Source organism: Nitrosomonas sp. Is37, assembly GCF_033063275.1.
Classification (GTDB): Bacteria; Pseudomonadota; Gammaproteobacteria; order Burkholderiales; family Nitrosomonadaceae; genus Nitrosomonas.
Genome location: NZ_JAWJYP010000023.1, coordinates 1 through 48,434, shown reverse-complemented (window position 1 = coordinate 48,434; position 48,434 = coordinate 1). Strand labels below are relative to the sequence as shown.

34 protein-coding genes are annotated in these 48,434 nt (G+C 46.2%); 25 read left to right on the top strand and 9 right to left on the bottom strand.

Annotated elements, in window-relative coordinates; translation table 11 throughout:
- Nucleotides 1-124: 124 nt before the first annotated feature.
- The 3 genes from R2Q26_RS11165 to R2Q26_RS11155 all read right to left on the bottom strand — a co-directional run bounded on the left by R2Q26_RS11165 (nt 125) and on the right by R2Q26_RS11155 (nt 2,783).
- Nucleotides 125-826 carry a hypothetical protein gene (locus R2Q26_RS11165; protein ID WP_317536350.1) on the bottom strand — a complete coding sequence of 234 codons (702 nt, stop codon included), beginning with the start codon at nt 824-826 and terminating at the stop codon, nt 125-127.
- 128 nt (nt 827-954) lie between these two features.
- The gene (locus tag R2Q26_RS11160) at nt 955-1,431 is read right to left on the bottom strand and encodes an HNH endonuclease (RefSeq protein ID WP_317536349.1); all 477 of its coding nucleotides are present in this window, start codon (nt 1,429-1,431) and stop codon (nt 955-957) included.
- A gap of 584 nt (nt 1,432-2,015) precedes the next feature.
- Entirely contained in the window at nt 2,016-2,783 is a 768-nt protein-coding gene (locus R2Q26_RS11155; protein ID WP_317536348.1) for a ribonuclease H family protein, read from the bottom strand.
- Between R2Q26_RS11155 and R2Q26_RS11150 the strand changes: the two genes are divergently transcribed.
- A complete protein-coding gene (locus R2Q26_RS11150; protein WP_317536347.1) occupies nt 2,755-3,504 on the top strand; it encodes a tRNA(His) guanylyltransferase Thg1 family protein in 750 nt (249 codons plus the stop codon). The two genes, R2Q26_RS11155 and R2Q26_RS11150, sit on opposite strands and share 29 nt — an antisense overlap.
- Nucleotides 3,505-3,621: 117 nt before the next feature.
- Entirely contained in the window at nt 3,622-4,320 is a 699-nt protein-coding gene (gene pcm, locus R2Q26_RS11145) for a protein-L-isoaspartate O-methyltransferase (RefSeq protein WP_317536346.1), read from the top strand.
- Nucleotides 4,321-4,372: 52 nt separating this feature from the next.
- Here pcm and R2Q26_RS11140 read toward each other — a convergent pair whose 3' ends face one another.
- Entirely contained in the window at nt 4,373-4,912 is a 540-nt protein-coding gene (locus R2Q26_RS11140; RefSeq protein ID WP_317536345.1) for an archaemetzincin family Zn-dependent metalloprotease, read from the bottom strand.
- Between the two features lie 111 nt (nt 4,913-5,023).
- A complete protein-coding gene (locus R2Q26_RS11135; protein WP_317536344.1) occupies nt 5,024-5,545 on the bottom strand; it encodes an NTPase in 522 nt (173 codons plus the stop codon).
- A gap of 720 nt (nt 5,546-6,265) precedes the next feature.
- On the opposite strand from R2Q26_RS11135, the gene R2Q26_RS11130 reads away from it, so the two are divergent.
- Complete coding sequence (locus R2Q26_RS11130; protein WP_317536343.1) at nt 6,266-7,717, top strand: sulfite reductase flavoprotein subunit alpha; 1,452 nt, start codon at nt 6,266-6,268, stop codon at nt 7,715-7,717.
- Between the two features lie 54 nt (nt 7,718-7,771).
- The gene (locus tag R2Q26_RS11125) at nt 7,772-9,451 is read left to right on the top strand and encodes an NADPH-dependent assimilatory sulfite reductase hemoprotein subunit (protein WP_317536342.1); all 1,680 of its coding nucleotides are present in this window, start codon (nt 7,772-7,774) and stop codon (nt 9,449-9,451) included.
- Nucleotides 9,452-9,593: 142 nt separating this feature from the next.
- Here the strand turns inward: R2Q26_RS11125 and R2Q26_RS11120 are convergent, their stop codons facing one another.
- Complete coding sequence (locus tag R2Q26_RS11120) at nt 9,594-11,546, bottom strand: aconitate hydratase (RefSeq protein ID WP_317536341.1); 1,953 nt, start codon at nt 11,544-11,546, stop codon at nt 9,594-9,596.
- 315 nt (nt 11,547-11,861) lie between these two features.
- Here R2Q26_RS11120 and R2Q26_RS11115 point away from each other — a divergent pair, with 315 nt between their 5' ends.
- From R2Q26_RS11115 to R2Q26_RS11105, 3 genes are all read left to right on the top strand, one after another.
- On the top strand, nt 11,862-12,566 hold the full coding sequence (locus tag R2Q26_RS11115; protein WP_317536340.1) for an N-formylglutamate amidohydrolase: 705 nt from the start codon (nt 11,862-11,864) through the stop codon (nt 12,564-12,566).
- A 314-nt stretch (nt 12,567-12,880) separates the two neighbouring features.
- A complete protein-coding gene (gene relA / locus R2Q26_RS11110; RefSeq protein ID WP_317536339.1) occupies nt 12,881-15,112 on the top strand; it encodes a GTP diphosphokinase in 2,232 nt (743 codons plus the stop codon).
- 629 nt (nt 15,113-15,741) lie between these two features.
- A complete protein-coding gene (locus R2Q26_RS11105) occupies nt 15,742-16,674 on the top strand; it encodes a DUF1796 family putative cysteine peptidase (RefSeq protein WP_317536338.1) in 933 nt (310 codons plus the stop codon).
- A gap of 525 nt (nt 16,675-17,199) precedes the next feature.
- Here R2Q26_RS11105 and R2Q26_RS11100 read toward each other — a convergent pair.
- Nucleotides 17,200-17,874, bottom strand: a complete 675-nt coding sequence (locus R2Q26_RS11100) for a hypothetical protein (protein ID WP_317536337.1) — start codon at nt 17,872-17,874, stop codon at nt 17,200-17,202.
- A 696-nt stretch (nt 17,875-18,570) separates the two neighbouring features.
- On the opposite strand from R2Q26_RS11100, the gene R2Q26_RS11095 reads away from it, so the two are divergent.
- The 8 genes from R2Q26_RS11095 (at nt 18,571) to R2Q26_RS11060 (ending at nt 30,451) form a co-directional block, all read left to right on the top strand.
- Nucleotides 18,571-19,404, top strand: coding sequence for a TIGR04255 family protein (locus R2Q26_RS11095; RefSeq protein ID WP_317536336.1), 834 nt, complete (start codon nt 18,571-18,573; stop codon nt 19,402-19,404).
- Between the two features lie 3 nt (nt 19,405-19,407).
- Nucleotides 19,408-19,992, top strand: a complete 585-nt coding sequence (locus R2Q26_RS11090) for a hypothetical protein (protein WP_317536335.1) — start codon at nt 19,408-19,410, stop codon at nt 19,990-19,992.
- Nucleotides 19,993-20,005: 13 nt separating this feature from the next.
- A complete protein-coding gene (locus R2Q26_RS11085; protein ID WP_317536334.1) occupies nt 20,006-20,599 on the top strand; it encodes a hypothetical protein in 594 nt (197 codons plus the stop codon).
- A gap of 637 nt (nt 20,600-21,236) precedes the next feature.
- Nucleotides 21,237-22,541, top strand: a complete 1,305-nt coding sequence (locus R2Q26_RS11080; protein WP_317536333.1) for a M18 family aminopeptidase — start codon at nt 21,237-21,239, stop codon at nt 22,539-22,541.
- A 621-nt stretch (nt 22,542-23,162) separates the two neighbouring features.
- Nucleotides 23,163-25,154: a transketolase gene (gene tkt / locus R2Q26_RS11075; RefSeq protein ID WP_317536332.1), complete on the top strand. Its 1,992-nt coding sequence runs from the start codon at nt 23,163-23,165 to the stop codon at nt 25,152-25,154.
- A 212-nt stretch (nt 25,155-25,366) separates the two neighbouring features.
- On the top strand, nt 25,367-25,717 hold the full coding sequence (locus R2Q26_RS11070; RefSeq protein WP_317536331.1) for a DUF488 domain-containing protein: 351 nt from the start codon (nt 25,367-25,369) through the stop codon (nt 25,715-25,717).
- Between the two features lie 272 nt (nt 25,718-25,989).
- Complete coding sequence (dnaK, locus tag R2Q26_RS11065) at nt 25,990-27,885, top strand: molecular chaperone DnaK (RefSeq protein ID WP_317536330.1); 1,896 nt, start codon at nt 25,990-25,992, stop codon at nt 27,883-27,885.
- A 154-nt stretch (nt 27,886-28,039) separates the two neighbouring features.
- Nucleotides 28,040-30,451: a Lon protease family protein gene (locus R2Q26_RS11060; protein ID WP_317536329.1), complete on the top strand. Its 2,412-nt coding sequence runs from the start codon at nt 28,040-28,042 to the stop codon at nt 30,449-30,451.
- Nucleotides 30,452-30,613: 162 nt separating this feature from the next.
- Here the strand turns inward: R2Q26_RS11060 and R2Q26_RS11055 are convergent, their stop codons facing one another.
- The gene (locus tag R2Q26_RS11055; protein WP_317536328.1) at nt 30,614-31,027 is read right to left on the bottom strand and encodes a nitrosocyanin; all 414 of its coding nucleotides are present in this window, start codon (nt 31,025-31,027) and stop codon (nt 30,614-30,616) included.
- A 588-nt stretch (nt 31,028-31,615) separates the two neighbouring features.
- Here R2Q26_RS11055 and mgtA point away from each other — a divergent pair.
- The 5 genes from mgtA to R2Q26_RS11030 all read left to right on the top strand — a co-directional run bounded on the left by mgtA (nt 31,616) and on the right by R2Q26_RS11030 (nt 38,410).
- The gene (gene mgtA, locus R2Q26_RS11050; protein ID WP_317536327.1) at nt 31,616-34,171 is read left to right on the top strand and encodes a magnesium-translocating P-type ATPase; all 2,556 of its coding nucleotides are present in this window, start codon (nt 31,616-31,618) and stop codon (nt 34,169-34,171) included.
- Between the two features lie 308 nt (nt 34,172-34,479).
- Nucleotides 34,480-35,427 carry a hypothetical protein gene (locus R2Q26_RS11045; protein WP_317536326.1) on the top strand — a complete coding sequence of 316 codons (948 nt, stop codon included), beginning with the start codon at nt 34,480-34,482 and terminating at the stop codon, nt 35,425-35,427.
- A 412-nt stretch (nt 35,428-35,839) separates the two neighbouring features.
- Entirely contained in the window at nt 35,840-36,964 is a 1,125-nt protein-coding gene (locus R2Q26_RS11040) for a calcium-binding protein (protein WP_317536325.1), read from the top strand.
- Nucleotides 36,965-37,155: 191 nt separating this feature from the next.
- Entirely contained in the window at nt 37,156-37,383 is a 228-nt protein-coding gene (locus R2Q26_RS11035) for a hypothetical protein (RefSeq protein WP_411182337.1), read from the top strand.
- A gap of 166 nt (nt 37,384-37,549) precedes the next feature.
- Entirely contained in the window at nt 37,550-38,410 is an 861-nt protein-coding gene (locus tag R2Q26_RS11030) for a class I SAM-dependent methyltransferase (RefSeq protein ID WP_317536324.1), read from the top strand.
- 42 nt (nt 38,411-38,452) lie between these two features.
- Here the strand turns inward: R2Q26_RS11030 and R2Q26_RS11025 are convergent, their stop codons facing one another.
- The gene (locus R2Q26_RS11025; RefSeq protein ID WP_317536323.1) at nt 38,453-39,412 is read right to left on the bottom strand and encodes a glycosyltransferase family 2 protein; all 960 of its coding nucleotides are present in this window, start codon (nt 39,410-39,412) and stop codon (nt 38,453-38,455) included.
- Nucleotides 39,413-40,076: 664 nt separating this feature from the next.
- Here R2Q26_RS11025 and R2Q26_RS11020 point away from each other — a divergent pair.
- From R2Q26_RS11020 to R2Q26_RS11000, 5 genes are all read left to right on the top strand, one after another.
- Complete coding sequence (locus R2Q26_RS11020; protein ID WP_317536322.1) at nt 40,077-41,432, top strand: esterase; 1,356 nt, start codon at nt 40,077-40,079, stop codon at nt 41,430-41,432.
- A 647-nt stretch (nt 41,433-42,079) separates the two neighbouring features.
- Complete coding sequence (locus tag R2Q26_RS11015) at nt 42,080-42,478, top strand: TraR/DksA family transcriptional regulator (RefSeq protein ID WP_317536321.1); 399 nt, start codon at nt 42,080-42,082, stop codon at nt 42,476-42,478.
- A 29-nt stretch (nt 42,479-42,507) separates the two neighbouring features.
- Nucleotides 42,508-44,079, top strand: a complete 1,572-nt coding sequence (locus tag R2Q26_RS11010) for an AAA family ATPase (protein WP_317536320.1) — start codon at nt 42,508-42,510, stop codon at nt 44,077-44,079.
- Between the two features lie 740 nt (nt 44,080-44,819).
- Complete coding sequence (locus R2Q26_RS11005) at nt 44,820-47,288, top strand: vitamin K epoxide reductase family protein (RefSeq protein WP_317536319.1); 2,469 nt, start codon at nt 44,820-44,822, stop codon at nt 47,286-47,288.
- Between the two features lie 82 nt (nt 47,289-47,370).
- Nucleotides 47,371-48,300 carry a rhamnan synthesis F family protein gene (locus R2Q26_RS11000; RefSeq protein ID WP_317536318.1) on the top strand — a complete coding sequence of 310 codons (930 nt, stop codon included), beginning with the start codon at nt 47,371-47,373 and terminating at the stop codon, nt 48,298-48,300.
- Nucleotides 48,301-48,434 lie beyond the last annotated feature (134 nt).

The window sequence follows — 48,434 nt, the reverse complement described above, 5'->3', positions numbered from 1 at the left end:
GCATCGATGCGCTCGAGAATCATTTGGTTGGCGCTTTATATGATCTCGAAAATGTTCCTGCTTTAATCAAAAGTATAACCGGCTGGGATTGGATTATTAATGCAGTTTCTAGCGCAAATTAGAATTAGGCTCGTATTATTTTCTGTGAATGCTCGATAAGGCTACCCAAAAAATCAGAAACTCCATTTAAATACCGCTGCATATCCAACTCCATATTCTCGAGATCTTGCCCAATTAATGTTTTGAAAAACTGATATTTAATTAAAGAATCTCCCACAATTGGATCATGCTTAATCGAGTTATTTAACTCTCTGCACTCATCCGCGTTAGTGTAGTTTTCACACAACTCTAAATTAATCCCGCATTCATTAAAATACTTCTTAAAATCGCTCCATCGATAAGGAGGTTTTACATCTTTTTCTAAAACTCCAGAAGTTCTACTTGCATGCCTACGGTATATTTTTGCCATAAACTGTTCAGATATAGCCCACAGGCCAACAACCATCATTTGATCTGTAAATGAATGTATTCTTTTATTCTCAATATCTTTATCCAGGACTGACTGTCGCAATCTGATTCTTGCTAAATCCTCTAACGATTCCTCCCCACTGTTTACCATATATTCTTTTGGGATTTCATTTAATATTTTATTAATACGATCAATTTCAAAGTAGATAATATGATGAATACGGCAAAAATCAAAAAATCTCCATCTGAGTTGAGTAACAATATCAATGTATTGATCAGCAAAAGGTGCTAACGGTATTGGGCCGTTACTATCTCGATAATGTGGATACTGCATATCGGAATATATTGGTTCTCTCAAAAATTTCTCCTAGGGAGCCTAACTGCGAAGCTGACCGGCGCACATGAGGCGAGTGCGCGAAGCGCACGGTAGCACTTGTGTATCCGAGTTGAGCGACCAGTTAGATTCTAGCCACAGTAGCGTGCAACTCATTCGGTCTGCCAATCGATCAATTCGTTGTGACGCCGGATGTACTCTGCAAGTGGCCGGAGCCTGGATAGACGCGGAACGTTCATAGGCTGGTTGTGCAGCTTAATCGTCAAGGCAGCTTCAATTTTTGAATGTTCGCGTCTTGATCCTTTGGGATCCCTATAGACGATCCGGTAGTCAGTCGTGACTGTGAGGTAGGCCTTGTCGAAGAGACGGTGATGCAGCGGATTCAGGAGTAATCCGTTCCTCACGTCCATTCTCTGCTGAGGCGTGGCATAGGCCCATGGAATGATGTGGCACGCATCGAGTGCATCCGGAAATTGAGTGCCAGAAAATGCACAGCGCAATCCGTATGCCTTCCTTACTGCGTCACGGAAGAGAATCTGCTGTATCCCACGGACTCTCACCATCGCATAAATCGTCTCAGCCTCGTCCGGGTTCTGAGTAAGAGTGTCTATCAAGCTTGGGTATGACAAACCTTCCGCCGCAAAGTCAAATGGATTTTGCAATGTCGGCCATCCGAAACTCCATACAGCCTCCAGCCCGCTCTCAAGATCGTTGGGATCGTGGGCAATGAAGCCTGTTCCAGGTCGACCAGACCCATTCACCACAAGGATTGTCAGCGGTGGAAGGCGCGTTTCTAAGCAATAGTCCTGAATCGGACTAAGAACGTATCGAATGGCGCGATGATGGACGCCGATTCTTGAGCCGAGTTCACCATAGGTGATAGTGCTTCGGATCCGGGCAACCGAGATAAGCACTTGCCAAGCCAACCGCGCTCGTTCTGTCTGGTTGATCTCTGGCATCGAGTCTCCTGAATCTAGCTAGAATTAGAACTCCGAAATGACACAATATATTACGTCAAAAATGAAACCTAACACGATAAGCTGCATGCTATTTCTCTAAATTTTATAGAATTGTGTCGACTTGGCTTTCATCATAACAAACTTTGTTAGATCCACAAATATGATAAATAGATCACGAATTTTGGACCAGGTACGTGACAAACTCGAGCTCAGGCTGTATGGCTATCGAGCCAAGCTATCATAGGTTCTTGTAACTAGTGCCTCCGGGGGACACTGGCCGCGCCGCGCACTGCTGCTACTGCAAGTTTGTGGGCTGGCTGGTTATGTCGCCGTGGAATAGGGTAGAGTAAAAAATGGTCCAGGGTAGCGGCAAGCCTGCGTATTTCTGCAAGCCGGTTGTCATTGCGCTGTTCGAGCCATAGCTGAATCAAGCCGTAGTTATCGCAGTAGACCTGTAGCTGTCGCTGATCGTGTTTTAGCGCAGTGTTCATGATTGAAACCACCGCAGTGAGTTCCGCACTAAAGCTATCCGTGGCGTCAATGGCCTGACTGATCCGCGCCACGATTTCACCGCGGTCATCCATCAGGATAGCGCCGATTCCGGCATGTTGTTGTGCCTCAATCTTAGTGTAGCTTCCGTCACACCAGGCGCAGGCCCAACCGCGTGGTGCGGCGGCAGCATAAAGGGTAAGGATCAGGGCGTCGCGTGCTTCCAGTATCAGTTGTCTCTGATAAGGCTGCTGTTTTGCCAAAATGGTGGCCCGCTTGCGCAGCCGCTCGACAAGTTTTTCAACATTATGCGTAGGGATAAGTTGCTGAATCTGGTGGCGATGCGAGGAAGTTGGATTGAGAAGGGCCTGATCCAGAATCGAATTGAGCTGTTGCGCCTGTTGTCGGCGGGTCACATGGGGAAGTGTTATCATGCTATGGTCAATGTCTCCACTTTTAAAGGGAAGGACGATATGAATAATATTATGGCCCCTTGGAGCTGAAATGAAAGCGCAGGAGCTGGAAACGCGCATGCGCGAATATGAATCCTTCCGCTCTGTCCTCATTCGTTCCGATGCGTGGACTGTCATTCGTCTTGATGGCCGCGCCTTTACCCAATTTACCGCTCTGCGCTTTCGTAAACCTTACGATGAACGTCTGCGGGATTTCATAATCGAAGCGACCTCCGCGCTGATGCAGGGTTTTCAAGCGATTTATTGTTATACCTTCAGTGATGAAATTTCTGCTGTTTTCGCGCCTGGCTGGGATTTATTTAACCGGCGACACGAAAAACTGATTTCCCTGTCGGCTGGCCTGGTCAGTTCGGTGTTCACCCATGCCTGCGGTGAGCCATCGCACTTCGACAGCCGCATCTGGCAGTGCGAACGGCGTGAGGAAGTGATTGATTATTTTCGCTGGCGGCAATGTGATGCAGCGCGTTGCGCCCTGCATGGCTGGTGCTACTGGACATTGCGGCAGGCAGGATTAAGCAGTGAAACGGTCGTCGACATGCTGGCTGGCAAGAACAAGGATGAACAAAAAGCGCTGCTCCATCAATATGGCATCGATTTCGACCAAGTCCCCTCGTGGCAACGTCACGGTGTCGGCCTCTATTGGGAAGACTATGCAAAATCAGGGTATGATCCGATTAAGGCGCAAGCGGTAGAGGCAGAACGACGTCGTATTAAAATCCAATTGCAGTTGGTCTCAGGGAAAGCATATAGTCAATTTTTACACGATTTACTGCTCTATTAATTCCATTTCCAAATCAAACACGACGCAAGAGCGGGCCGTAGACAGTATAAACAATACGACATGGAGAAGCTGACAAAGCCAGGTTTGATTTAGAAATGGAATAAGAAGGAGATCATCATGTTGGGTTGGATAGTGCCTCCGCCGGCATCGCCGAGAAAAAGCAAGTCTGAACTGGCCAGAGAAAGAGTCGCTAAAATAGAGTGGCTCGTTAAAAAAGGCTTGCTCAAGTCAGAGCGAATTAAACAGGCCTTGTTAACGGTGCCTAGGGAAGACTTTATTCCAGATCAATACCGAGATCATGCCTATGAGGAAGTGCCATTGCCATTGCCGGGTGAGAACGCAACCATATCCTGTCCCCATAGTTATCCGCTGTTCTATGAACCCCTCGGTTTGGACAAAGGGCATAAATTTCTTGAGATCGGCTTAGGTTCAGGATATGGCACGGCTGTGGCGCGGGAAGTGGTAGGGAAAGAAGGGTTGGTTGTAGCGATGGAAATCGATCCATTGACTTTCGCATTTGCCAAAAGCAATCTGGAAAAGGCAGGTTATAAGGATGTAGTGTTGGTGAATGAAGATGGGGGGTTGGGTTATGCCGCGCTGCAACCTTATGACCGGATCGCTGTCACTGCAGCGTGTACGGAAATTCCGCCGCCGTTAATCGAGCAGTTAAAGGCAGGCGGCAAATTAATTGCACCAGTGATCGAAGGCGAGGAGCAGAATCTCGTGTTGCTGGAAAAAACAACAGCAGGTCTTAAGCGTCACGTCATTTGCCAAGTGTTGTATATTAACTTGCGAGGTCATTATGGCGTGCATTGAAAGGCTATGCATGGCAAAGGGCTCATAGCAACGGTCTTCATGTACCAAAGACTCAGGCGTCATCACGTTCACTATGCTGTTGTGGTAGCTTATTGAATTGCAATATTGCCCGTTCATGACATGTTGGGCAGAAAGTCATACCTTTAATATCTGTGTCATACAGGGAATTGCTGAAGTGCATAACACATTTTGGGTTGGCGCAATGCGACAATCCCAGAGTATGCCCCAATTCATGTACGGCTTCTTTTGCTGCCCGTTCCCGAAAAATCGCGTCATCTGCTGCTTCACGTAGACGACACAGAGAAATCACCGCGGCTCGGCCTGCCAGATCCGCCATCCCGAATACGAAGTTCAGATTTCCTGCATAAAGATCACTGCTGGTGATGCCTAGAACCCGTTGCCCGGGTTGATGCTGTAACAACGCAAGCAAAACCTCGGCATGATATTGTCGACGATCTAGCTGATAAGCTTCTGGCGGCAGGCTTAATGTCCTGCCGATCTTTGCTGCAAAGCCAAGACGCCGCAAGTCTGCGGTCAAGTTAGACAGGTCTTGTGGCAAGACGCCCGCAAATGGTACCAGGGTTACCTGCATAGGAATATCCTTTATAGGTCATTGCATACTCATTCCATTTCTAAATCAAACCTGATTTTGTCGCTTCTCCTTGCCGTATTATTTTTATACTGTCTGCGGCTCACTCTTGCGTCATGTTTGATTTAGAAATGGAATAAGCCAATGGAGTATTTGTTGCGGCAATTTGTCCCGATTATCGTATGTGACTTCCCACATCAATGCATCGGGACGACGTTTAGCCTGCTCAATGAAACCGCTGCCCTTTTTACTGATGGTTGCCACCAGCGGCTTACTACAGTTAAACAGCTTCTCCATGGCCGCTATAAAACTTGAAGATAGGCACTCCATCTTACCGATTTCGTCGACCAGATACAGATCGACATCTGGAGCCAGCGCCAATGCGGAGTTTACCGCTGCATCGATACTGGCAATATCCACGCCATATTTGCCCACCCGATGCACATGAGGAAAATCGGTATGGGCAATGGTTTTTTGCAGTCCGGCAAAGGTTTCCAGGAGGAACCCGCAACGCTCTCCACCCTTGCGTATCTCCCGGGTATAAAAGCCACCAATGCGCTTCTCCCGCAACTGGTCAGCGACTTTGCAGATTACTGTTGTCTTGCCCACGCCAGGCATTCCTGTAATTAATAGCATAAGGTTTTGGGCAAAGGGTTGAATGAGTAAGTCCTCAATTTTCCGAACTAAATCTGGAAAGAAAGCTTTGCTGGTTAATTAATCGTATCGATTGTTGGTTCGTGTCCTACTTCTTTAGGCTCTGTTCTATCCCTTTCGACTTGGTAAACCGCTGGAAAGTTTAGCCCTTTATATAAGTGCGTTCGAAAACGAAATTCTTTGCCCTCATGCCATGTGCTGGCCTCGAATATGACTAGCAGGTAAAAAGGATCTGGCTCATGCTAGCTGAGAGCAGACTGGCTAGAGTTTTATCAAACTCGCCCTGGATAGAGCTGGCTATCTCAAAGTCACCCAAAATAAGGGTATCACGCTCGAATTTGCCCTCAAACCTACGGCTGTCCTTCTTATTTCTATATTCGCAGGTATATTTCGACACCCAAGGGAGAGGGAAGAAAATCGAATCGCGGGTTTTGGATAAAACATTTTTTTGCTAAATCAATGCCTATCGTTATAATCTTAATGTTAAAAGCTCCTATTTGAGTTAGGAGAGTCATTGCATCATTTCTTTGGCATTTTTATGTCGTTGAGGGTAGTGGCATGCCATTACTTCATTCCGAAGGCGGCACTGAATGCGGGCAGTATTTCATAAAGGGAAATCTTATTGGAGCAAAGAATGAGCAATGACTATTTTAATAGTCATCCCAGCGAGTGGGAATGATATGTAAATAGGATGTATAACCCATGCTAACCGAACAACAAAAAGCCTTGTGGGAACAATTGCGACACACGCTAAGCCGGGATCAGGCGATCTGGTTTGCGGGCTATGTGCAAGGGATAGTGCAGCCCGAAGGTGTGGCTGCCACTCTCACCACGCAAAAGAAATTACGCGTATTTTTTGCCACTGAAACCGGCAATTCCAAGATGATCGCGCAGCAAGTGGCCAAACAGGCCAAAGATCATGGCTGGAACGCCTCGCCACAGTCGGTGAAAAAAATTAAGCAAGCCAAAGAATTGCAGGGTGATGAGCCAATTATTTTTATCACTGCGACCCATGGCGAAGGCGAACCGCCGGAACCGGCGCTGGCTTTTTTTGAGCTGCTCCGCCGGTCAGATGTGTCGCTTAAAGGGGTGAAGTACGCCGTGCTCGGACTCGGTGACAGCAGCTACCCCCAATACAACAAAGCTGCCTGCGACCTTGATGCCTATATGGAAAAGCTGGAGGCGGAACGCATTTATGAACGCGGTGAACTGGATGTGGATTTCGCCAGCCATTACCCGCAATGGATAGCGGGGGTATTGTCGGCGCTACCTTCCGCGCAGCCGGCCAGCGTGCCGGTTACTGTAGAGACGGCGGCGCCTGCTGGCAAGGGATATTCCCGGTTGGAACCGGTAGTAGGGCGTGTGAGGGAAATTATCAACCTCAATGATCGCGGTTCTGCCAAGGAAACCTATCATATCGAAATCGAACACGATGAGCCACTAGCCTATGCGCCCGGCGACGTGGCGGGCATTATTCTGCCCCATTTCGCTGAGGGAGTGGACCACCTCACGCCGCGTCTTTATTCCATTGCTTCATCGCCTTTGGCGCATGCCGGCAACATTCACCTGACGGTGGCGCTGGCGTGGCATCGGGGCGAAAGCGACGAGATTGGTTACGGGCTGTGTTCACGCTATTTAGCCGATTTGGAAGTAGGTAATGAAGTGAAATTTTTTATCCAGCGGAACAGCCTGTTCAAACTACCGGACGATGAACGTGACATTATTATGATCGGCCCCGGCACAGGCATAGCGCCGTTTCGCAGTTTTGTCTGGGAACGGGCAGAGCGTGGGGCGAGCGGGCGCAACTGGCTGTTCTTCGGAGAGCAGCATCAACACTGCGATTTTCTCTATCAGTCTGAGTGGATCGACTTTGTGGAGACGGGGGCACTACATAAAATCGACCTCGCCTTCTCCCGCGATCAGGAGCACAAAGTCTATGTCCAGCATTGCCTGAAAGAAAAAGCGAGTGAATTGCTAGAATGGGTAGACGGTGGTGCGGTGATTTATGTCTGCGGAGCAAAAGATCCCATGAGCAAAGACGTGGAGCAAACTCTGCTGGAAATCTTCGCAGCTAAAAAAGGCAGTTACGAAGCTGCACAAGAATTCCTCGACCAATTGCATGATGATAACCGTTATGTGAAAGATGTCTATTGACACAGCCGTTATTCAATCTTTTTCGGTACAACATGATAAGCAATAAAAACGATTATGACTGAACAAAAACTTTCACCTGTTGAAGGCATCAAGACTCGTAGCCGGGGGTTGCGCGGTACACTGGCCGAAGGATTGAAGAATCAGCTTACCGGGCAGCTTTCGGCGGACGATCAGCAGCTCGTCAAGCATCACGGCATCTACCAGCAAGACGATCGCGACCGCCGCAACGAACGCGAGGCAAAAAAGCTGGAACCGGCTTATTCCTTCATGATTCGCCTGCGCCTGCCAGGTGGCGATATCACTCCGCAGCAATGGCTGGGGTTGCAACCGCTACTGAATGAGAACACCACTGGTGTCTTCAAAATTACCACGCGCCAGACTATTCAGGTGCATGGTGTCGTCAAGTCAAAGCTCAAACCCACTTTACAATGGTTTGATAAATATGGGCTCGATACCATAGCCACTTGTGGTGATGTCAATCGCAACGTCATGGCGGGCTCGCATCCTTCCACTTCCCCGTTCCACGAAGAAATCCATGCGTTTGCAGTTAAAATCAGCGAATACTTGCTACCCAAAACCAAGGCTTATACGGAGATATGGTTGGATGGGGAGCGTCTGGACAGGAATGCTGAGCCAGAACCCGACCCGCTCTACCAGAATCGCTATCTGCCGCGCAAATTCAAGGTGGGCATCGCCATTCCACCGCATAATGAGATTGATATTTTCACGCAGGATGTGGGCCTAATTGCCATCGAGGAAAACGGCAGCCTGGCAGGATTCAACGTGACTGTGGGCGGAGGGCTGGGTTGCACTCATGGTAACGCGGCGACCTATCCGCGACTGGCCGATATGATGGGCTTCATCAAGCCGGATCAAGTGCTGGACACGGTGTGGCAGATCGCAGCCGTGCAGCGCGACAACGGCAACCGCACCGATCGCAAACAAGCACGTTTGAAATACACCATTGATCATATGGGGCTGGAAGTATTCAAAGCCGATCTGGAAAGTCGCTTGGGGTTTACGCTGGCTGCACCGCGTAGCTTCGCTTTCAACACCCGTGCCGACTATTATGGCTGGCTGCAAGATCACAGAAATCGCTGGCATTATACGCTGTTCATCGAAAATGGGCGTGTGGTGGACAATCCGGAGTATCGTGCGAAATCAGCGCTGGATGTTATTGCGAGAAGCAATTTATGCAACTTCCGCTTGACCGGTAACCAAAACATCATGCTGCTGAATGTGGCAGCAGAAAATAAGGCGGCGATAGATGAGATTCTAGAAGCGCATGGCATCATTAAAACGCAAGCTGCACTCATGCCCATTCGCACCCATGCCATTGCCTGCGTGGCGCTGCCCACCTGCCCGCTGGCCTTGGCGGAAGGGCAACGTTATCTCCCCGAACTGATTGGTAAGGTGGAGAAGCTGCTGGAAAAATACGAGCTCACACAGGACGAAATCAGTATTCGCCTGACAGGTTGCCCGAATGGTTGTGGTCGCCCTTATGTAGCTGAGATTGGACTGGTGGGGCGCTCAGTGGGGCATTACGATTTGCGGTTGGGCGGCGACCGCCTGGGCTATCGTCTCAATACCCTTTACAAGGAAGGGCTAGATGAATCCAAAATCTTGAGCACACTCGACAGCCTGCTGGCAGACTATGCCCGCGAACGCATGGAGGGCGAAACTTTTGGTGACTATTGTCAGCGGCAACTGTTTACCCAGACAAGTGAAACCTGAAACCGTTGGTCAAGGTTTGATTTAGAAATAAGGGGTTTATATTTTAGAGAAACCCTCAGCCGACCCTTTATTCTCTCTTATTTTTTCCGATTTATTCTCCGATCGAGGGGCGCACAGGAAACGTAGTGATGTTAATGAAGAATCACTTATTGCTGATGCGCCGTTTCAGCCAGTTAATCAGCCCGCCTTCTAAAAGCATTTCGACTTGTCTTTTCGAGAGGGCATGTTCGACCGGAATGCTGTAATTCCTCGTCGTATTTAAGACCATTAATTCCCGACCCTCAGTCACTGCTTTGCGCAGGTTTTTTAGTGACAGGATGTCCCCTTGTTGCAATTCATCATAATCCACTGGTCGTTTCAGGGTAAGCGGCAGTACACCAAAATCGATAAGATTCTGCCAGTGGATGCGGGCGAAGCTTTTGGCGATGACAATCCGCAGGCCGAGAAAATAGGGTGCAAGAGCAGCGTGTTCCCGACTGGAACCCTGGCCATAGTTATTTCCGGCGAGAATGACATGACCCTTAGTGTCACGAATCTCGCGTGCCCGTTTGGGATAAGTGGGGTCGATCCTCTCGAAGGAAAATTCACTGATCTTGGCGATATTGCTGCGGAAAGGAAGCACGCGAGTGCCTGCGGGAAGGATTTCATCGGTGGAGATGTTATCCTTCAATTTGAGCAAGATCGGTAAAGTGAATTCGTCGGAGAGCAGTTCGAAAAGAGGCAGGCCTTGGATATTGGGACCTTTGATCAAATCTATGCTTCGTGCGATTTCTGGTGGCAGCGGCGCCACCAGCATTTCGGTATTGACAAGAGGATGTTCCGGATCGCGGACTCGGGGATAATCCATGCCTAATGTCCGCGGGTCGGTGATTACCCCGGTCAAGGCCGAGGCGGCGGCGGTTTCAGGACTCACCAGATAAACTTGGTCCTCCTGGGTGCCTGAGCGGCCGGGGAAGTTTCGTGGTACCGTTCTCAAGCTGATGCGACCAGTGGCGGGCGCCTGACCCATGCCTATGCAACCGCCGCATCCTGCTTGATGAATCCGCGCTCCGGCATGGATCAGAGACAGGAGATGGCCGTCTTTTACCAGATTTTCCAGGATCTGGCGCGATGTCGGATTGACGTCGAAGGAGACGTCTTCGTGGATTTGCTTTCCCTTGACGATTTCAGCGGGGACGGCAAAGTCGCGATAACCAGGATTTGCCGATGAGCCGATATAAGCCTGATAGATTTTGGCGCCAGCCACCTCCCGGACGGGGACTACGTTGCCGGGACTCGATGGTTTTGCGATCAAGGGCTCCAGAGTGGAGAGGTCGATTTCCTCATCGATATCGTAGCGTGCATCGGCGTCAGCGGTCAGTTCCACCCAGTCGTGCTCCCGGCCTTGTGATTTGAGGAAACGCCGGGCTTCATCGTCGCTGGGAAATACTGTCGTGGTAGCCCCAAGTTCAGCTCCCATATTGGCGATCACATGTCGGTCCATGGCACTCAGGCATCTCAATCCGGGCCCATGATATTCGATAATGCGGTTAACGCCACCGGCGACACCGTGACGGCGTAGCATCTCCAGGATCACATCCTTGGCGCTGACCCAGTCTGGAAGTTCGCCTACCAGGCGGACACCCCAAATCTGCGGCATTTTGAAATAGAAGGGTTTTCCCGCCATGGCGAAAGCCACTTCCAATCCACCGGCGCCAATCGCGAGCATGCCGATGGCGCCGGCTGCAGGTGTGTGGCTGTCTGAGCCGAGCAATGTCTTGCCCGGTTTTCCGAAACGCTCCTGATGTACCGGGTGGCTGACGCCATTTCCCGCTCGGCTGTACCAGAGGCCGTAGCGTTGGCAAGCGCTATGAAGAAAAATATGGTCATCGGCGTTCTTGTAATCTTCCTGAATCAGGTTATGGTCTACATACTGGACCGAAACCTCCGTTTTTACCCGATCCAGTCCCATAGCTTCCAGTTCGAGCATGACCAGAGTGCCAGTGGCATCTTGGGTCAGCGTCTGATCAATGCGGATGCCGATTTCTGAACCTGTAGTTATTTCCCCCTCGATTAGATGCGAGCGGATCAGCTTTTGTGCAAGGTTGTCGCCCATGATCGTCTCCCAAGAAAGATTGTCAAAATCTATGCTTCACATAAATATTAGGCCAAAGAAACTGACGATAGTTTAGTCAAACATACTGTTGCATGATCAAGAAAAATCTGATTTTGCTTAAAACATCATTAAAAATGATGAGTGGAAGAGGTTGCAAAGAGCTTTGTCATGAAGAAAAGTTGTGATTGCGCCGCAGTTAGTGAAGCAGTATATGTCCACTTACCTCTTGCCTGTGCTGATTGCGAGCAGAGTATCTGTTTAATATAAGGACGGTAGTTTTTGGAAATCTGTTAAAGACCAAGCTGAGGAGTAAAATTGGGCTCAACAACTCATTTTGTCATTAGTTGCGAGCATGGTGGTAATCGTATCCCGACTCAGTACCGGCATCTATTTCATGGATTGGAGGTTTTATTGGATAGCCATCGCGGCTATGATCGTGGTGCGTTGCGCATGGCGAAGGATCTGGCTCAATTATTGAATGCTTCCCTGTTTGTTGCGACTACAAGCCGTTTGTTGATCGATCTTAACCGCTCTATTGGCCATCCGCAATTATTTTCCGAAGCGACCAAATATGTATCGGTTAGCATTCGACGCGAGATTCTGACACATTATTATCTGCCTTATCGCACTCAGGTCGAGCAAACTATCGCTGAGTCAATCCGGAGAGGAGAGCGAGTTATCCATATTTCTTCGCATAGTTTTACAGCCGTGCTTGATGGGGAAGTGCGTCACGCTGATATTGGCCTCCTTTATGATCCATCGAGATTGGCTGAACGTGATTTATGCTGCCGCTGGCAGGCAAGCCTCAAAACAAAGGCACCTTATTTAACCATTCGACGTAATTATCCCTATGCAGGTAAGGCTGACGGTTTGACCACCTACTTACGCCGTCAATTTCCAGCGGAAGCCTATTTGGGGATCGAGTTGGAAATCAATCAGAAACATGTCCGCGACAGTGGACAGCATTGGCAGGCGCTGCGTCATTTAGTGCTAGAAACCCTCCATGACGTGATTGGGTGAAGCATTGATTCCTGCCGCTTAGAATAAGCGAAGTAAAAAATAGTATTATCTATTTTTTTAAGGTTGATCTTGTCTTTTGGGCATCTTGAACCTAAAAGAAAAAAATGCTTCTAATTCTCTGATTTTTTGTGCTGATTGTGCTGGGTTAAGTGTTCTTCCTGATCGCGTCATTCGTTGCAGTCATTTTTGATGAAAAGGGATGTTTATTTTTTCAATATGTTTTAAGGTAGTCGGTCAAATCGTGAACAGCATGATGGCGCATTTTCGGGTGACGCTCAAAGCAGCATTTCGATTAGAGGATCAGTAAGCGTTTTATGGTTTCAACACGTAGCAAATCCCTTCAGTCCACCGCAGATTACACCGACACAGAAAACTGGTTGAATGAACTGACCGCACAGTTTGCGTCCGCCGAAATCACACTGCTGCGTCAGGCTTGCGCAATGGCTGTGCCGCTGTATAGCAAGCAGCACACGCTAACCGGTATGCCCTTGCTGCTGCATGCGATAGGCGCGGCATCCATTCTCATTGGTATGCGCATGGATGTCGAAACCGTCACTGCCACCCTACTGCACGCGGTACCTGAGTATCTGGACGACTGGTATGCGCAGGTAGAAAATCAATTCGGCGTCAGCATCGCTGAGCTGGTGAAAGGTATCTCGCGCATGGAACAGATCCGCCAATTCAGCGAAATTGAGCAACTAGATGCATCAGGGGGCAGAGGCGACCAGGCGCAGCAGATCGAGAGCCTGCGCCAAATGTTGCTAGCTATGGTGCAAGATATCCGCGTGGTGCTGATCAAGCTGGCTGAGCGCATGCAGACCATGCGTTATCTCTCCGGTGCCAGCAGTAAATTGCAGCAGCGAATCGCTAGTGAGACGCGCGGTATCTTCGCACCGCTCGCCAACCGGCTGGGCGTGTGGCAGATTAAATGGGAGTTGGAAGATCTCGCGCTGCGCTACTTGGAGCCCCAGCTATACAAAGAAATCGCGCGTCTACTGGACGAGCGGCGCGTAGATCGCGAGCAGTACATCGCCGACGTGGTTGCCCAGCTCAAGCAGGAATTGTTGCAAGCTAATATCAAGGGGGAAGTCAGTGGACGGCCTAAGCACATTCACAGCATTATCAATAAGATGCGCAGGAAGAATCTTGAGTTCAATGAGCTCTACGACATACGTGCAATGCGTATTCTGGTGGACGACATTAAGGACTGCTACGCTGCACTAGGACTGGTGCATCACCTGTGGCAGCCGATTCCCGGCGAGTTTGACGACTACATTGCGCGCTCCAAGAGCAACGGCTACCGCTCGCTGCATACCGCCGTGATCGGTCCACGTGGCTTGGCGCTTGAGGTGCAGATTCGTACCCACGACATGCATCACAACTCTGAGTTGGGCGTAGCTGCACACTGGCGCTACAAGGAGGGCAGCAAGTCGGATAGCAAATTCGACGAGAAAATCGCTTGGTTACGCCAGATTCTGGCGTGGAAGGACGAAGTTAGCGACGGGGGTGATCTGCTTGAGCAATTCAAGAGCGAGCTTTTTCAGGACAAGGTTTTCGTGCTGACACCACAAGGGAAGGTGATCGACCTACCCAAGGGTTCGACGCCTATCGATTTTGCCTACGCTCTGCACACTGACCTCGGCCACCGCACGCGCGGCGCCAAGGTGGACGGCAGAATCGTACCGCTCAACACTCATCTGCTGAATGGTCAGCGTGTAGAAATCCTCACCTCCAAGTTGGGTGCACCTAGCCGCGACTGGCTCAACCCAGCGCTCGGCTATCTGCAGAGCCCGCGCTCACGAGCCAAAGTGCGCTACTGGTTCAAATATCAGAACTTCGAGGAGAATGTGGCAGTCGGCCGCGTCAAACTGGACCGCGAACTCCATAGGGCAGGTGTCGGCAGTATGAATCAGGAGAAGCTGGCACATAAGCTACATTACAACCATCTTGAGGATTTGCTTGCTGCTATCGGCCGTGGCGATGTTAGCGAGCACCAGATTGCCCTTGTCATTCAAGAGGCTACGCCGCCTAAGCCAGCGGAAGCACCCTCGGTCTTTACCACTAAGCACATGCCCCCGCTCAAGGCGCCGTCAGGCATTGTGGTCGAGGGTGTCGGCAATCTGCTTATCAACCTGGCCAAGTGCTGCAAACCGGTGCCGCCGGATGTTATCGTCGGCTATATTACACGCGATCGCGGAATGTCCATTCACCGTCAGACCTGTGCTTTCGTCACTCGTCTGCCAGAAGAACGGCATACCCGCCTACTGCATGCCCACTGGGGTGCTGGCGCAAATCTCGTCACCAGCGTCGATATCGAAGTAGAAGCCCATGACCGCCAGGGCTTACTGCGCGACATCAGCGACCTATTCGTGCGAGAAAAAGTTAATGCCACTAAGGTCAATGCCACCAAAGGCAATACCCAAAGCCGCAGCAACCTGGCGAAAATGCAGTTTTCGCTTGAGATCACCAATCTGGATCAGTTGCAGCGCCTGCTCGCGCTGATTCAACAGGTGCCCGACGTGATTACAGCGCGGCGGCGGGAATAGTGTATGCTTACTCAGTGTATGCACGGTGTAGTCTGTCTGGCACGGCAGGTACTACAGTCTGGTCTCGCTGATCGCGGGACTTCATCCTAAGATGTTTCCTGATAGCAAGAAAAATAAAAATAACAAATCAAATACGGATGATGATGCGCCACATTCCTTGGCTGCTGTGCACATCAATTGCGAGCACGTTTGCTCAAGCAAGTGTTTGAAATCGACAACGAATATTGCTAGCACTGTAGCAGAGCTATCAGTATCATTGTAGCAATCCTGGAGTCCAGCATGATCGCAAAGATTCTAAAGCACCTTGACTTGCTCGCCCGAGCGCTGCCCAGAGTACTTGTACAAATCCACAATCTTTTCGAGCCCACCTGATCCCAAGCTGATTTTCATTTTTATTAATGCGTTTTCTGAATGTACTCAATATTCTGACTAGGTGTCTTGCGTCTGAAAGGCAAAAAGGATCAAAAACCAACACTTTTTGTTGCTGATAAAATGCAAATTTTGTGAGTTTCTGATCGTTTTTCAGTGTGTTTGACACTTCATCCGGTTTCCGATACTTTCACTTTATATGAAAAAGGGTATTTATTTTTTCTATACGCTACGCAAATGATGATCGAGGACAAACCGGAATGCAGGTTTTTCATCCGATAGAAACTATCTTACCCAATAGCGACGATAATCCTTCCTTTCTGCCTGCCCAGAGTAATTGCCTGGCGCCGCTCTGGGCCGGTAGGCAATTTTCGCAAGCGATCTCCTTGGGGAGTTTTTGTCATTCTGCCCAAATCTTGCGGGAAGTCGAATATCGCGCATTTTCAGGTCCTTTCGATTGGATTTTTTCCTCCCCGGGGATTACCGCCCACATCTTGCAAGACGATTTCAACTTGTTTCTGGATCCAGAATACTACGAGCCGGTTCCGCTGGAATTACGGCAGTCACCGGAAGCGATTTCTTGCGATCACCGATTCTATCGGGATAAGTTTGGAGTCCGGTTTATGTTTAACCACCATTCACCGGATTCTGCGAAAGACCATGCTTATTTCAAACGTGCCGTTCAGCGTTTCCGAGCTGCTCTGGCACATTCTCCGCCCCCGTTGCTGTTGATGGTGACTTTCCAACCCTTTCGGCTCAACCGTTTTGATCCGATTCTTCGGGCTCTCAATGGTTTTGGTCAAAATTATGGTGTCTTGGTGGTTCGATTTGTTGTCTCCGAAAATGGAATGGAGAAGGATCCTAAAACAAGCGGCCATATCAAGGTAATCCATCACGACGAAACTGTGCTTACCGTTGAACTGCAAGTCAGTAAACAATCGGATGGTGTCTGTTTTCCCAATGCGGAGGACAATCGGCGGTTTTTTGATCTGATCAAAAGCTTCAGGGTTACCCTGCATCCCTTCCCGCAAGGAAATTTTCTTGTTCAATCGGATTTCGACGATGCCTGGTATCTGAGCCAAAATCCGGACGTGGCCGAAGCGGTCAAAGTAGGTATGTTCGCCTCAGGTTGGGAGCATTATCAGCAGCACGGAAAACGGGAAGGGCGTCCGGGTAAATATATCGACTTGTGATCGTTCAAACCCGTCACCAGTGCGGAGGATGTAATCCTTAATGCATCTTTTATGCTGCTTACCCAAGCGGATACCGCCTCGATCGCCTGGAAAGGTCTACGAACTTTTTAAACTTGCCGGATTTTAAATCGCATCCCTGTTTCCAGTTCTTTTTACTTCCGGGTTTCCTCGTTGCTAATTTTTTAATATCCCATAAAACAAATTTTTTGATCGCATAGCGTTTTGTAATCCAATCAAAACGGTAAGCTTGATTTATAAACCGACAATTTCTTAATTGCTCGGCTTAGGTTAGCTACAGACACCTAATATTTAAATACTACCTGAATAGTTTCTGACTAAGCAGTCTGTTTGGTTTGGGAAAATTGAGACTTGATTGTTTATAGACTAACGCAAGCGTCAATCCTTATCCTTGAATGAGGAGATTATTCCTGCTAATAAAGTTTCCCCGCTGTACATAGCGGGGAATCAAACCTAAAGAGATCAATAAAGATCCCTACATGAGTAGGGGAAATACAATACTACTGATTAATAACTGCTACCAGCATCATCCGATTTTTCTTTTAACTTACTAGTAGCTTCTTCCATTTCCTCTTTGGCTTCTTCAGAAGCCTCATCCGTCGTATTCTTCAAGCTTTCGACAGTTTCATCCATTTTTTCACCTGCTTGCTCAGCAGTTTCTTCAATAGCCTCACCAATGTCATCAATTTTTGCTGCAGCTTTTTCTTCTAATGGACTGCCAGTTTCTTCCATTTTCTCTGCGGCTTCTTCAGAAGTTTTGTCTAAAGTATCTTTCAAGCTTTCTACAATTTCATCTATTTTTTTGCCTGCTTGTTCAGCAGTTTCAGCAACAGCCTCACCAATTTCATCAAATTTTTCTGCAGTTTTTTCTTTTAACGAACTGCCGGTTTCTTTCATTTTTTCTGCAGCTTCTTCAGCAGTTTTGTCTATAGTATCTTTCAGGCTTTTCACAGTTTCGTCTATTTTTTCGCCTGCCTGTTCAGCGGGACCTTTGGAAGTATCACCAATTTCTTCAATTTTCTTAGTAGTTTTCTCAACAGCTTCATCAATAGTTTCTTTACTGCTTTCTATAGACTCGTCCATTTTTTTACCCATTTGCTCTGCAGTTCCTTCTTGTTTTGAGCAGCCTGTAAAAAGAGCAGTAAGAACAACAAGGGATAGCAATAAAAATAATTTGTTCATCAAATATCTCCTGTAAAAATGAACAGAAAGGGTTTATAGGGTGCTACTTTTGAATTTTTAAAAGATTCTGTTGGATGAAGTTTATTCGTTCAATACATCTTTCCTGTCGACGGCAAAAAATGGCGTGGCTGCGTGGAATATGAAGTCGATTTATTTATACATATTTTCTAGCTACTTATTTTTATTTTACTTGATTTGTTCAGCGCGTAGGGCGTATTCCTTAATGCGCCGCATGTGCTGTACACCACAGACCTCGATGTGGTGTAAAGGTTCGGTACTCGATCTTAGCGTTCATCCGGTACAATGGGTTTGCGTTATACGCGTGCTGCTTACCAAGGTATACTGCCTCGATCACCTGGAAAGTCCTACGAATTTTTTGAACTTGCTGGGTTTTAAATCGCTTCCCTGTTCCCTGCTCTTTCTATTTCTGAGTTCCCTCGTTACGTATCTTGCGTCTAAAAGGCAAAAATGCTTCTCGTTGCTAACTTTATAATACTCCATAAAACAAAATTTTTTGATCGCTCAGTAGCGTGTTTGACTAAATATCTGGCTTTACGTATAGTTAAAAAAGTATTTGTTTTTCTTATACACAATTTCAACTTATTGAATTAATGATAACTTTGAAAGTCATATATGAAAGCCTTTGCATGATAACCTTAGGTTGTGCAAATTTTAAGTAATTGTTATAAATAATTTATGAACCTAGATTACTTAATTCCAATTGCCAAATCGCATGCGATTCAGAGCGTTGTGTTTGCTTTGGAATGGCAAGGAGAATTGACAGATCACGCTTTGACTGAGATCCAAAAACTTGCCCCAGAACTAAAATCTCATTTTCCAGAGGCTGCTGTTCAAAAAGTGGTTAAGATCAACATTGGACCAAGATTTAACAATACCCAGTCTGATCAGCAGGTTGGAGGTGACCAGCTTGGCGGTATGACATTTCAGCGAAAAGGAAAATTTGGTAATGTTGTTAGCCAGCTCAATGTTTCACGTTCTAATTTTTTAATTATAATTAATGAATATGACAGATGGGCACCGACACTTGAAGTCGTTATGCGTTATATCAAAATAGTGTTACCTGCGATACTGAAGGAAAAGTCGATAAGCATTATCGCGCTTCAGTATACTGATATGTTTACTTGGAAAGATAATCCGGAAAATTTGAATTTACGTGAGGTCTTTACTGATAATTCTCCCTATCTTGCTCCAAACGTGTTTGATCAAAAGGGTTTGTGGCATTGCCACCACGGATATGTAATACAACAACTAGCAGATGATCTGGATGGAAGTTGTTTGGACAATGTAAATGTTAATACAGTTGACAATTTAGGTGACCGAGAAATTCATATTACTACTACTCATAAATTTACGTTAAATAGCCCATTGAGATTAGCAACCAAAACGTATTTACAATCAATTAGAAAAGTTCAAGATGTGTTGCATGTTCATAATAAAGACATTTTGAGAAGCTTATTGACCCAGGAAGTCTGCAAAAAGATTCATTTAGTAGACAAAATTGGAGAGTAAAGAATGGAACTGCTATCGACTGTTGCACTTTTGGCATCTTTGTCTTTGCCAGCAACTGCTATACCAAATTGGAGTTCTGATAAAACAAAAAAACATGAGCGACTTGTAACTTCAATAATAAGTAAAGAGCTTTATTGTGAGAATACAATAAAGGGATCGACCATTGCTGATTTCACCATACCGCATAACGAAGAAATTCCTGTTATAAATACCGCTAGCGATGTTTTTTCCCAATTAGACGGTTATTCTGAATTAGAGCCGGGTTGGGATGGGCCTGATAGTGTAACACCCTCATCAATCGATATTAAATTAGCTATTGATTTTGTTGCTTCGATTCCAGCTATTTTTCCACTGCCAAAAGCGATGGTTTCTAGCGATGGCACGATTGGCTTGTATTGGGATGATACATTCATGTATATCGATATCCAGTTTGAATCCGATCACACACTTTCAATGTTTTCTCGCGATCGGTCAACGGGAAAAGAAAGATTTATCGATTCGATAGACGTGGCAACTGTCAATTCTAGTTGGTTTTTTGACACATTAGGTGAGTTGTTGAGCCCAGTGGGGAATACGCTCTCTGCATAGATTTTGATAGTACATGAAGTGTATTGATTTTTTCTCACAACATTGTGGAAATACGCAAATATGCAAACTTCTTCAAGATATTCAACAAGATAAACTCCTCAGATGGGAGCTTGAAGTCGCGAGTGAGCACTCGCCCGGTCCTGTTAGTAATGATGAGTTTTTGTATCGTCAAATTTTGAGTCCTATTCATTATGACAAAGAAACAAACACTTTAACCCCTACGGCATTTGATGATGCATCAAACAAAGGTATGTCAGTAAACCGCTTGAAATACACATCTGAAGAGCAAATTATTCAAATTGCGAATAATCGAGTTGAGAATCATAATAAGCTTAATCCAGATAGACCACCACGATCATTTGCTGGTGCTATTCGATTTGCTTGTAAAGATATTCGCGATATAACTGTTTTGTCAGAGGAAGATGGGAGACCTGTTAGAGGCTATGCTGTCTATGACATCGCTTATGAAAATGATCGATCACATGCTGACGTTTGTCAGATTGTGAAAAAGAAAGCTCACGCGCGAAGTGTTCGGCTAAGTATTCGAGATTTGGCGAATAAATTTCTCGCAGAAAATTCTTTTCTAACCGAAACTGGATATACTTAATGCCAAAAGTGAGCAATGTTCTGCATCATTGGCATTTCGCACAAATTAATGACAACTAAAGGCCGAGAGCAAACCTGTCTTGTTTAATTATGCAAGAGATTGCTAGAATTCTTGGAAATCTTGGCTTGGCTACTCTGACCCAATCTCGATTACTTGGAAACACTTACGGATTCTTCGAACTTACTTAGCTGCTCATTACATTTCTGAACTGACATTTCTTATTAAGTATCCTAAAGATAAAAATGCCTCTCATTGCTAGTTTATTGATGCAACTTAAAACGCATTCCTTGTTAATTTCTTAGCAGCATGTTTGATTAAGTTTTCAGCTTTATGTTAAGTTAAAAAAGTGTTTGTTTCTAATATAAGTATTTGAATAGAATTATCCTATTTTCCTCAGTTGAAATCTCTTAATTGTTCAAGAATCCTATAGATTAAGGTATTTTGGGAGATTCTTAGTATCACTAGTTGGGTTAGATTTTAATGAAATAATCAAAATCAGCTGAAAGCGTTGCCATACTTCAGTTTGGTTATGGCAACTAAGGGGGCAGTTAATATTTTTAACCAGAAGCCGTTTGCAGTATTAGGTTTCAGCTGTTCTCATCATAAAATTCAACAGAGGAATTTAAGATTATAAATCATGACTGCTCAACAGTACGCGCAGCATTTACTAAATTTCATCGACAACAGCCCGAGCCCATGGCATGCGGTTGCCTCAATCGAAGCAGCGATTAAGGCACTTCAGTTTGTCCAGCTCGACGAAACTGCTAAATGGCAATTGCAAGCGGGCGGGCGATATTACGTAGTGCGCGATGATTCATCAATCGTGTTGTTTGTGCTAGGACACAAAGCGCCTGCCGAAGCGGGTTTTAAGATTGTCGGCGCGCATACCGACTCGCCGGGATTACGGATCAGGCCAAATGCCGCGACCGTAAGCGATGGTCTCGGTCGACTTGGTGTCGAGATTTATGGTGGGCCGATCCTCGCGACCTTTACTGATCGTGATTTGAGCTTGGCCGGGCGGGTCAGCTATGTCGATGGGCAGGGAAATCTCGCGTATAAACTGGTGCGCTTCGAGCGGCCGCTGTTGCGTCTACCGAATCTGGCGATTCACATGAACCGTGGGGTCAATGAAGACGGCCTGAAGCTGCATAAACAAAATGAATTGCCACTGCTGCTCACGCAATTGACCAGCGATCAACTGCCCCAGCCTTATTTTCTGGCGCTGCTGGCACAGGCGACAGGCATCAGTGCCTCGCAAGTACTATCCTGGGATCTGGCAGTCTACGATACCCAAAAAGGCACGCTCTGGGGTGGAAATCAGGAATTTTACGCCAACAGCCAGATCGATAATCTGGCCTCTTGCCACGCTGGGCTGCTCGCCTTGCTAGATGAGACCGTGCTGAGTCATGCTGAAAGTACCCTGGTCTGCGCGTTTTTTGATCATGAAGAAATCGGCAGCGAAAGCCATATCGGCGCTGCTGGCAGCTTCTTAACTGATGTATTGCAGCGGATCAGTTTCGCGATATCCCCGGATCGCGAGGACACTGCGCGCGCACTGGCTCACAGCTTTTTGATTAGCGCGGATATGGCTCACGCCTATCACCCCAACTTTCCTTCGGCCTATGACGCGGATCATAAAGTATTCGTCAACAAAGGCCCGGTGATCAAATCCAATGCGAACCGCCGCTATAGCTCCGAAAGTGTCTCCATTGCGTGCTTCATTCGTTGGTGCGAGAAAGCCGGTATTCCTTATCAACGCTACTCTCACCGCTCAGATCTGCCCTGCGGCAGCACGATCGGGCCGATTACCTCGGCGAAGCTTGGCATACGCAGTGTCGATGTCGGTTGCCCGATGTGGGCGATGCATAGCATCCGGGAAAGCGCTGGCGTGCAGGATCATGAGTATATGATCAAGGTGCTGAAGCAGTTTTTTATCGATTAGAGCTATAAGCTGTCCCTCTTGCACGTTACTATTCGAATATTTATGCTGCAAAGCACAAGTAATTCCATTCCTAAATCAAAGATGACACGAAGGTGAGCCGCAGACAGTATAAATAATACGGCAAGGTGAAGCCGACAAAGTTAGGTTTGATTTAGAAATGGAATAAGTGATGATGGCGCTGAAAATACCTTATTTAAAATGTAAAAAGGTACCTGAACTTTTGATGCATGAGGTAGCTTGAGTCAAAAAAGAATTCTTGATCGCTTGCCAATCATGATTATTCCTATGTGTTTGCACGTATTTTCTTAACTAGCGTATCTCGATAATCTATTGAAACATCAGAGTTTAATAAAAGGGGACTATTATTCTTATTTCCCGTGAGTTACATTATGTTTGTAGTCTGCAGTCACCAGCTTCGCCAATGCAGTCAAGCCATACATCGTTATTCTCGCCAGCGCGATTGTAGGCTTACTTGAATTAATTGGCATAATAAGACCGGACGTGCAGCACATCCTTCAAGCTGCCGTCGCTTAGCATCAGAATATCAAAACTGGGGTTGGTGTTGATGTGAGCCATCATAGGTGTGATGCTGCTCACCAGAATGGTCCTAAAGGAGGTTGTGTGAATTCTCTAGATAAACTTTGCATCAATACTCTGCGTTTTCTGGCTGTCGATGCCGTTGAGCGCGCACATTCTGGTCATCCGGGGCTTCCATTAGGTGCAGCGCCCATGGCTTACGTTCTTTGGACACGCTTTCTTCGGCACAATCCGCGAAATCCTTCATGGCTAAACCGTGATCGTTTCTTGTTGTCGGCTGGACACGGCTCCGCATTGCTCTACGCGCTCTTGCACACAACGGGATATGATCTTTCACTCGACGACCTGAAGCATTTTAGGCAATGGGGATCGAAGACACCAGGGCACCCGGAATATGGCAAAACTCCTGGGGTGGAAGCGACAACCGGTCCGCTGGGGCAGGGGTTCGCAATGGGAATAGGGATGGCTCTCGCAGAGCGTCATTTGAGCAGTTGTTTCAATCGGCCAGGTTTCCCGCTTATCGATCACTACACTTATGCCATCGTATCGGATGGAGATCTGATGGAAGGTATTTCCTCCGAAGCGGCTTCGCTGGCAGGAACCTTAGGCCTAGGTAAACTGATTTACCTGTACGACAACAATCATATATCTCTTGAGGGTGACACCGATCTGGTATTTACCGAGAGTGTTCAGCACCGCTTCGAGGCATATGGATGGCATGTGCTGTCGGTTGCCAATGGCAATGACATTGACGCCATCGAACAAGCTATCAACGCCGCACGTAGCGAATTGTCTCGGCCCTCCCTGCTCTTGATTCGAACGCATGTGGGTTATGGAAGCCCAAAGCAAGACACCGCCAGTGCACACGGCGAGCCGCTCGGTGAGGAGGCATTGAAAGCGACAAAGAAAAATTTCGGATGGCCCTTGGAGCCGGAATTCTATATTCCTAAAGAAGCACAAGCGCATTTTCAAACAGCAATAACGAAGGGTGCCAACTGGGAGAAGGAATGGAATGAGATGCTCGATGCTTACCAGAAAGAGCATTCGGCTCTGGCGGTTACATTTCGCCGCTTGTTGCAGCGGGAGCTGCCGAACGGCTGGAACGAGAATCTTCCTTCTTTTTCGACAAAAGAAGGCCAGATTGCCACACGAGACGCCTCCGGAAAGATCCTGAATGTACTCGCGGAAAAGTTACCCGTATTAATCGGAGGTTCAGCAGATCTTAATCCATCCACGAAGACCACGCTGATGGGCTATGGCGACTTTGGTTTTGATCAGTTCTGTGGCCGCAATATCCACTTCGGTGTCCGCGAGCATGCGATGGGGGCAATCGTCAATGGCATGGCGCTTCATGGCGCAGTCTTGCCGTACGGCGCGACGTTCTTGATTTTCTCTGATTATATGCGTCCACCAATACGGTTGGCTGCGCTGATGCAGACTCATTCCATATTTATTTTTACTCACGACAGTATTGGTCTTGGCGAGGATGGTCCCACGCATCAGCCTGTGGAACAACTAGCCAGTCTTCGTGCTATCCCGGGTTTTATCGTCATGCGCCCGGCTGATGCCAACGAGACTCGTGCGTGCTGGCAAGTTGCCGTATCTCATCGCGGCCCTGTGGCGCTGGTACTGAGTCGACAAAAGTTGCCCGTTCTTGATCCAAGCTGCTATCCCATTGTATCCGGTGTGCAGCGAGGAGCCTATATTCTTGCGGAGGCGCAGGCAGCTCGGCCGGATTTGATACTGATCGGAACAGGCTCTGAAGTTTCTCTCATCTTGCAAGCTCGCGAGATGTTGATTGAAAAGAATGTGCAATCGCGCGTGGTTTCGATGCCATCCTGGGAGTTGTTCGATGCACAGCCACGCGAGTATCGGGAAAGCGTCTTGACGCCTGGAATACCTAAGCTTGCGGTTGAAGCTGCTGCACCTTTTGGCTGGTGCAAATATGTCGGTGATTCTGGTGATATCATCAGCGTGAATCGATTTGGCGCTTCGGCTCCAGGCGAAACCGTGATGCATGAGCTTGGATTCAGTGTTGAAAATGTGGTTGCGCGAGCGATGGCGTTGTTATCGTGAACTACACTTACTTTGGGAAACCATATGCCGTGGCGCATATGCAGCTTCCAGTGCATGATGACGTTCTATAGGATGGTGCTCTAGAGTATTCTGTGAATTGCAGGGTGAGAATGTTGAGGTATTCTGTGGAGTTTTGAAAAATTGATCTGCTGTCTGAGCAGGCGGCTTATGACCAACTGTTTTCTTTGTGCACAATCATGTGAGATTGAGAAATGATCAAGTTGAAGCGTGTATATGATGCAGCAGAAACCGCTGATGGTCTACGCTTTCTCGTGGAGCGTCTGTGGCCGCGGGGTATCAAGAAGACCGACTTGAAAATGGACGAATGGTTGAAGGATATTGGACCTAGCGATGATCTACGCCGCTGGTTTGCTCACGATCCGAAGAAATGGGATGATTTTCGTAAACGGTACTTCGCTGAATTAGATTCCAAGCAAGGACTCTGGAAATCCCTTGTTACCGCTGCTCATCATGGAACAGTCACATTGATCTACAGTTCGCGAGATACTAATCACAATAATGCCGTAGCATTGAAAGAGTATCTCGAAGAAAAGATGAAATGACAGACTTTGAGCGATTATAACAACGTCGCCTGAGAAAGCTCGGGATGAAAGGCTCGCATTCTTGCTTGTTCCGGTTTTATCCTTTGGTCTGACTCTCACTTTCTTGAGTAAAACAATAATGCTATGTCCCCTTTGGTCAACGGTGGGCGTCGTTGTTGAGAGGCATGGTGTCATTTAGTACTATAAACACATTCACAATGTGGTTCGATAAAGTATCATGTGGTTATAGCGTATCGATTATTTATTACTGAATTAGATACGAAGGAGGTCATATGGCAATCATCGGTATTGATCTAGGTACTTCCAATTCGGCAGCAGCAGTCTTGCGAGGGGGGCGTCCCGTTATCATTCCCAGCGCTGAGGGTGTCAGTCTCGGTGGCAAGGCATTTCCGAGTTATGTTGCACTGACTAGTGATGGACAAATTCTCGTCGGCGAGCCTGCTCGTCGTCAGATGGCAGCGAATGTTGAGGGAACGGCGGCTGCTTTCAAGCGCAAAATGGGCAAACGTGAGGTCATCCGTCTCAGGGATCGGGAATATACGCCAGAGCAGCTTTCTGCATTTCTGTTACAAAAAATCAAACGTGATGCCGAAGCCTTTCTGGGTGAACCGGTAGAAAAAGCGGTCGTGACGGTGCCTGCTTATTTTGACGACAATCAACGGGCAGCAACCAAGGATGCCTGTCGCATTGCTGGCCTCGAGGTAGTGCGTCTAGTCAATGAGCCGACTGCTGCTTCATTGGCTTATGGCTTGGATCGGCTGGGTCAGGAATTGCGCATCGCTGTGATCGATTTGGGTGGTGGTACGCTAGATGTCACCATCATGGAATTTGGCAAGGGCGTGTTCGAAGTAAAAGCAACCAGTGGCGATACGCAGCTCGGTGGCACGGACATGAATCAATGTATTTTCGAACACCTGGCTGAGCGTTTCCAGATGGCGACCGGAGTGGATGTCCGGGCTGACCGTAAAGCAGCAGCACGCCTGCTAGAGGCGGCAGAAACAGCCAAGATCGAATTGACCAGCAGCGTGACCACGCATATCAGTTTGCCGTATTTGACCTCGGTGGCTGGGGAGCCCCGCCATCTCGAAATGGATTTGAACCGTACGGAACTTGAGCGTTTGATACGGCCGGTAATAGAACGTTGTCGTCACCCGGTCGAACAGGCTATGCATGATGCAGGCATTAGTCCGCGTGAGGTAGATCGCATCGTATTTGTGGGTGGACCAACGCGTATGCCAGTAGTACGTGCTTATTTCGAGGAGCTTTTCGGGCGCAAGGCGGAGATGGGCGTTGATCCGATGGAGTGTGTGGCAGCAGGTGCAGCGATTCAGGCCGGCGTACTGGCAGGAGAAGTGAGCGGCATCGTGCTGGTAGATGTGACACCGCTCACATTAGGCGTGGAGACATTAGGAGGAATTGCCACATCGTTAATCGCACGCAATACCCCCATACCGGTAAAAAAGACGGAAACGTTTACCACGGCGGCCGATATGCAGACCAGTGTCACTATCCACGTCTTTCAGGGGGAACGCCCCATGGCAGCGGATAATGTTAGTCTAGGCGAATTCAATCTGGAGGGATTACCTCCTGCGCCACGAGGGATACCGAAGATCGAAGTAACCTTTGACATTGATTCAAATGGCATTCTGAGTGTTTCAGCGAAAGATCTGGCCGCTGGTAAATCACAATCCATCAGTATTACTGGCTCAACACGGTTGTCGGAAGAGGACAAGAAACGTATGGTGGATGATGCGGCACGTTATGCCGAAGTGGACAAGAAGCGGCGTGAAGATGCGGAAAAGCTCAATGCAGCAGATGCAGCCTGTTATGAAACAGAGAAGATGCTTGCCAATTTTGCCGATAAATTGGCTGACGATCTGAAGAGACGCCTGGAAGCGTCCTTGCGTGAAACTAAGGAAGCATTCGTCAAGAAAGATGTTGCGCTGGCTACTGAACGGGCAGAAGCACTCAAGAAGCTGCTCAAAGAAGCGGGTGCGACGCTTTACGCGCAATCAGGTCAGGCGCCCAAAGGAGGTCCTTATGCAGAAACTCGCTGGGAAGAACCCGAGCCGCCTCCTAATGTTGATACCTCATCAGGTGAGCCACGTCCAAGCGGGTCTGGCCCTCGAGGTAAAGTGGTGGATGCCGAGTATCAAGAAAGTAAGTAAATTTTAAGTGACCGATATGCCATTGGCGGCGAGCATTCATCCAGTAAAATAATGTGCTATTTTGTTGATAATTTCGTTGCCACTCTTTTCAGACTTTCAGACTGGGTGTAACCAGAGTGGCATTATTTTTATCTGATTTTTTTAAAGAAAAGCAATGACAACTATTCTCCCGCTAGAACCGCAACGGTTATATATATCATGTGACCCTGATCAGTTCACATTCCAGACAACAGCAGAACTGCCCGATCTGACGGAGATTATCGGTCAGGCACGTGCAATGGATGCAGTGTACTTTGGTTCTGGCATTCGCCAGGAAGGCTACAATCTGTTCGTACTTGGCCCAGCCGGGATGGGTAAGCGCAGCTTAGTCCAGCAATTCCTTGAATCAAAAGCAAGCAAGGAACCTGAGCCGTCGGATTGGTGCTATCTCAATAACTTTGCCCAGCCGCACAGACCGAAGGTGCTTAAGCTTCCTTCTGGCAGAGGAGAGGAATTGCGGCAACACATGGAACGACTGGTGGATTATTTGCGCAGTGCCATTCCAGCGCAGTTTGAGAGCGAAGAATACCGAAACAAGGTGAGCGCCATCCAGCAAGAGTTTAATGAGCTGCGGGAACGGGAGATAAGGGAATTAGGAGAAGAAGCTGAGAAAAAGAAGATCGTTTTGCTGCGCACACCTGAAGGGTTTGCGCTGGCGCCAAGTCGTAACCGGGAAGTGATTCCACCAGAAGAATACGAAAAACTGCCCCCGGAGGAAAAAGATCGAATAGAAGCTGCCATTACTGAATTGCAAGCGCATCTGGAAAAGATTCTAAGCCATCTGCCCCAGCGTCGTCGCGAGCGTAGTGAGCGAATCAAGCAGCTAAATCGCGATATCATGCTCTCTATCGTCGAGCACATGATTAACGAGTTGCGTGCGATCTATGCTGATTTACCTGATGTGCTCGATTATCTCGATGCGGTGCAGCAGGATATGGTGTTGCATGTGGATGATTTCCACAAACCTGATGAATCCGTCAATGTTTCCGGTATGACGATCATCACCCATCAGACGTTTAATAATTACCAGGTCAATGTGCTGGCTACAAACCATAAAAAACCAGGTGCGCCGATCATCAGTGAGGATAATCCGACTTATAGTAATCTGATTGGGCGAGTGGAGCATATTGCTCAGTTTGGGGCGTTGGTTACCAATTTTACGCTGATTAAACCTGGGGCATTGCATCGGGCCAATGGGGGTTACTTGTTATTGGATGTGCGCAAAGTGCTGATGCAGCCGTTTGCCTGGGAAGGGTTGAAACGGGCGTTACAGTCGGGCAAGATTCATATCGAATCGCTGGGACAGCTATACAGTCTCGTGAGTACTGTATCACTCGAGCCAGAACCGGTTCCACTCGATGTGAAGGTCATTTTGTTTGGTGATCGTTTATTCTATTATTTGTTGCAGGAATACGATCCGGAATTTAATGAGCTGTTCAAGGTAGCAGCAGATTTCGAAGAGACGATCGAACGTAATGCAGAATCCCATATGCTTTATGCACAACTGATTTCTACACTGACACGCAAAGAGAAGTTATTGCCTTATGATCGTCATGCCGTCGCTAGAGTGATAGAACATAGTGCCCGCCTGGTGGGCGATTCGGAAAAACTTTCGGTACATATGCGCAGCGTTGTCGATTTGCTGCATGAGGCAGATTACTGGGCGCGCGAGGCAAGCCATGAGGTGGTGCATGCAAGTGATGTCCAGCAGGCGATCAATTCCCAGATTCGCCGCCAGGATAGGGTGAGAGACCGGCTATACGAGGCAATTCTGCGCGGCACCTTGATGATCGATACGCAAGGTGCGGTGACAGGTCAGGTCAATGGTCTTTCGGTGATCGAGCTAGGCGGATTTGCTTTTGCACAGCCGACCAGAATTACTGCCACTGCCCGCTTTGGCAAGGGAGAACTGATTAATATTGAGCGTGAAGTTGAGCTTTCAGGGGCGATTCACTCCAAGGGCGTGTTAATCCTTTCCTCCTTTCTTGCTGCACGTTATGCAAAAAATCAGCCGCTGGCACTATCCGCTAGTTTTGTGTTTGAACAATCTTATGGCATGGTCGAAGGGGATAGCGCTTCATTAGCCGAATTGTGCGCATTGCTTTCCAATCTGGCGAATGTCCCGATTAACCAGTCATTGGCGATCACCGGTTCAGTCAATCAGCTCGGTCAGGCACAAGCAATTGGTGCCGTCAACGAAAAAATCGAAGGATTTTTTGATATCTGTGCTGCACGTGGTTTAACAGGCAAACAAGGCGTATTGATTCCTGCTACCAATGTCCAACACCTGATGCTACGCCAGAATGTGGTCGAGGCTGCAACCGCGGGTAAATTTCATATCTATGCCGTAGAAAATGTCGGTCAAGCCATCACATTGCTGACTGGCGTGCCAGCGGGTGAAGCTGATGCTAACGGAGAATATCCTGAAGGCAGTATCAATCACCAGGTAGCAGCACGACTGGCAGAGCTTACCGCGATCAGTAAGTCATTTGAGCACGATGGGGGAAAATCAGGAAGAGAAAAATAATGGGTAATAAAAAAACCTGATGTTGTATTTTCCTTTGTTTTTTTGACAGCTTTTCAGATTTATTAGTACAAAAAGTAAGGCCGGATTGAATCCGGCCTTACGATAACGGTAAATGATTGGTTAGAGTGTGCTAATGCTTTTTCACAGACTCCAACTAACTCATTATTCCAGGACGTTCAATGTACCTGGCAAATGGATGTTTTTAGGATGGAGCTGACACCAAATGGTGAAGGCACCGGCTTTATCTGCTACGAAAGAGATCGTTTTGGTTTCTCCTGCTTTGATCACTTCCTGGATACCATATCCGTCAATGGAAAATCCTTCACTGATGGGAGATTTGTTTTCTACGGTAATCTTTACTGTGGCACCTTTATGGACAGACAGTGTTTCAGGTTCATTGAGAACATTAAAAGCACGAATGTTCTTAACTGTCACCCCTTCGACATTGAGCTCAGGAATATTGGTGTCATAAGCGTTAACAATGACCTTGAAGTTTTGTTCCGCTGCTTGGGCAGTACCTGCTAACAGCAATCCAAGTACGAAACTCGCACACAATGCTTTGGTTGTCTTTATCATTATTTCCCTCCATTCAAATTAACGTTTTAGTGAAATTGCGTCCACCTTTTTGGTGAGGACTTTAACGGCTTGCATCTTAGCCAACAGAACAAATGCTCTTGGATATTTGTAGATCATCCAGGGCGATTATTCATGGTTAGCAGTGAATCTTGTTTATGTTTTTCTGAGGACTTTCAATTTTAATACCTAGTAACGCTGCGTTACTTTAGATGGGATAATCAAGGATGTCAATATCATTGCGAATTTAAAAAAGGGAGCCACAATCCTAAGGTTGTGTCAATCTTACTCATGCATGCTAAGAGCTGAGGTTGTGAAAACTATTTCATTTATTTTTAACGATTTGCCCCGTCAGTGAACTTCTGCATCGGTATTCAACACAGAATTAATACTTTCGAGAAGGTGGGTTGAGTCAATTACTGGAAAATATCTTCTTGCTGAAGTGTCACTAATAGAGCAGCATAATTCATCAGTTACAAGAGTTTAAACATTGGGTCAATGTGTTGGAAGTAGGCAATTTTTTTGCTACAAACCTTGGCATTGAGAGTTGTTGCTAACAAGCTTTATCATTTAGATATTTGGGTGGTTTCCATGAAAAATGATCATGCAGTATCCAATTACTGGAGTAAACCCATCGACGTGATGCTCGAACTCTTGAGCAGCAATCGCCAGGGACTCGATAAAGCAACTGCAGCGGAACGTTTGCGGCAAAATGGTCGCAATACTTTCATTGCTGATCATAGGCGCAGCAAAGCGATTCAGCTGTTTCTGAATCAATTCCGCAGTCCCCTCGTCCTGATCTTAATTTTTGCGGCAATTGTTGCACTCATCGTGCATGACTGGCTCGATGCTTCGATTGTGCTAGGTATTGTGCTGATTACTGCAGTACTCAGTTTTATTCAAGAATATCGCGCCACTCATGCAGTAGAAAAACTGAGGCAACAGATCTCAATCAAGTCAACAGTTCTGCGTGATGGCCAAAGTCTATTAATACCCTCAGATGAAATTGTACCAGGCGACATTGTTCTTCTCTCAGCAGGGAATTTGATTCCAGCTGATGGGATTTTACTGGAAGCAAAGGATTTCTATGTATCCCAGGCGATATTAACTGGCGAGACTTACCCCGTGGAAAAAAGCCCAGGTATCTCACCGGAAAATGCTAGTCTCGTCGATTGCAATAATTGTGTTTTCATGGGTACCTCAGTGCGGAGTGGTGTTGCGACTGCCTTGATTGTGCACACTGGTCGTGAAACGAATTACGGCCACATCGCTGAAACCTTGGCGTTGCGCCCGCCAGAAACCGAATTCGAGCGTGGATTGCGTCATTTTGGTGCTTTATTGGTGCGCATCATGGTGGTAATGGTGATTGCAGTGCTGGCTATCAATATCGTTCTCCAGCATCCCACTATCGAGACGGTATTATTTGCTCTGGCTCTGGCGGTAGCATTGTCTCCTGAATTGTTGCCCGCCATTCTCACCATCACCCTAGCGCATGGAGCTAAAAAGATGGCTAGCCATGGTGTCATTGTCAAGCGTCTGAATGCAATCGAGAATCTGGGCAGTATGGACGTGCTCTGTGCTGACAAAACTGGCACTTTAACCAAGGGAGTGGTGCAGTTAGATAAAGCGTTGGATACAAGTGGCCACCCTTGTGAAGCAGTGCTGCATCTGGCTTATCTCAACTCACAGTTACAGACAGGCTTAGCTAATCCGCTAGACGAAGCAATCATTGTAGCTGGAAAGCAAAGCGGCATGGCTTTTTCGGCTTATCACAAGCTGGATGAAGTACCCTATGATTTCGTTCGCAGGCGTCTGAGTATAGTTGTGCGTCATGAACAGAAGGCAACGGCATTGATGATCTGTAAAGGCGCTTTGCAGAATGTGCTGGAGGTCTGTGATCAGATTCAGACAACCACGACAATCGAACCACTGACCGATGAACATTATCGAATTATCCTGCAACGCTTTACCGAATGGAGTACTCAGGGATATCGCGTCTTGGGTATAGCGCAAAAATCGGTAATGCCTGATAGAGGATATACGCGCAACGATGAGCAGGCGATGGTTTTTGTTGGTTTCCTGTTGTTCTTCGATCCACCAGAGGAAAATATCAGCAAAACCTTGCACGCACTCAGGCGACTTGGGGTGCAACTTAAGATTATCACAGGTGATAATCAGTACGTCGCCCGTCATGTGGCTGAGACAGTCGGCATCAAGGTGCAGCATATCATTACCGGTGCCGAGTTGGCAGACTTGAATGACGAAGCCCTGTGGCATCTGGCTCCACATACTACCTTATTTGCTGAGGTCGATCCTAATCAAAAAGAACGCATTATTACCGCGCTACAAAAAACCGGGCATGTGGTAGGTTATCTCGGCGACGGCATCAACGATGCCCCAGCACTACATGCCGCCGATGTAGGGATTTCAGTAGATCAGGCTGCGGATGTGGCTAAGGAAGCAGCAGATTTCGTTCTGCTGGAACATGATCTGCAGGTGCTGTGCCAGGGGATTGATGAAGGTCGCCATACTTTTGCCAATACACTGAAATATATCTTTATCACGACCAGCGCAAATTTTGGCAATATGGTCAGTATGGCACTGGCTTCATTATTTTTGCCATTCCTGCCGCTGCTAGCCAAGCAAATACTGCTTAACAATTTCTTAGCCGATATTCCGTCTATAGGTATCGCTGGCGATAATGTGGACCGTGATTGGGAAAGCACGCCCCACCGCTGGGATATCAAATTGATTCGGAACTTTATGATTACCTTCGGGCTGGTGAGTACAGTGTTCGATCTTATCACTTTTAGTTTATTGCTTTATTTGGTAGGTCAAATGGAAGAAATCTTCCGTACCGGCTGGTTTGTGGAATCCCTGCTCACCGAATTGCTCGTTCTGTTTGTCATTCGCTCGCACAAACCGTTTTATCAAAGTAAACCGGGACGATTTCTAATATGGAGCGCTGCAATTATTGTTGCCCTCACGTTAGTGCTGCCCTATCTGACTATCGGTACCCTATTCGACTTTGTTCCTCTCCCAGGGCCAGTGCTGGGCGCCATTCTGGCCATTACAGGGCTTTATGTGGTGGTGACCGAATATATTAAATATTTATTCTTTCGGCGCTTTAGTAAAAGATATCGGTAATGGAAAGCATGTTGCTAAATAGCGAACTTATCAGATTAGACGACCTCGAAGTTTTTTTCTACTCATCCTGAGTGCGCACGTCTGCTTTGGGATGATGCTTGTCAGGAGCCAATTTATTTTATTTCTTTTTCATAAGTGAAATAATGAATGCAACTAATGAAATAGAATTAGGTATTGTGGTTTGTTTATTATTAAGCGCAACCCGGCTTTACATATATTTACTTTAGGAAAAAGAGGGTTTATTTACCTATATCCCATGACGATCTTATTTTTCAGCTGTTCCTCGATGCGCAATGGAGCCTTAGCCTATGAACTTCCTGTTAATAAACTTCTATCTGCTGCTAAGTCATTATCGTTGTCTGATTTGTATTGCTTCCCTCTTCATTATCTTTTCGAGCAGTCAAACGCTGGCGCAGGAAGTTATAAGGAATACCGAGTTTCTTGAGTCCAATCGTCCCGAAGCATGGGCGATGAATTATTACACGACTGCCACACTTCTATCCGGACTCAGTGTGCCGCGTAGCAGAAAGTTTGGTTCGATCGAAGTTGGATTTGAATTGGACTGGCTTCCCCAACTCAGCACCGAGGAACGACGGGTTGGTCTCAGTGGCACGAAGGTAGAAGATCTGAACAAATCACCTATTTTTGCTCGGCCGCGCGTCACTATTGGACTTCCATGGCAATTTGCCTTGACCCTATCCTATGTGCCTCCTATCAAAATTTTCGGGCTCAAACCAAACCTGTTTGCATTCGCGCTGGAGCGCCCCTTGTATGAGCATGATTCCTGGCGTATCGGGATGCGGCTGTATGGACAGATTGGTAACGTGGTAGGGGCATTTACCTGTTCTGGAGATGATATGAATTTCGAGCCAGGTTCCCCTGAGAATCCTGCTGGCTGTGAAGGGAAATCAGCGGATAAGGCGATCCAAAACTATGCAGGATTTGAGCTTAGCGGTGCATATCGTATCGAAAAATTAGGGGGGTTGACTCCTTATATTGCCGTAGCGGGAAATTTTCTTGACACACAAGTCAATGTTAACGCTCCGACTTTCGGCGTTATCAATAAAAATCGTATAAAGGCTGAAACATGGACGTTTTCAATGAGCGCCGGCTTTGCTTATCCCTTGACCGACAAGCTTATGTTTAGTGTGGGGATGTTCTATAGTCCATTATGGATAACACGTCCTCCGGCAACTTCCAGTGAGAACGATCCCTTTATCAATGTCCGCTCGTTACTTACTTATCAATTGAGGTAGGCTTGAGCCAAAATCATGTTGGCACATAGTCAGTGCTATGCATAGAATTTAATTACAAGATCAATTGAATTACCGCAAAACCATGAAATAAGAGCGGGTCAGAGTCGATTACTTTATAAATTTTAAGTACCAATTCAGCAGCGTGTGGATCGAAAATCCACTATGAATTTCTGACTTCTATCCATTATTAATTTTGGAACTCGGATAAAGATCCCAAAACTAATATATAACACCTTATACCTTTATTTTGAGTTGGTGGCGTCAGTCATGTGCTTTCTAAAATATGTTTGGTAGGGTGGAAATGGATAATGGACCCAACTCCTTGAATAAATTGTTCGGTGTTCCGCAGACTTTGAAGAGAGATGGTATGCGGAGGAATGAAGCAATTATCTGATTTAAGGAGGAGAAGAAAATGACATTCCATATTGCTCACATTGATCAAGTATATTCAAATGCAGATGGATCTGTTCAATTTATTAAGTTCGTAATAGATGCGAATGACCAGGAGTTTTGGGCGGGACACTCTCTAACCTCGAGTAATGGTGCTACTACTAATACTTTCCATATTAATACTGATTTACCCAGCGGAGCGACTGACGGAAAGTCGGTACTAGTCGCGACCCAAGGGTTTGCAGATTTGGGCACTGCTAGACCTGATTTCTTTATTCCCAATTTTAGCTTTGTTAAGCCTGATTACATTATTCCCAATAAATTTTTGTTTACCACCAATGGTACTGTAATTTTTACCGGGATGATAGGAGGTACCATATCTTACGCACAATTACCGACCGATGGAAAATTGTCACTTAGTCCTGATGACTCCACTGGAATCAACTCTTTCACAAATTTCACTGGCAACACGGGTACCTTGCCAGGTAATGTTATTTTTGGTACAGAGGGTCCAGATAATTTGGCAGGTGCTGCAAATGACGATATTATCTTGGCGCTTGGTGGCAATGATACGTTGAATGGCGGCGCAGGCAATGACACGCTCAATGGCGGCGCAGGTACCGATACGGCAATCTACAGCAGTAATCGCGCAAACTACTCGGTTTCTGGAACAGTTTCCAATTTAAACATTTCAGGACCAGATGGTAATGATACACTGTTGAGTATCGAACGTTTTCGATTTGCAGACAAAAATATCGCTATTGATCTCGATACCGGGGAGGCAGCCGGTAACACGGTCAGGATCATTGGTGCTGCGTTCGGTGTACCTGCCATCAAGCAACATCCAGACTACGTTGGCGTCGGCCTAAATCTGTTTGATTCAGGTCAAAGTGTGCTTGAAGTGTCTCAGCTCGCAGTTAGAGTGATGGGTAATCCTACCGATGAGGTTTTTGTGGATACGGTCTTCAACAATGTGGTAGGCAGAGCCCCTTCGCTTGAGGAACATAATTTTTATGTCAATTTATTGGTGGACCATGGTGGAACATTTACTCAGGCGCATTTGCTGGAAGTTGCTGCTGGTTCTGGTTTGGATGCAACGAGTATAGATCTCGTTGGTCTTCAGAAAACTGGAGTGGAATTCGTCTAAAAGGCTGTGAAAAAACCTCCTGTGGACTGATGTTTGCAACTGACCAGTAGCAAGTAAAATTATCGAGGCGAAGCATTCACATTATTTTTATCTGCTATGACAACTACCCTCATTACTGATTTATTTTCTGAAAACCTCAACATAACTGCTAATCCAAGGCCTTTAACTAAACAGTTGGCTAGAGGGATAGCATGAGTATTGATGCCGAATCGATCGCAACTGGAATTACGGCCGATCGATCTGGAATCGGTATTGCCAGAAGGACAGCGGGCCAGGATTGTTTGGGTGTATGGAGAGCAGATGACTTAAGCCGAATCTGTGCTGGGATTAAGGCAGTAGAAGACGACCAGCGCAGGAGCGTGCTAGACGTGAGCGTCAAGTACGAATTAAATAAACGTTGCAGCGGTTACCGGAATTAGAAAAATTTCTCCTTTTTTAGCGTTGCCCTTATTGATCGTCAATGTGTTTGACAGCAGATCCGACTTTCAGTATGTTCAAATCCTATGAAAAAGAGCGTTTATTTTTCTTATACATCTTTGGTAGTTGGATCGAAACCTAATGGTCGAATAATTCTTGAGTTGTAAGATGAGTATGATCTCTCGATCAGATGTAAGTGATGAAACTTTTAGATTACTCAAATTCTTGGAGCCTTCAGGAACTCGTATAGAGACACTGACGCTGACCAGCTGGGGTGGGCATATACCATTCATGTTTTGCCTCATGAATTATTTTCGTCCTCGCACATTTGTTGAGCTCGGTACACACTACGGGGCGAGTTTTTTTGCAGCTTGCCAAGCAATACGTGAATTCGACATTAACTGCACACCTACGGCTGTTGATCTTTGGTCGGGAGATGAGCACGCCGGAAAATATGGCGAAAAAGTTTATACCAGTTTTAGACGGATTCATCAGGACAGATATCACGGCGTTGGTCGCGTTCTGAGAAAAGATTTTAACGAAGCAGCAGTCGATTTCGAGAATCTCAGTCTTGATCTAATTCATATAGATGGGCTGCATACTTACGAGGCAGTCAAGAATGATTATGAAACTTGGCTTTCGAAAGCATCTCCCAATGGCGTTATGCTCTTTCATGACACCGATGTGAGGGAAAGAGGTTTTGGCGTATGGAAATTATGGGATGAGATCAAGGATGATTATGTGAGTTTCAACTTTACTCATACTCATGGATTGGGCGTAATTGCATTGGGTTCAGCAGATTCAAATCCTATCATTCCCATCTTGCAGGCAGTGAATTGCTCGGAGAATTCCAAAAGTTCATTTGACAATTTTTTTCGTCTAGCTGGAGAGCGTGCTGTGAGCGAGGCTATTTCTCAAATAAAACTTCAGGCAATCCGTGATCGATTACCCGAGCCGCTTGTTACCTTGTTTAGACGCAGTAAAGCTATTCGACACAGAATTTTTCCTCCGAGCACTCGTGCACATTAACGATCTATTTTTCCGTAGGTATTTTTTACTTTAAGTGACGGACTACCTAAGGAGATCCTTCTGAAAGCTCTTCAATCCATTGGCGTAACGATGATAACGCGATGCTGCAAGCTCACGTATAGCCAGCGGCACTCGGCGCCAGCGTGCAGAGGGGAGAGTGCTGCGAGTACGCAAAAAGATGATTGCTTCGTTAAGGCTGCGAATCTTTTCCTCACTAATGGGAAAGCGATCCCGAAACTCCAAAAGACGCACGCGAGCCATTTCACAGCGAAATAACTGTGGTCCAAAGATTGCAGCGAAAGTTCTTTCTTGATCCCTGTCGCGTCGAGGGATGCCAAGTTGATTCGTGTCGTGTTGCCGATAGGCGATCAAAGGCATAGGCAACACATCTAGGCATGACACAGTGCCGATGAGTAATGCAATCCAGGCATCGTGCCAGGTATCAGGTATAGGCAAAATGAGATCACGATAAGTGGCGCGGAAAGCCATAGTCGCGCCTGTCACGATCGGGTGTTTGAGTAGCACACCGAGTGCATTACAGGCAGAAATCTGCACTTGCTCCCGGGAGTTAAATTTAAAGACTTTCCATAGCCGCAGCCCTAATAAATTCAATTCCTCATTAACTACATCGCCATCCGTGAATACAGCTCCTGCGTTGGGGTTATTAAGGAAATGCTGTTCTATTCGCGCAACCTTGTCTGGATACCAGCTATCATCCTGGTCACACAAAAAGATAATGTCTCCACGACAGGCGCGTATCGCGTTTTCAAAATTGCGTGTCGAGCCGAGTTGCTCGCTATTCCTCAAGAAACGTACCGGAAACGGAACACTTCGTGTGAATTCATGAACAATAGTTGAGGTCGTATCGACTGAGGCATCATCAGAAATTACCAACTCATCTGGCAACCGGGTCTGACGTGCGATACTGCCAAGTTGTTCACGGAGGTAACGCTCGCCGTTGTAGCTTGCCAAGGCAATAGATAAGGAGAGCTTTGGTTTCATGCTTATCTGAGGTATTTCCAGTCTTATTTTGATCCAAACTTACAGATTGGAGCTGAGGCTTGCTATTATGGAGGAGAAAAATCATGAAACAGAGTAGTTTCGTTATGCTATTTCGATTTCGTTAGTTTCCTTCAACACAAATGCTGATGTTTTGAATAATGACAGCTAGTCTTCCAACCAATGCGAAGCCTGCCCCTAGTTCAGATCGTAGACCCAACTAATGTACATGCTTCTGACCGCAGCATCAAATTGATCAGTGCTTGCCAACGGTTGAAGAATCAGATTTATTTGGGTGTTGCAAGCAATTTAAACTCTATGCTGAACAATTATTCAAGAATATTCCAAAAAGCAAAAATAGCTTCCCTGAAATCGTTGAGCTACTTCATCGATCGATATAAAATCGCAGTTAAAATATGTTGTAGGCATATTTGAATGGGCACGAGCGGGCTAAATAAATGAGCATTTTAGTGTGAGCACGTCCTCGTGATAAGGCAGAAAATAAAGGGTGAAAATATCAAATTTAGGGATAGGTCCCGTTATGCGCCTACTTTAGCTCCGGGGATTAGCATTGATGTTATAGACATGACCTGATTCCGGATATTTATTGTCCATCAGGTCATGAAACTAAGATTAGAGAATGTGGATTCATTCTTAAAGATAAAAAATGATAAAAAACACAACTACCATTTTAGGCAAATCAAGTATTCGATTTTTTCTCGTTTTTATTGTTTTTCTCATTATCAATGGCTGCGCACAAAATGTAGCCTATCGAACCGATTTTACACCTTGCACATTTAACCAACTGAATGATTGTGCGCAAAGTGCCATACAGCATCATGCACCCGACCAGGCAGCAGAATATCGCTTAGGCTTTGTTGAATTTGATGATCAGGGTCAGTTACGTCAACGTGAACAAATGGAAGCAGTGCTCAACAGTTATTATCCTATTGCAGCAAAAGATGATGTGTTGCTGATTCTGTTTATCCATGGTTGGCATCACGATGCCAGACCCGGCGATAACAATATTCAGGAATTTCGAAAATTGCTGGAGAAGATTGCCCGCATTGAGAACGCCAGCGCTAATCATAACAATCATGTACCTCGCAAGATATTGGGTTTATATGTAGGATGGCGTGGTGAATCAATTGAAGTTCCAGTACTCAAGGAAACTACATTCTGGGAGCGCAAAAATACAGCTCATGAAGTTGGTTTGCAGGGTGTCACCGAGTTATTACTACAACTGGAAGAAATTGTTAATGTTAAAACCGGGATGGAAACCATTGTACCCAAACCCCGTAATAGTCGCCTCATCGTCATTGGCCACAGCTTTGGAGGTGCCGTACTGTATACCGCGTTGCAACAAGTGATGGCTGATCGTTTTGTTGATAGTCGCCCAAACAAAATCTTTAGCGATGATGCCAAGGGTTTTGGTGATCTGGTGGTACTGATGAATCCGGCATTTGAAGCAATACGTTTTGCTACGCTTTATGACATCTCGCAACAAAGTTGCCGCCACTATTTTCCTAGCCAGTTACCGCGTATGGCGATTTTGACCTCGGAAAAAGATTATGCAACTCGTTTTGCTTTTCCGATAGGTCGTTTTTTCTCAACCATTTTTGAAACCCATACAATACTCAAGCGGCATCATTGCACTGCCGATGGACCAAAAGAAATATTCATTGATGAAGGCGAAGCTGATCGCAATACAATCGGTCATTTCGAACCCTATCTCACTCACGAGCTGGTTCCTGCCACCACCAAACAATTACGTGGCAGTGATTTCAGTTATCGCCAGTTACAAAACACCTGGTCACAACAAATCAACGAAGGCACCTTGCATTTCGAAGATGTAGATTTGGTTCATCTGGGAAACACGCAACCACTGAATCCTTATCTCAATATATACGTCGATGGCAAACTGATACCGGATCACAATAAAATCTGGGGTGATAGTGTAATCAGTTTTATACGTGACCTGATTGTGCTTTCTTCCTTGCCTGTGAAACAAGGAAAGCATTAGATGGAAGAAATTCGTCAAAAAATATAATAAGTTAACCCACTCGTTAAGTGCTTTTTGAGCTAAAGCAATATCTGGCTGATGCCAGATATTGCGTAATTCTTTTTTCAGGCTTAAAGGTCGTTGCTAATGACCCATTGAGCTTGAGTGCTTCATCCAGGCGTTGACGCTCACCATGCGTGTCATCCAGATTGTCAGGTGAAACCTACAATACCATCGAGCGTAAATACTACAGCAGCAAACTCGAACTAAAACTTGCCTTTGATGAGATTCAGCAGATCACACGATCATTGGCCATTTCGATTCGCTCTTGGTCATATCCTCGCAGTTGCGTCTGATGCCACACCTTTATCCGCTGATATCTATAACAACATTGAAAATGTCTGGGAAAACAAACTGTTGGCATCTCTACAACATAGGATTATACCATCCTTAAACACCTGAAATGCGATCTTGTATCCAGCAAGTAGCGTGCAAGGAGTCACATACAGATCAGATCTTGAGCCGGGCAGTGAAGTAAATGGAAAAAAAGAAGGTGAGAACGTCAAACTAAAACCTGATTCCAGAAGTCCAATAAGTGATTTTTCTGGGCGCATTCTTTGTTAAGAGTAAATAATTATTTTTTAGCCAAGGAAGCAGGAGGGTGAGCCATGACGCAACTGACCGAGAGCGAGATTGAATCGATTGAAAATAAATTACGCGAACGCCAGCAGGATTTGCTCGAAGAAGTCCGCAATGAACTCGACGAGCGAGAGAACCAATATTTGGCTGCCATGATGGGTAATGATCCGGGTGATAGCTGTGACTTCTCGCTCGCTGATGTGCTGGTTGATCTGAACATTGTGCGGGTAGATCGCCAAATCAACGAGCTACGCGAGATCGAAAGTAAATTGGCGCAGACCAAAAAAGGCAATATGAATGAATGTATCGAGTGTGGCAAAGAAATTGGTTTACAACGTTTGCTGGCTTATCCGACAGCCATGAGATGTATGAGCTGTCAGGAAAGGCGCGAGCAGATGTATGCACATGAGGGACATTCGAGTCTCTAAGGAAAATATGAATAAATGGTAACAACGTCATGAAAGAAGAAATTGCACAAAAGCAGATGATTGAAGCGCTGCTCGATCCGGCGTGTTATCCTCACCCGGCCAGGCGCATTCAGCATGTGGAGACACATATATCCCATGTGCTGCTAACGGGTGATTTTGTCTACAAGCTAAAGAAACCGCTGAATCTCGGCTTTCTTGATTTCAGCACGCTGGACAAGCGTCGCTTCTATTGTGAGGAAGAGTTGCGACTTAACCGCCGACTGGCGCCGGATATTTATCTTGAAGTTGTTACTTTTAACGGGGAAGCAGCAGCACCCCGTCTCAATGGCCCAGGTCCAGTGCTGGATTACGCCGTCAAAATGGATCAGTTCGATCCGGAAGCAACCCTGGACCGGCTCGACGATCTGGCACAATTATCGGTGCAGCATGTCGACATGATTGCCAGTACCTTGGCAGATTTCCATTTGCATATCCCATTCGCACTGCTGGATTCGCCATGGGGCAAGGCAGAAACCATCTGGCAGCCGGTTGCCCATAACTTCGAACACATCATTAAACAGGTTGGAGAGAAGCCGGAAGGATTTCAATGGCTAGAGACTGTTCATCAATGGAGTGCTGCTGAGCATAACAGATTATTGCCAGATTTTGAGTTGCGTCGTGCGCAAGGCTATGTGCGGGAATGCCATGGTGATTTGCATCTTGGCAATATGGCCTGGGAAGCAGGCAAGTTGTTGATTTTTGATTGTATCGAGTTTAATCCGGCATTGCGCTGGATTGATGTGATGTCAGAGGTCGCCTTTTGCTATATGGATTTACTGTATCGGAACCATCATGATCTTGCCTCCCGTTTTCTCAATTGCTACTTGGAGCGCACGGGTGATTATGCAGGCATGAAGCTCTTGCGCTACTACGCGGTTTATCGTGCCATGGTGCGCGCTAAAGTAGCCTTTATTCGTGCTGCTCAATCAGGATTGTCTTCAGAAATGGCAGAATATGAAAGGCAGCAAGGGCTAGATCATCTCCGATTGGCTGACAGACTCACTCGGGTAGCAAAACCTATTCTGGTGATTACACATGGCTTATCGGGCTCGGGTAAAACCGTGTTCAGCCAGAGTCTCACTATGCAGTTTGAAATGATCAGCCTGCGCTCCGACATTGAACGCAAACGCTTGGCTGGACTGGATGCGCTGGCTAAAAGCGCTTCATCTGTTGAGAGCGGTATTTACAGTCGGGAATTTTCCCGGCGCACTTATGACTATTTAGCAGAACTTGCCGAAACACTGCTTGGCGCGGGCTGGCATGTGCTGGTAGATGCCACCTTTATTGCGCGTTGGCAACGCGAATTATTTCAGCAGATTGCTATGCGTTGCGGAGTAGTATTTTATATCCTGGATTTTTCTGTGCCGGAAGCATTGCTCAGGCAGCGTGTTCAAGCTCGTAGCGCAGCAGGCAGGGATGCTTCCGAGGCGGATATTACTGTTCTGGAGCTTCAGTTGAGAACCCAGGAAGCGCTGATTCATGCTGAAACACACATAGTAATAGAGGCGACGACAGTTGAATCTGTGGCGGCTCAACTAAAGGCTGCTGTCTCATTCGAGTAGCTAAATAACGGGCTATTGAGCACAAAATTTAATATGATGTGTCCGCTAACCAGTTGAGTTTCGCTACGGATACTTGCCGTTTAGCCTGGCTAAATGAAGCCGGCTCGGAATACACCCAGGAATTGGAAGGTGAATAGAGGAACGTGGATGAACTCTATTATTGTATTGCCATCGACAATCCCTTTTTCCGTGCGACCAATGGAGGATTACCACTACTGATAAGAATCTCGGGGATATCCAGCTTCTTCAGGGACGTGAGATTAAAACTGTCAGAGTTCTTTCTTATAATCCATCATGATAGAGCTGAAATACTTCGGTATGAGCGGGAAATACCTCAACATTCCGTTTATAACTCGGCCAGGAATTCAGCGCTGTATTCGTCGCTTGTAATCCGGACCCAAATCCAATATCGAGTCTAAAGCAATAGAGGAATAATTATCTCGCTGCTGTAAATTTTACGACTATGACCGCTGAAAATAAGCAAGCTACTGCTTATCGAGAGGAGAGATTGAGTTCTTTTATTTTCTTGTGCTGCATGAGGCGAAACTGATTTAAAAGTCGATATTCTAATAATTTTATCTATACCTAAAACCTTAGGTGGTAGTGAAGCAATGTCGAAAAGATCTCTGGCATCCAATGACAGTCTTTTATGTTTTTTGCTTTATCTTTTTGTCATAAAGATGTTCTCCCTGCTGAGGACATGAAAAATAAAAAACTCATTGAGATTGAAAATCAAGAACATGGCTAATCGACAAAAACCACTTGTCATTATAACTGGGGCTTCCGGGAATATCGGAGGTACGCTCTGTGAAGCCTTGAGAAAAAGTTACCGTGTGATTGGACTTGATATCAATCCGTGTGATAAAGCAGATACCAGTATTGATTGTAATCTAACATCTGAGGATTCCGTCAAATCAGCATTTGATGAAATACGTGCCCAGTTTGGACAAAAAATTGCTGCCGTTATCCATTTAATTGCATATTTCGATTTTACCGGGCAACCTAATCCACTTTATCAAAGTGTCACAATTGAAGGTACCCAGCGTTTACTTAAGATACTACAAGACTTTGAAGTTGACCGGTTTGTTTTTTCTAGCACAATGTTAGTTCACGAACCAACTGTACCAGGCCAAAAAATCAATGAGGATATGCCCCTTAATCCCCGTTGGGCTTATCCGCAATCTAAGGTCGAAGCAGAAGAAGTCATCAAGCAGCAACATGACAAGATCCCTTACACCATTTTGCGGTTAGCTGGTATATATGATAACGATAGCGCGGTGCCGACATTGTCTCACCAAATAGCCCGAATTTACGAACGCAACTTTAGAAGCCATCTTTATGCAGGTGATCTGATGGCCGGTCAGTCTCTTCTCCATAAAGAAGACATGGTAGATCTATTCAAATGTGTAGTAGATCGCCGCAAAAAATTACCGCAAGCCAACATCATGCTCGCTGGCGAGGATGAGGTGATGAGTTATCAGGAATTGCAAAATCGGATTGGTTATCTAATTTTTGGCAAGAAGGAATGGCAAACGATAGATATTCCGGAATTTATTGCTAAGTCCGGTGCATGGCTGGAGGAACAGGCTGAGCCGGTCGTTCCTGATACCATTGATCAGGGCAAAAAACCTTTTATCAAACCATTTATGATCGACCTGGCTTCTGATCATTACGATCTCGATATCAGTCGGGCACAAAAATTACTGGATTGGCAACCGAAGCATAGGATCTACGAGGGATTAAAAAATCTCATTGCTAGCCTGAAGAAAGATCCGGTTGCCTGGTACAAAAGAAACGGTGTTTTATTGCCAGACTGGATACGAACGGCACAAGAGAAACATCTCAACGCAGACCAGATCAGACACAAACATGAAACAGAATACTTTCGGCAACATAACGAAAATCTTTGGGCGCATTTCCTCAATCTAGGCCTGGCTTTCTGGCTCATGACAGCTCCTTTTATCCTGGCATACGAATCGCAAGCTATGGTTTGGAGCGATGTTATTTCCGGTGTGGTGCTGCTTATTTTATCGTTCATGTCTTTGTCATGGCGTTTTGGTTTTGCTCGCTGGCTTTGTGGCGCAGTAGGCTTCTGGTTATTGGGTGCACCATTGATCTTCTGGGCACCAACCGCGGCTGCCTATCTCAACGACACAATTGTCGGGATGCTGGTTATGGGTTTTGCAGTTTTAACTCGCCCGGTACCAGGTGTTTCAGCAGTTGCTGCTCAAACCGGACCGACGATACCGCCAGGTTGGTCGTACTCACCCTCTAGCTGGTTTCAGCGTTTGCCCATTATCATACCGGCGTTTATTGGTTTCTTTATATCCCGCTATTTGTGTGCTTATCAGCTTGGCCATATCGATGGCGTATGGGAGCCATTTTTTGCAGGTTTACCGCAAGATCCGCGCAATGGAACCGAAGAAATAATCACTTCATCCATTTCGAAAGCTTGGCCAGTGCCCGATGCTGGATTGGGAGCAATGACTTATGCATTAGAAATTCTGACCGGCATGATAGGCTCAGCAAGGCGTTGGCGGACTATGCCATGGCTGGTGATATTATTTGGTATTATGATCGTGCCATTAGGCATTGTTTCCATTTTCTTTATTATCATTCAACCGATCTTGATCGGAACATGGTGCACGTTATGCTTGATTGCTGCAATGGCAATGCTAATACAAATTCCCTATTCTATTGATGAATTGATCGCAACGGGTCAATTTCTATATCGTAGAAAAAAACAGGGACGCTCCCTCTTACACTTTTTCTTTCAGGGAGATACAGATGAAGGAAAGTGGGAATCAATTGAAGATAATTTTGTACAAAGACCATCAAAAATTTTCAAGGAAATACTGGAGGGCGGCGTGACTTTACCCTGGAATTTGGTACTGTGTTTACCTATTGGAATTTGGCTGATGTTTACGCGTATTACACTGGATGCAGGAACAAGCATGGCCAATGCAGATCATTTAATTGGCTCGCTTGTATTGACCGTGGCTATTACTGCTCTAGCTGAATCGGCTCGTGCCAGCCGATTTTTTCTCATACCACTTGGTACAGCTTTATTAGTCACCCCTTTCTTTTATGACACGAGTATTGGGTCACTAATTTCCAGCATGGTTTGCGGATTACTTTTAATCACATTCAGTTTGCCACGTGGTCCTGTATACAACCGCTACGGAACTTGGGATCGATTCATTGTTTGAATCACGCGCAAGCATGTGTCGGTACGGAATCGCTTGCCCCCTGATAGAATTTTTGAGGTTTATTTAGCTTTTGCCAGGTTTTATGAAAACATCAGCGTTTTGGCACACTAAAAAGATAGTCGAAGACTTGAAGTTTCTGCGCGATACGTCAGTTTATATGATTACAAAAAGAGCAGCGTACGAGAAACCAATCGTGCGCTACTCTGAGCGAGGGTATTTGGCGCCAAATTATGATAGACCTGTATGTTTTTTCTGTGGCTATGACGAAAAAAACATCATTAAGAAGAATGTCTATCGTTATCTGAATGAACTAATGCAAGCGGGATTTGATATCGTGTTCATTAGCTCAAACGAGATAGTCTCAGATGCAGATTTGGAGAAGCTCTCAAAATTTTGCATAAGAATAATTGTAAAAGAGAATAGAGGCTACGATTTTTATGGATGGAAAATAGGACTACAAGAGTATCCTCAATATCATTCACACAGCGCACTTCTTTTAGCAAATGATAGTGTTCTGGGGCCGCTTTTCAGCATTCACAAAGTAATTGCGAGATTGGAAAATGATGATGCCGATATCGTTGGCATGACAGACTCTTTGCATTTTCTTCCACACCTGCAATCGTATTTTCTGTATTGTAAAAAATCTGTAATAGTCTCAGAAGAGTTCACCGATTTTTTTAGCCGAGTTGAAGTATTGGGATTTAAGATGGCAATAGTAAAAAAATATGAGATCGGCTTTTCTCGATTACTTGGTCGTCGCTTTAAACTCTCAGCTCTTTATAGCTTAGATAGCATCTTAAATCGAATCCATTGCACTGACAGACCAAAGAACTGGATAGATGCTACTGTCTATTTATGGAAGCCCCTTGTTACTGAGTTTAAATTTCCTTTTCTCAAAAAAAATCTCCTGATAAAAAAAGGAGTAAGCATTGAAGAAATATCAGAAGTACTTGCGAGGAGCGATTCAAATTATACAGTCGATATGCTCGCCGAGTACATTGCGTCACCTTAGCTATGTATACGTCACTCGATAGTTGAGGGACGTGTCAAATTAAGCTTTTAATCTCTTAGAAGCTGTTTGGAAACTCCTGCTCTAGGTTAATCGCCTCAACATAATACGGGTCATAGCGATGTAAATCCAAGTTT

Bases quoted from the DNA above. Each gene is read 5' to 3' on its own strand.
- R2Q26_RS11150 (WP_317536347.1), top strand. From the start codon at position 2,755: ATGAAAGCGCAGGAGCTGGAAACGCGCATGCGCGAATATGAATCCTTC.
- R2Q26_RS11155 (WP_317536348.1), bottom strand. From the start codon at position 2,783: ATGCGCGTTTCCAGCTCCTGCGCTTTCATTTCAGCTCCAAGGGGCCAT.
- pcm (WP_317536346.1), top strand. From the start codon at position 3,622: ATGTTGGGTTGGATAGTGCCTCCGCCGGCATCGCCGAGAAAAAGCAAG.
- R2Q26_RS11140 (WP_317536345.1), bottom strand. From the start codon at position 4,912: ATGCAGGTAACCCTGGTACCATTTGCGGGCGTCTTGCCACAAGACCTG.
- R2Q26_RS11135 (WP_317536344.1), bottom strand. From the start codon at position 5,545: ATGCTATTAATTACAGGAATGCCTGGCGTGGGCAAGACAACAGTAATC.
- R2Q26_RS11130 (WP_317536343.1), top strand. From the start codon at position 6,266: ATGCTAACCGAACAACAAAAAGCCTTGTGGGAACAATTGCGACACACG.
- R2Q26_RS11125 (WP_317536342.1), top strand. From the start codon at position 7,772: ATGACTGAACAAAAACTTTCACCTGTTGAAGGCATCAAGACTCGTAGC.
- R2Q26_RS11120 (WP_317536341.1), bottom strand. From the start codon at position 11,546: ATGGGCGACAACCTTGCACAAAAGCTGATCCGCTCGCATCTAATCGAG.
- relA (WP_317536339.1), top strand. From the start codon at position 12,881: ATGGTTTCAACACGTAGCAAATCCCTTCAGTCCACCGCAGATTACACC.
- R2Q26_RS11105 (WP_317536338.1), top strand. From the start codon at position 15,742: ATGCAGGTTTTTCATCCGATAGAAACTATCTTACCCAATAGCGACGAT.
- R2Q26_RS11100 (WP_317536337.1), bottom strand. From the start codon at position 17,874: ATGAACAAATTATTTTTATTGCTATCCCTTGTTGTTCTTACTGCTCTT.
- R2Q26_RS11095 (WP_317536336.1), top strand. From the start codon at position 18,571: ATGAACCTAGATTACTTAATTCCAATTGCCAAATCGCATGCGATTCAG.
- R2Q26_RS11090 (WP_317536335.1), top strand. From the start codon at position 19,408: ATGGAACTGCTATCGACTGTTGCACTTTTGGCATCTTTGTCTTTGCCA.
- R2Q26_RS11085 (WP_317536334.1), top strand. From the start codon at position 20,006: ATGAAGTGTATTGATTTTTTCTCACAACATTGTGGAAATACGCAAATA.
- R2Q26_RS11080 (WP_317536333.1), top strand. From the start codon at position 21,237: ATGACTGCTCAACAGTACGCGCAGCATTTACTAAATTTCATCGACAAC.
- R2Q26_RS11070 (WP_317536331.1), top strand. From the start codon at position 25,367: ATGATCAAGTTGAAGCGTGTATATGATGCAGCAGAAACCGCTGATGGT.
- dnaK (WP_317536330.1), top strand. From the start codon at position 25,990: ATGGCAATCATCGGTATTGATCTAGGTACTTCCAATTCGGCAGCAGCA.
- R2Q26_RS11060 (WP_317536329.1), top strand. From the start codon at position 28,040: ATGACAACTATTCTCCCGCTAGAACCGCAACGGTTATATATATCATGT.
- R2Q26_RS11055 (WP_317536328.1), bottom strand. From the start codon at position 31,027: ATGATAAAGACAACCAAAGCATTGTGTGCGAGTTTCGTACTTGGATTG.
- mgtA (WP_317536327.1), top strand. From the start codon at position 31,616: ATGAAAAATGATCATGCAGTATCCAATTACTGGAGTAAACCCATCGAC.
- R2Q26_RS11045 (WP_317536326.1), top strand. From the start codon at position 34,480: ATGAACTTCCTGTTAATAAACTTCTATCTGCTGCTAAGTCATTATCGT.
- R2Q26_RS11040 (WP_317536325.1), top strand. From the start codon at position 35,840: ATGACATTCCATATTGCTCACATTGATCAAGTATATTCAAATGCAGAT.
- R2Q26_RS11035 (WP_411182337.1), top strand. From the start codon at position 37,156: ATGAGTATTGATGCCGAATCGATCGCAACTGGAATTACGGCCGATCGA.
- R2Q26_RS11030 (WP_317536324.1), top strand. From the start codon at position 37,550: ATGAGTATGATCTCTCGATCAGATGTAAGTGATGAAACTTTTAGATTA.
- R2Q26_RS11025 (WP_317536323.1), bottom strand. From the start codon at position 39,412: ATGAAACCAAAGCTCTCCTTATCTATTGCCTTGGCAAGCTACAACGGC.
- R2Q26_RS11020 (WP_317536322.1), top strand. From the start codon at position 40,077: ATGATAAAAAACACAACTACCATTTTAGGCAAATCAAGTATTCGATTT.
- R2Q26_RS11015 (WP_317536321.1), top strand. From the start codon at position 42,080: ATGACGCAACTGACCGAGAGCGAGATTGAATCGATTGAAAATAAATTA.
- R2Q26_RS11010 (WP_317536320.1), top strand. From the start codon at position 42,508: ATGAAAGAAGAAATTGCACAAAAGCAGATGATTGAAGCGCTGCTCGAT.
- R2Q26_RS11005 (WP_317536319.1), top strand. From the start codon at position 44,820: ATGGCTAATCGACAAAAACCACTTGTCATTATAACTGGGGCTTCCGGG.
- R2Q26_RS11000 (WP_317536318.1), top strand. From the start codon at position 47,371: ATGAAAACATCAGCGTTTTGGCACACTAAAAAGATAGTCGAAGACTTG.